Consider the following 53,463-nt stretch of genomic DNA (forward strand, 5'->3'; position numbering starts at 1 on the left):
CATCCTTGCCCGCCCATAGTTTGAACGGGCAAGGATGCCCATTCCACAATATGGAGAATTAAATTTTTGGAAGTCCCTTAAAGGAAAACCCAAGCAGCGCAAAGAGTCAAAATTTGGTTTGATACGCCAACTTTATGAAAAAGGGCTAGAAGAACAAGATATTCGTAACCTCTATAGATTTATAGATTGGGTTATAATTTTACCAGAAAGGCTAGAAAATAAATTTTGGGAAGAATTAAAACAATTTGAAGAGGAGCAGAGTATGCCTTATCTTACCACAGGTGAGCGAATTGGTTACAAACGCGGTAGAGTTGAAGGACGACAAGAAGGAAGACAAGAAGGAAGACAAGAAGGAAGACAAGAAGGACGAGAAGAAGGACGAATAGAAGGTGAACAATCGTTAATTCTACGCTTGCTGTCACGACGATTTGGAGAATTATTGCCTCAAGTGCGCGTGCGTGTTGAGTCTATGAACTCAAGTGAGTTAGAAGCACTTGGCGAAGCGTTATTAGATTTTGCTAGTATTGATGATTTGAACAACTGGTTGCACGAACATTAAATAATAGGTTTGTAGTATTTGCGGCTTGAGAGGCAATGTTGTAAAAGTTACAGATTCTCTTAAGCCTGCTACTTAAAACTTTAATTATCTCTTGCGGATTTAATTAAATCGGCGCCAAATTCACCAATCATTCGAGGGATGCTTGCTTAAAAGCAGTATTATTGGGTAATGCCATCTGCCAATCTCGCAATGTTTCTACGTCAACAACAGGGTTAAGAAATTCTCCATAAGAACTTCAGCAATATGTAAATTGTCATAACACCAGTTCTCAATTTTTGCGGCGATGAAAGTAATCTACACTACAGATATTGGTTAAATACTCCAATTCTGTTTTTGTTATCGAAGGAAAGGACGCTAAATGGGTCTTTTCTATCACCCATCTCCATTCCAGGAGTACCTACAGGCATATTAGGAACAGATAAGCCAGAGATATTTGATTTTTTCTCAAGCAAACGTTTGATATCATTTGCCGGAACATGTCCTTCAATAACATACCCATCTATCATTGCTGTATGGCAAGATGTTAAGTTATCGGGAACTTGCAACTTCTGTTTTACTGCCTCAATATCAGATGTCGGAAAATCTTGGACAGAGAAACCCTCTGTTTTTAAATGCTTAATCCACCCACCGCAACAGGTACACTCAGGACTACGATACACGATTATATGCGGTGTTTGAGCTTTTAACGTTGGCTGAGTAATTGTGCTTGCATAGCTTACAGGAGCAGTGATTCCTAAAATACTTAACATGATTACTGTAGTTATTGCTACAATTGCAAGACTTGCTACGATAGAGTACAAACTGTTTCGGCGCCTCATTTTAAATTTCCTATAATATCGTCTAAACTTATAGTACATATTTTTTTATTATTAATGCTTTCAGGCGCCGTTTTGCCTACACAAAGCTCGCTGTTGTGTATGATTATGTATAAAAAGTATGCTAATTATAGATGTTCATCCTGTAAAATAGCGCTTATTTTGCGCTAAGTACTTAAGTTTTTAAATTGATTGTGATTATATTAACTAGGAGTGGGTGCGTGATGCTATAAGTAACTGCGCTTCGTTTCAGGATTTTAGGTTTTTGTATTTCTTTGGGTAGAGTTGATTTGAGTTAGTACTAATGCTATATTACATTAGCAGCTATTGCTGGTGCTGTTATAGTAAGTCGATGAGATTGTACTCCTTTCGAGATGTTGATATGAAGTCGCTTCAGGTTCTCTTGCTTGACAACAATCTTGAGGATGCCGATCTAATTAAAGCTACCTTGCGTCAGGGGGCCATTAATTGTGAATTATTGAGAGTGGAAACCCGCTCAGATTTCGTTGCAGCACTCGATAATAATGTATTTGACTTAGTTTTGGCTGATTTTGCGGTTCCTGATATTAATGGACTTTCTGCTCTAGAAATTGCCTGTAAAATTAGTCCTGATGTTCCATTTATTTTTGTATCTAGCAGTTTGGATGAGGAGTTAGAGATTGTAGCACTTAAAAATGGCGCCACCGATTATGTACTCAAACAACGTATAAAACGGTTAGTACCATCTGTAATACGGGCATTGCAGCAAATTCGAGATATTAGCGAGCGTAAATGTGCAGAACTCAACGCCAAATTTCTTGATAAAATTAGTCAAGACTTGGTGGATATAGATGATGTAGATAAGATTGTGCAATTGGTCGGCGAAAAGCTTTGGGGTTATATCAATACTTCAAGCTGTGTGTTTACCAAAATTAATTTGGCGACAGATGAAGCGTTAATTGAATATAATTGGCATCAAGATAATATACCGAGTTTGGTTGGCGCCTATCGCATTTCAGAGTTTGTTACCGACGAATTTTTAATCGCCGTCCAAACCGGAAAACCTATTGTTGTGAGAAATGTTAATACTGATAAACGTGTTTTTGACGCACAACGCTTTCATAAGCTTAAGATCGGTGCGGAACTTAATATCCCGTTAATTCGAGACGGGGAATGGAAATTTTCGTTTACTGTGTTTCATTCACAGCCTTATAATTGGCACGATGACGAAATTAAATTGATGCAGGAATTAGCGAACCGCATCTTTCAAAAATTGGAACGCACACGCGTCGAAACAGCATTGCGTGAATCTGAAGAAAAATATCGCACGTTGTTCGAGTCTATTGACCAAGGCTTTTGTATTTGCGAAGTGTTGTTTGACGAAAACGATAAACCAATTGATTATCGGTTTCTTGTAGTGAACCCAGTATTTGAAGCGCTTACGGGACTTAGGGAAGCGGCAGGTAAAACCATATCCTCTCTCGTGCCCAATATCGAAGCCTTCTGGTTTGAAATTTATGGTAGAGTTGTGAAAACTGGCGAACCCGTTCGGTTTGAAAATCAATCGAATGTAATGAATCGTTGGTTTGATATCAACGCTTTTCCCCTTGGCGAACCGCAAAGCCACAAGTTAGGCATCTTATTTACAAATACTACGGCGCGTAAAAAAATTGAACAGGAACGGGAGCGTTTTCTTGCCGTAGGTTCAGATTTGCAAGTAGTAGTTGGTATAGACGGTTACTTTAAATGGGCCAGTCCAACCTTTGAACGAATGCTTGGCTGGACGGTGGACGAAATGACATCGCGTCCTTGGACTGATTTCTTACACCCAGATGATATCGCTAGAACCGAAGCGGAAATAGAGCGTGTTTTGTCGGGTAACAAATCATTTGCATTTGAAAACCGTTATCGTCACAAAGATGGCTCCCAGCATTGGTTGCTTTGGAACGCACAGTCGTATCCCAAAGAACAGGTAGTTTACGCGGTTGCCGTTGACATTACTGAGCGCAAAATTGCGGAAATAGCTTTAATCGAAAGCGAGAAGCAAAGCCGAAATATCTTGGAGAGTATAAAAGATGGCTTCCTAGCGCTCGATTTTAACTGGGAATTTACATATGTAAATCAGGCAGCAGAACATTTGCTTGACTGTAATGCAGGCGCCTTGCTTGGTAAAAATTTCTGGGAATGGTTTCCTGGACTTGCGGATACTAAATTCGGGCAGCTTCACCGTCGCGTCATGCGTAACCGTGTGGCTGAGTCATTGACAGCGTTTTACCCAGACCATAATCGCTGGTATGAAGTTAACAGCTACCCAGCAAACAACGGAATTACAATTTTCTTCCGCAATATTACTGATAGTAAACAGGCAGAAGAAGCCTTGCGTCAAAGCGAATCTCGCTTCCGGCTCATGGTTGAAAGTGCCAAAGAATACGCAATTTTTACCCTTGACCTTAACGGCATAATTTCTAGTTGGAATTCAGGCGCCGAAAGGGTTTTGGGTTATACAGAGGCTGTTGCTATTGGTTGTAGCGGTCGGTTGATTTTTACACCAGAAGACAACGACATTAATAGAGCCGAGCAAGAAATGGAACTAGCCTTGACAGAAGGACGCGCAGAAAACGAACGTTGGCACATACGCTCTAATGGCAGTCGCTTTTGGGCAAGCGGTTTAATGATGCCATTGCTTTCAGAAGCGGGAAATGTGCAGGGATTTGTGAAAATTTTGCAGGACAAAACCGAGCAACGGCAAGCTCATGAACAAATTCAACAACAAGCACAGCAACTGCAACAAGCCAACCGAATTAAAGATGAATTTCTAGCGGTATTATCGCATGAATTGCGTTCACCTTTAAACCCCATTTTAGGCTGGTCAAAGTTACTTCAAACAGGCAAACTCGACTCTTCCAAAACCGCCCAAGCATTAAACGCCATTGAACGCAACGCCAAGTTACAATCGGAACTAATCGAAGATTTACTTGATGTCTCCCGAATTTTACAAGGCAAATTGTCTCTAAGTGTTCATCCAGTTGATTTGGCGCCGACAATTGAAGCTGCAATGGAAACAGTACAGCTAGCAGCACAAGCAAAATCAATCCAAATAAATGCAAAGTTTGAACCAAATATAGGACAAGTTTCAGGTGACGCAAATCGATTACAGCAAATAGTTTGGAACCTGCTGTCCAACGCAGTTAAATTTACCGACGTTGGAGGACAAGTAAGCATCGCTCTTAAACATCTTGGGAATACAGCCCAAATAATCGTCAGCGATAATGGTAAAGGCATTAACCCCGGCTTTCTTCCTTACATATTTGATTATTTTCGTCAAGAAGATGGCAGCATAACCCGAAAATTTGGAGGTTTAGGTTTAGGATTAGCAATAGTCCGTCACCTAGTAGAACTACATGGTGGAACCGTTTATGCAGAGAGTTTAGGCGAAGGGCAAGGGGCAAACTTTACTGTTACATTACCACTCATACCAAATTCTTGCCAAACAAACGTCGATAACAAAGCCTCCGAGTCATCCCTTAATTTAGATGGTATTACAGTTTTGGTAGTTGATGATAATACCGATACATTAGAGTTTATCGCCTCTATGTTGTCTATATATGGAGCATCAGTAACAGCCGTTAATTCAGGCGCCGAAGCTCTTGCAACTATAGTCCACAACAAACCAGATATATTAGTAAGTGATATCGGAATGCCAGATATGGACGGTTATACACTCATTCAGCAATTAATAACTTTGGCGCCGCAATATAGAACTATACCAACAATTGCCCTCACCGCATTCGCTGGAGAAATAAATCAAAAACAAGCTTTGCAAGCAGGATTTCAACGACATTTGTCTAAACCTATTGAACCACAACTCCTAATTACAACCATCAAAGAATTATTCAACGCATCCCTCATGTCATGAGTCGCGAACGAAGGGCGCAGTTTTCCCGCAGCGTAGCATCTTAGCATTATTGTACTAATATATATTGTGTCAACCAGCATTTTTCTGTCGTTGCATCTAATATCAATGTAGTGTAACATATCATGGTAAAGCGTAGTTAATCTGTGAATGTATATAACGCCACAAGAAGCACAAAGACGGTATGGTTTCCATCCAAGAACCCTAGTGGATTGGGCAAATGACGGAAAAATAGAATGTATCAAGTCTCCAGGTGGTCATAGACGGTACTCAGTATCCAGTCTCGAACAAATTAAATCTGGTTCAATAACCACAATTTTATATGCGCGCGTTTCAACAAGTTCTCAGAAAGATGATTTAAAAACACAGATTGAGTACTTAGCAAACCATTACCCAGGCAATGAGTGTATTACGGATATCGGTTCAGGACTAAATTTCAAGCGTAAGAAATTCATACAGGTGATGGAAAAAGTCGCAAAGGGTGAAGTTACAAATATTGTAGTTGCCCATAAGGATAGGTTGGCAAGGTTTGGATTTGACTTCATTGAATGGTTTTGTAACCTGAATGGCTGCAAGATAATTGTTTTAAATAATACCTACAAACCTCCGCATCAAGAAATGATGGAGGATTTTATGAGCATAATGCATTGTTTCAGCAGCAAACTTTATTTCCTGCGTAAGTACGAAAAAAAGATTTTAAATGAGGTTGACAAAACAGAGTAATTCTGTGATAATCGTTTTAAGCGAAGGAAAAACAGGGTGGTTTGTCAATGCTACAGAAAAAGAAAGGTTACAACATTGGAACTAAGTCTTTACAATGCAAATTGATTCGTAATGGGATTGAGTTGATTGAAACAAGATTGGCTTATAACGAAGTTGTAAATTTCTATTTTGCATTGATAAATACTTATCCGGAACACGTTTTGTCGGATGATTCTGAGTACTCAGGATGGAGAGCTTATGAATTACTAAGTAATCCAGGTAGCGAATTTGCACTTCCATTTGATATTCCATCTCAGTTAAAGCGTTCCGCAATTCGTAAGGCAATCGGTGCATGGGAATCGTGGAATACTTCATACCAGAAATGGAAGGATAGACCGAATAAAAAGAAACATCACCGACCTCCAGTACAGCCCAGAAAATTTAATTTTTCTCCCAGTTATGATGCTGGAGTTTGGAAGGATGACTTCGACGGAAATATCTTGCTAAAAATTAAAAATAAAGGTCAATGGAAGTGGATTAAATTTGATTATCAAAGTCGGTCATTTGTTCATGACCCTACAGGATTAAATGGTTGGCATAAAGCATCACCAAGCATTGTAATTAAAGGAAACAAGGCTTATCTAACATTCAGTTTACAAAAATATATTCCCGCTACAGGAGGAATTAAAAATCAACTTGCTAAAAACTCAGTACGAGTCTTAGGGGTTGATATGGATTTAGATCGTAATATTGCTATTCTTTCCGTTCTAGAAATCGACGCTAACGGTGTAGTTGTGGAAGTTGCACGACACTTCATATCTCAATCGAACCATACAAAGCGTAGGAAGAGACGACTAGGACGGATAGCAATCCGAATGCAAAAAACTGGAATTATAAATAAAGGTTTTTGTAATCGACGCTGGGAACAAATACACAATGCAGAAAGGGAAATGAGTAGAAGAGTTGCACGAAGAATTGCACATTTTGCTCATGATTGGAAATGTTCTGTAATTGCGTTTGAACATCTTACCAATTTAAAACCTTGTCGCGGAAAATATTCCCGTCGTTCAAATCAAAAACGAGCTTATTGGTTAAAATCTAAGGTGTTTCAAGAAACCAACCGGATAGCGTATCAAGACTATGGGATACTAACTACTCGTGTTAACCCCAGATACACTTCAAGATTAGACCCTTGGAATAACGAATTGTACAGGATTAATTTACACAGTGGTGAAGTAGCAATACGCATGATTCATGACGGGAAATTAGAACCAAAATATGAACCAGGTGCTGACTTTGTGGTTAATCCTAAAAATTGTTATTCTGCCCATTCCGGTTTAAACGCTGCTCGAAACATCGGATTAAAAGCAATAATACGACATCGAACTAACGCAGTCTTTGTACTGCGGAAAGCCTAGCTTAGTAACAGATTAGGTATGCAATGAATCTTGAGCGGTAAGCAACGACCACATTCATTGTATTGGGCTTGGGTAGTCTGCCTGTAAAATTCCTACCATCCTACGTACCATGTGGTTGAGTTTAAGACTCGCTTGCTACTGGTCACGACTACAGAGGAGTTTTGCGAAGTGAACAGCAAAAAACGAGTTTTTCTTACGATTTACTACGCTTTGTTGACTACTCTTTATAGAAAATTTATAATATCCATAACTGATTACGATTATGTTAGGTCAATTACTAGGCGGACGTTATAAAATCGTCCAAAATTTGGGCACAGGTAGCTTTGGTCATACTTACATTGCTTTAGACCTCAAACTTTTGGCTCTTCCGTAATTAGCGTGCTAAATTATTTAAAAATAATCTTGAAATTCTTACTAGGCTTTTATTACAGCCATTTTTGATTACAATAATGCATTCTAACTAAAATGTACGACTATAAGCGCCGCGTTTGCCTTGATTTTAAAGGAAAGTTATCGACTGAGATTAAAATTTAGCACGCTAATTCCGGAAGAACCGAACTAATCAAACTATGTAGAAGACCCGCTATTAAGCTACTTAGAAAGGCACTTTTGTGCAGGCAAGAATTTTCTGAACCTGAGAGTAATTTTATTACATATATGGCTGGATTTTCTCATCATGAATTTGCAAGAAATAGTTAACCGTTAACTGCTAGGAGATAAATTAATGGCACCTATCAATATAGTTCGGGTACGCACCATCTCACTAAGGAGTTACAAGTGTAAACACCCAGTCCCAGCGTTATATTGTTCGCACAAGTACAAACTGTGAGATTATTTTGTCGTGTCCCGTTTAAGCTTTTGTTGGTGCTGAATAATTCGTTTAATTCGTGTCCCGTGATTAGAAAAGGCGCCCCAAGTTTATCACAAAGGGCGCCCATCATAGATTTAAATTAGCTTTTAAGCAGCAAGTTCGTCTTGATTTTCTGGCTCTTCTTGCTCTGAGACTGATATCAATTTAATGTGCTTTCTTCCGATATTGATGGTAAATTCATCTCCAGGTTTCAAGCCCAATTGTTTTGTATAAGCTGAACCTACAAGCAAATTGCCGTTAGATTGCACTGTAATTCGATAGTTTGGACTGCGGCCGACATGACCATGCTCATCCGAACGGGTATCAAATGATATCTCTTCTGCATCAAGTAGAGCATTGAGGAATTTCATCATGTTAACTCGCTCTATGCCGTTCTTGGTGACGCTATAGTAGCCGCAGGCCTTAGCTTTTTCTTCTTTACTACTGTTCGGCATTTCTTTGACTTTGCTAACTAATGCCTCACCTTCCAAGGGCTTAATTTCTTTGACTTTTTTAGCCGATGCCTTGTTTTCTTCGGGTTTGACTTGTTTGACTTTTTTCGCTGATGGCTCGCGCTCTTCAGACTTCGTTATTTTTTTTCTCGCCATATTGATACAGTTTAGTTACGAAATTAAAGTGAAATTTTGAGGGCATTACTTTTATTGTATAGAAGATATTTCTTTTATGCCAATGATAATTCGCGCCTTCAGGTACATTTTTTTTGTTGCCGCAAACTATCCTACCATAAATATATATATTACGGATAACATGAAAGCTTCGTTTACCAGATTTTTTAGCTTAGAGTAACTCACGCACTAACAAATTCAATCACAATGGGTACAAATGAACCAAATTAGAAGACATGTTGTAATATCACAATTGGCGCCTAATGGTAGAAAAAAATAGGATCATTTGAAAAAAATTAATATTACCTTACTCTTGATTGTACTCGCCACAACACTGTATAAATTCCATTTTTTTCTAATAGTTGCTCGTGTTTGCCTGCTTCTACTAATTGTCCATATTCCATAACGTATATGCAATCGGGATTACGGATGGTAGAAAGACGATGGGAAGACAGCTATTGTGGTTCTATTTACTGTAATTTTTTCTAAGGAACGTTGGATTGCGGCTTCGGTTTCGTTGTCTACGGCTGATGTGGCTTTGTCTAATATTAAGATGGGTGGATTTTTTAATACTGCTCTGGCAATGGCAATTCGTTGTCTTTATCCATCCGATAGTTTTTGACCTCTTTCGCCTACTATTGTTTCATACTTAAGGGGAAGTTGGGTAATAAATTCATGTGCTGCGGCTATTTTAGCAGCGTTGATTACTTCTTCGTCTCTGGCGCCAAAGCTTCCGTAAGCGATATTTTCTGCGACTGTGCCATGAAATAAAAATACATCTTGGCTAACTAAACCGATACTGTGACGTACATCATGTAAGTCTAAATTTTAAATATTTATACCGTCTATTGTAATTGTACCATCCGTTACATCATAGAATCTGAGCAAGAGTTTAACTAAGGTGCTTTTACCAGAACCTGTAGAACCAACGATGGCAATGGTTTTTCCGGAACCGATATGTAAAGATAGATTTTTGATGATTGGTTGATATTCTGTTTGATAACTAAAACTGACATTTTTAAATTCAATCTCCCCGCGCGCCTTATCTACGTCTAAATGTATATCACCTGTGTTAATTTGAATTGGTGTATCTAATAAATCCATAACTCTATCTACAGAAGCCATTGTAGTTTAATTGCTTTATTATTACTCTTTCTATACGCTTCACTCTCAATTCTTAATCGAGCATTTTCATATTCTTCCGCAGTAAAGCTCTTTATTGTTGTAATTCCACTAATATTATTTGCCAATTGTCCGTTAAGCAAACTAACCTTTTCCGGTTCTTTCGTACATAGCGTGCTAAATTTTAATTAAAATTTACAAGTATGCTTTATTTACAAGGCTTATAGGCACTTATAGTTTAAATTTAAGCGATAAAAAACCGTTCTGAAGGTAGCAATGGCTGTAAGATAAACCCAGCAAGAGTTTTAAGCTTATTTTACCACAAGTTTAGCACGCTAAGTACGCAAGAGCCGCAGTTCCCCATTTATGTAGAAGCATGTTTGGTAGTTGCGACCATCGTATTTTAGTACCTGCGGTAATAATAATGGGGGCAATTATGGCGTTAATCGCAGATTTAATGTGTACTATTCCTGGAAACCAAACTGTGCTACCATTAAACTCAGTCACTGCCTTAATTAGTACACCTGTTGTTTCCTGGGTAATTTTACGTCGATATTATATCAAATAAACAATTACCAGAACGATAATTATGGAACAGCGGCAATTTTGTACTATTCCGCGCAAGGTTGCCATAATTGGGCAAGGAACTTGGAAAATTGACACCGACGACTACGACTGTGACTCAGCAATTGCTGCACTAAGTCAAGGTTTGGAACTTGGCATGACCCGCAGATATTAATGAAGGCGGGTTAATTGGATAGGCACCTTGTGTATTCAAATTAATGAGAAGTTATGGTATTTAATATAGTAGGTGACTTAAAAGTAATTCTCAATAATTAATGAGTAAATCAACCTCATCTTTGGGGAGAAATTTTCTATTGTCGCTAACTTTGCCTGTTGGAGGCTTAATTTTAGCGGTAACTGCTCTCCTGGTATGTTTAGTTTTTAGCGTTTCGTTTGGCGCCGCCGATATTCCGCTTAATCAGATATTAAGTGCTTTTACTCAGTTTGATGGTTCTAGAGAACACCTAATTGTTCAGACTGTGCGCTTACCACGTTCAATAATTGCAATGCTGGTAGGCGCCGCAATGGCTACTGCTGGTGCAATAATGCAAGGTATAACTCGTAACCCTCTTGCTGACCCTGGTATTTTAGGTGTTAATGCAGGCGCTGCTTTTGCTGTGGTAATTAGTATTTTCGCGTTTGGTGCTTCAACTCCAAGCACCTATATTTGGTATGCATTTGCAGGCGCCGGAGTCAGTGTTTTTAGTGTATACTTCCTTGCATCGCTGGGACGTAGTGGTGTTACCCCTCTCAATCTTACTATTGCAGGCGCCGCTGTGAGTGCATTACTTGCTTCACTAACAACAGGTATTCTCATTGTCAGTCAACGTACTTTAGAAGAAATTCGCTTTTGGCTAGCTGGTTCGTTAGCTGGTATTGATGAAGGCATTATTGTTCAAATACTGCCTTACATAATTATTGGTTTGATAATCGCATTCGCTTTATCTAGACAAATCACAATTTTAAGTCTGGGGGAGGATGTGGCGAAGGGATTAGGGCAACAAACTTTATGGGTAAAAATTGCAGGTGCCGTTAGTGTTCTACTTTTAGAAGGTGCTGCGGTTGCGGCTGCTGGGTCAATAGGATTTATTGGTTTAGTTGTTCCTCATATTGTTCGTTTTATAGTTGGCACTGATTATCGTTGGATTTTACCTTATAGTGCCGTTTTTGGAGCAATCTTACTTTTAGGTTCTGATGTCTTAGCGCGATTAGTAATTAGACCCCAGGAAATTCCCGTTGGAGTTATGACCGCTTTAGTTGGGGCGCCGTTCTTTGTTTATTTAGCGAAAAAGAAGGTGAAGAAGTGAAATCACTCGTTATTCGTTCTCCCAAACTTGGTATTTCTTTAAGATTGCAACGCCAAGTTCCTGGTATATTTATTATCTTGACATTTATTACTGTTGCGGCAATGGTAATTAACACCTCCGTTGGAGAATACCCGACTCCACCGTTGGTTGTAATTAAAACTGTATTAGGAATAGATACAGGAAACCCTGATTATGCGTTTGTAATTAATACCTTAAGATTACCGAGAACTTTAACCGCTTGCTTAGTGGGCATAGCACTGGCAATTTCTGGAACAATTATGCAAGGTTTAACTAAAAACCCTTTAGCTGACCCTGGCATTATTGGTGTAAACGCAGGCGCCAGTCTAGCGGCTGTTAGTTTAATAGTACTGTTGCCGAGTTTACCTGTAGGAGTTTTACCTCTATCTGCCTTTACTGGTGCGTTACTGACTTCTTTGGTAATTTATTTATTGGCATGGGATAAAGGAACTCATCCGATTAAATTAATTTTGATTGGTGTTGGAATTGCCTCTGTCGCAAGTGCTTTTACTAGTCTAATGGTGACATTCGGTAATATATATGATGTCAGTCAAGCTTTGGTTTGGTTAGCGGGTAGTGTTTATGGTCGAACTTGGGAACAGGTTTTTTCTTTACTACCTTGGATAGTTGTATTTGTACCTTTATCTATAATGAAGGCGCCGCAATTGAATACTCTAAACTTAGGAGATGATATTGCTAAAGGGTTGGGTAGTCGGGTGGAATGGCAACGCAGTTTTTTACTATTAATTAGTGCGGCACTTTCAGGAGCAGCAATTGCAACCGCTGGAACAATCGGTTTTATCGGCTTAATTGCTCCCCACATCGCGCGGCAGTTAGTTGGTGCAAATCATCAAGGTTTAATTCCAGTCGCAGGAGTAACAGGCGCCATGATTGTAGTAATATCTGATTTTATTGGGCGTACTGTTTTTGCTCCGATAGAATTGCCTTGTGGTATCGTAACTGCTGTTATTGGGGCACCGTATTTTGTGTATTTGTTAGTCAAAAGTCGTAAATCTTTATAAAACATGTCAAACTTAATAACAGCAAATAATCTAACTCTTGGTTATGATAACGCTACGATTATCAAAAATCTTGATTTGACCATACCCCAAGGACAAATCACAGCATTAGTCGGCGCCAACGGTTGTGGCAAATCTACATTATTACGTGGATTAGCAAGATTACTTAAACCTAGTAATGGAACAGTATATTTAAATTCAGCAGATATATTTAAATTATCTACTAAAGATGTCGCTAAACAGTTAGGAATACTCACTCAAGGACCAGTGGCGCCGGAAGGTCTAACAGTTCGCGACTTAGTAGCTTGCGGACGTTTCCCTTACCAAAACTGGTTACAACAATGGACAAAAGAAGATGAGCGCTTGGTAGAAGTAGCTTTAGAGACAACTGGAATCAAAGAACTTGGTGAACGCGAATTAGATACTTTATCTGGTGGACAAAGACAACGCGCGTGGATTGCAATGGCATTAGCGCAGGACACAAATATTTTACTATTAGATGAACCGACTACTTTTTTAGATTTGGCACACCAAATAGAAGTATTAGATTTATTATTTGATTTGAACCAAAATCAACAGCGAACAATTGTAATGGTGCTGCACGATTTAAATCAAGCTTGTCGTTATGCTGATTATCTTGTTGCTGTTAAAGGGGGCACAATTTTTGCAGCAGGTAGACCAGAAGTTGTGATGACACAAGAAATGGTGTTGGAAGTATTTGGTTTGGAATGTCGAGTTGTACCTGACCCAGTAGCAGGGACACCCATGTGTGTACCAATTGGAGGAAAGGCAAGAAAGTTGGCAACGGATGTAACGGATGTAACGGATAGGTAATTTAGATAATTTGGTCAGAAAAACGGATGAGTTATTTAGAATCACTCATCCGTTACATCCGTCAATAATCCGTTGCCAAGTTTACTATTTCGGACTTTGGGTTGCAATGGCTAACTTGGCGCCTTTTACCTGACGCACTTTATCCATCACCTCAACAATCTCACCGTGTTCTACCGTTTTGTCAGCATTAATAATCACTACCGATTCTGGATTTGCACCTACTAATGTACGCACCTTTTCAGTTAAAGCATCAATGCTGGTTGGTACTTTATTCACACTGACTTCACCCTCTGCATCGACTGTCACAGTGATTTTAGTGGGGATTTGCGATTTTTGCGAAGTCGCTGCTTGCGGTAAGTTTACTGGTAAACCTTCTTGCCGTGTTAAAAATAGCGTTGACATGATAAAAAACGTCAAAATCGCGAATATCACGTCAATCATTGGCACAATATTAATTTGTGCTGGAATATCTGCCTCATCTTGTAATCGCATAATTTCTTTCTCCTCCTTTCTCGTAACGACGACGATAAAGTAGCTCTAACTGTCCACCATATTCTTGCATGAACGCAATTTGACGCTGATATAGTCCTCGGAAAGTATTAGAAAACATTAAGGTGAAAATCGCAACAATTAATCCTGATGCAGTAGATACCAACGCTTCACTGATACCCGATGTTACACCAGCAGTCTTTGTACCACCTACATCACCTAGATTGAGTGAAGCAAACGATGCGATTAATCCTAATACAGTTCCTAACAAACCTAACAACGGCGCCAAAGAAATAATAGTCTCGAATATATTATTGAATCGCTTCATAATCGGAATTTCTGCTTGCGCTTCACTTTCGAGTGCCAAACGAAATTCCTCTGGATTAGCTCCTTCTAACTCTAGTGCAGAGAGAAAAATACGCGCGATTGGTAAATCTGTATTCTTTTGCAGTTTATCCAACGCACCAACGACATTATCCAAGCGGTAAAGATTTAAAACTTCGCGGACTACTTTATTCTGACGATGGGTAATGCGATACCAAAAACGAACTCGCTCGATAATTAGCGCGATTGCAGCAACGCTGAAACCAAGCAGGGGCCACATGACAATACCACCAGCGGCAAATAACTTATCTATTCCCATATCCTCCCATATCCTTTTATAAATCTCAGATTTGCGTTTAGCTACAAGGGTTTCAAACTACCAAACACATTGTCAGCAAAATTTGAAATATGTTGCGATAATATCTCATCTTTATGTATATCATAATGACATTAAGTTAAGATTTTTTTCAAGCTTGATTTGTATCAATTGTGTAAAGGATTGGTATACTAGTCGAAAGTGAAGGGGCGAGTAATACTCAAAAATGCTCTCTAGACATCTTATTGATTAGTGGAACTAGTCGCTAAAAATGTGCTGGTTTTCTAGTTGACTTATTAATTACATAACTTTATAGTACATATAGTGAGAATAAGTAGCAATAAATTATGAGTTTCTCCAACACCGCTTTTAATCAACGTGAAAAGGAATCTAAAGCTCTGAGGGGTTTTCTCACTCTGAGTCTGATTGGTTCTTTGGGTATACATGTAGGTGTATTAGCTTCCGGTATCGGAAATTATCTAACTAGGGCGCCTGAAGTGAGTGAAGACCCAATAGAATTTGCGGTTGTTGATACTCCGTCGGAGAAACCAAAAGAAGAACCTTTGGAGAAACCAAAAGAGACTGCAAAACTAGAACAAGACACAAAAGTTCTGACAAGTTCGGCAAGTAAACCTTCAACAGAAGGAATAGTGTCTAACAATACAAAAGTGGAGCCACAAACAAAAATAGAATCGCCTTCTGTACCAAAACCCGTACCAATACCAATACCAGTACCGCAAAGACAAACAGTAGTGCCACCTCAACCAACACAAAGAATAGTTGAGGAAGCAAAGGTAGTACAGCCAGAAAAAATTCAACCCAAAGTTGAAAGAGCAACTACCCAAAATACAAACTCAGAAAGACCAATACAACCACGTCAAGTTGCATCATCAAATAGTAATCCTGTTCGTACCAACACCAATACATCTTCGCAGTCTGCAAATACTCCAAGCCAAAATAATAATTCTGATGCACTACGCGAAACGCTGCGAGGTGTAAGAGAATCACGTAGCCAAAGTGTTGCTAGCAGTGCCGAAGGTTCAGGAACACCTGGTAATGGAGATACAGGAACCCGTGGAAGCGGCGCCCCTGGTGGTACTACTGCATTAACAGGTAGTGGTACAGGTATTACAAGTAATACAGGAACTGGTGGAGGAAGTGGTGGTACAGGAACTACTGGGGCTGGTACAAGTGGCAGTGGTGGTACTGGTACTACTGGTTCAGGTTTAGGCAGAACTGGAAATAGTAGCGGTGCTGGTATTGCTTTAAACCCTGGTGATGGTGGTACAGGTACCCGTAATTCAGAAGGTAATGGTAGACAACGAGTCGCAACGGCACCTACAACTCCCAAATTACCAAGCAACAGTGGAGACGACGATAACTCACGCCGTAGCGGTGATGGTCGTGCTGCCTGTCGCGAATGTAAAGTTAAATACTCAGAACGTGCCCGTCGTCGAGGTGCAGAAGGACGAGTAGAAGTATCTGTTGATACAGACAATGAGGGTAGAGTTACCAATGTAAAGTTAGCTCGTTCGAGTGGAGATAGAGACCTTGACGAAGAAACCCTAAGACAAGCGCGCGAGTGGAAGTTAAAGCCTTCCGAAAGCGGAAGACAAGGAGTAAATATTGGTACAGAGTTTGCAATTTCTGGTTCACGACGTTATCGTGATGTCCAAAAACGTCGGCGAGAGCGTGAAGAGCGTTCAAGGCAGGAGCAAGTAGCATCTAGCACTAGTAATAATGAATCAAGTACACCAAGACGCAGGCGCCGTATATTAGAAGCGAATGCCAACACGGCAACCAGCGATGTACCAACAACATCAACAAGACGGCGCCGCAGCTTTGGCACTGAGTCACAGCAAGCATCTTCTAATTCGTCTGAGTCAACAAGTAATAGATTAAGTCGTCGTTTACGTCGTCAAACCGAAGTTACTTCAGCACCAGAAACTACTCCTAGACGGGTGCGACGTTCTTCTGAAGGAGAAAATTCTATCGGTAGTCGCTTGCGTCGTCGTACAGAAAGTGAATCATCAACTCAGCCAACACCACGTCGGCGCCGGGAAGTTACAGCCGATGTCCGAACATCTGGTCAAACACAACCAACTCGCAGACGGCGCCGGGAATTTAATCAATCTTCTCCTGCATCAGATTCTAGCAGTCGTTTACGCAACGCTTTACGTCGCAGTCGTGAATCTACACCTGCCGCTGCTCCCAGCACTGGTAGTACAGAAGATTAACTTTTTATTACTGGTAAGAAGTTGAAAATGTGAACCGTGGTTCACATTTTCATAGGCACCTAATTTTAAGTGTATAAAGTAACAGCTTTGTACTGATATAAAAAACATCCTCAGCAAATTAGAATGCTAAGGACTATATAAATATTCTCTCCTGCTATATATATCTCGAAACTATAAGAAGTTATGCAATCGGTACTAATTCCACAACTAATGCAATTAACTCAACACAAAAGTTTATCACTCGTGTATATTTATTTGCTCTAAGTTAAAATAAAAAGTCGATTTTTTCTCAAGATAAATACGCAAATCAAGATTTTTATGTATTATATTGGGTCACGTACCTACGTGTTTATGTCATTATTTCTCGATAATATTCTACCATCTGGTGCCCAATTGCATCCCAGCTAAATGAATTCAAGGCACATTCTTTTGCGTTAGCTCCTCGTTTTATTCTTTCTTGGGGGTTTTGCAGTGCTTGGATGATAGCTTCGGTGAGAGAGTTAATTTCTGTTTTACTTACCCATCCCGATTGACTATTATATATTTCATGCCATATGTGTACTTGGTCAGATATAACTACGGGTCTACCTGCAACCATTGCTTCTGCTACTGCTATTCCAAAGTTTTCGTAGTATGAGGGTAATACAAATATGTCGGATGCTTCGAGTAGTGCTGATTTGGAGGCGCCTGTGACAAACCCAGTAATAGTAGTATGTTGATGTAAGGGTGAGTTTTCTAATTGTGTTCTAATGGATGTTTCGTAATTGGGGTCTTGGGGATTTGTACCAGCTAGAATAAAATGAAAGTTCAATCCTTGTGCTTGAATTCTTTCTAAGGCGGGTATTAATAAGTCTAAACCTTTTTTAGGGTCTATCCGCGACATAAATAAAATTATTGGCACATTTTCTGATATGCAATATTTAGCACGAATATTTTCTTCACTTTGATTTGCTGAGGGTGTTACACCTAGTGGCAATATAATATCGCGTGTTTTTACTCCAAATCGTTCTGATACTTTTGCCTCCTGATTACTGGTAAAATGTAAAGCCGAGGCGCCTGCAATGTTAGAACGTTCTAAGAATGCTGCATATATTTTTTTGAGATATTTCTTTTTACGTAGGTCAGCAGGGTCAAGTGTACCTAGTGGACGCAATATATAAGGTAACTTGTTTTGACGACATATTGCCGCTGCTGCACTCGTAACCGGAGAAAATAATGCATGAAGATGTGCTACATCATATTCATGTGCATGTTCATTTAACCATTTTAATAATGAAAGCGAAAATTTATAACGACGAAACGGTACACAACGAAAATAAATTATTTCATACCCGTCTCGCTTTATCGGTTGCTGCAATGGTACATCTAAAGGTTTTTGTCCTGTGTCACCATTACTATCTGTTGTTAGTATAGTGACTTCGGCGCCATGTTTTACTAACGCAGGCGCCAGTCCCAACACCATTTGACTTGGGCCACCGTATATTAATGATATAGATGGCACTATTTGTAATATTTTCATTTTGTTAATATTTCTTTATAAAAGTCTAACTGCTGTTTCGCCAAAGCTGTATTAGTATATTGTGACATCGCTTTGGCATAACCCAATTGTCCCAAATTATGCGCTAACTCTGGGTCTTCGATCAACGCAGTCAAACAATTTGCTAACGAGTTTACATTACCTTCCGGAAATATCATCCCAGCATTTCCAATCACATGAGGTATTTCCCCAGAGTCAGAACCTATCACTGGTGTTTGACATGCCATCGCCTCTATTATCACATGTCCAAATTGCTCTTTCCAACCGACTGACGTTAAAGTTTTGAATTTATATGTTGTTTCTGATGGCAATACCAAAGTACTCATCAAATTAATATAATTACAGACTTCGTGATGCGGTACACTTTCAACGATGATTATTCTATCTTCTAAATTAGCCGCACGCGCTTTCTGTAATAATTCATCTTTGAGTTCTCCTCTTCCCAACAACAAACACTTCCACTCTTTATGCTTTATTGTTTCCAACGCACTCAATAACGTCATTATGCCTTTTTCTGGTACAAATCTACCAACAAAGCCAATAATAAACTCACCGAGTTTAAGATTTAATTTTTCACTGAGTTCAGGTTGAAGTTTGGGGGTAAAGAGGTTTTCATCGATTCCTAATTGTGGCATAACTTTGATTTTGCCGTTATATCCACGTTGTCTAAGAATGGAGGCGCCGTCTTGGTTGCCTGATATAATACCGTGAGTATTATCTAAGTTATATTTTTCGAGTAGAGAAGCGACTTTGTTGAGTGAGTATGGTAAATTCCACCAGGTAAAGAAGACGTTTTTAGCTTTGAGTGCTAAAAGTTTGTTCAAGGTTATCATTTCAGCATACGCTAAACTTTTGGCACCTTGCTCAACTTGAATTATATCAGGACGGAATGATTTAAGTAAGGGTACTAAATCGGTGCCGAATGTCAGTAAACCTTGATGGTTTTGACTAAAGTTAGAAACTGGGACTATTCGGAAATTTCCTTCGTCTTGATATTGAGTTTCGATGATTTTGTTTTGAACTCCACCAGGTTTCCATCGTTTGGGAACGACTACTGTAACCTGGGTATCCTCTTCGAGTCGAGAAAGTGCGCGGAGTTTCTCGCAATTGAGGTCTACTATATATGTATGACTAGCAACTAATATTTTCATGGTTTGATATATATAATTTCTTCTCTTTCTTCCTTTGCGTACTTTGCGTACTTTGCGGTTTGTTTATTTGAACCGCACTCGTTCGCAAAGGCACAAAGAAAGGGAATAAATTCAGGCGCCTACGGTATCATCAAGACGGGTATATATTTGTCCATCGTTCCATTTGGACTGAATAACAGTACCTAAAGCTTTGAAAAATCCGAGAGTATAGAAGACAAAGCGCGTTAAAATTTTAATTGGCGAACCGCTTTTATGACAAGGTGGGCGCCCAAGTACATGGCAGTCGAATAAACGCGCGTATAATCTTAGTGCCTGGTTTGCGGTAAGATTTTTTAAACCCATCAAAAAATGATTATGGTAAAAGGTGAGTTGATATTTTGGTGAACGTGTACTGATATCGTGACAACCACCCGTTTCTTCCCCGATATGAATAAGATGTGCTTCGGGGTCGTACCAAATTTTATATCCTGTTTGACGTAATCTTAAACAAAAGTCTGATTCTTCCCGTACTGCACTACCACGAAATCTTTCATCAAAGTGTAAACCGTGTTTGAAAAAGATTTCACGACGAAACGACATGTTACACCCCCTTGCGGTTAATACTTGTTGGGGTTTGACGGTGTGAACTAAGTCGATATAATACCAAGCAATACCTGGGTCCATTGCTTGGGGTGGTAAATAATCGATGCTTTTATAGTTTGCGTCACCTTGAGTACGACCTATAGAAGCATCTGCCATTTTCATTCGGTCAAATACTCTTCCTGCTACAGCGCCTACTTCTGGGTTATCGATAAAGTTTTGAGCATGAGCCTTTAAAAATCCAGGTTCTACTTTTACATCATCATCGATAAATAAGATTATCTCACCAATTGAGCGTCGCACCGCATAATTTCTGGCGCCGGGTAAACTTGCCCAGTTCAAACGGAACCATTTAATTTTGCAACATTTGGTTTGTTGCTGTAAATAAGTTTCTATTTCAGGTTTATGTTGGGGGGTTTGGTCTACAACAATAATTTCGTAGTAAGGATAATCTTGGTTTAAAATATCATCGATACTGTCGCGTAAAGGTTCTTCACGCCCATAAGTCGGTATTATTACTGATATATACGGTAAATTCATTTTAATTTATAACTCCTAACTAATGTACGGGCGGGTTTATTTATATCTTGGAAAATAATGTAAAATTTAGGTGAACCCGCCCCTCCTAACTTTTCTTCTTTTTAACTTTTGTGGTCTCCACCCTTTCTAATTGTTCCTCTTTGAGTCGTTCGATTTTATCGATTTCCGGAAGTTTTAATAAAATTCCAGCGGCAAACCAGTAATATACAGCTACCGGGTCAACATCAAGAGGATAGTAATAAGTGTTGTAACTTATAAACAATATAAACACCCACATAGTCGCAGCGTAACTGCGGAAATTACGGTTTTTTATTTTTCGATAGGTTTTGAAGCAAATAATAGTCAAAAATGTTACAAATACTATCCAGGCAATTAGCCCAATTATGCCGACTTCGTGCAATACTTTGGGGTAGTATGTTTCGACTAATTTAGTTTCACCCATTGCACGTGCGGAGTTGGTAGCACGACCAAGACCACTACCAAGGGGACCATCAACGTTTTTCCAAACTTCCTCGAATTGGTTGACAATAAATTCTTGAGGAGGAGAAGCTTCCCAACGACTGGTAAAGCTTTCGGTACGTTCTGCAACAACAGTGGGGTTACTGACCATCGCGATACCGAGAATTAATACAAGTCCTCCAAACATGGGAATAAATTTTTTCAAGTTACCGAGTTGTCCTGTGAGTAATAGACAGAGAATGAAACACACAGGGACTAAAGCTAGAGCAATACGCTGTCCAGAAATAACAGCATTGATGAAAACTACAACTAAAGACCCTAAGCTGATACCTTTCCAAAGTATTGAGGGGTCGCTAAATCCGGTTGCGAAGGTAAAAAACGTGCTGGATATTAAAAACCATGCCCATTGCCACGGCGCCACAAAGGTTCCGGGTAAACGTATCATACCTTCAGAGGGGCTATAAATTAGGGCGCCGCCGAAATAACATCGAGCATCAATAGAAGCTTTATATAAAGCGTCACCAGTAGCGTTACGAGTACCTTCGCAGACTCCAACTAACAGCAGCAAATATTGAATAATTCCTAAAATACCGCAAATAAGAATAAATATGACTTGTAAGCGTGACAGTCGTAGAAAATCTCTTTTATCGCGAATACTATAATAAATGCAGCTAATTAACGGAACATAACCTAAAAATACTTTGAGTCCCAATAAACCCATACCAATAGGGAACTCCTTTGGAGCAGGTTTAAACGGCAAAGAAGGGGGAGGGTTGAATTGTTGGGGGACGTTAACAAATAATAGAGTTAAAGCGCAACACCCAAGTAAGATATATAACGGGGTTTTAATCTCTTGGGGGATAAGCAAGGGTAAACGTTCTTTTTTCAGCTTTTGCCATAACCCGATTAAAGCCGGTAAATAGAAAGCATCCTTAGCGAGTTGTAATATAGGACTATTGCCGATGTAATACGTGATAGTACCACCAAATGGCACATAAGCCATAAAAGCGATTAAAGCTGGGACAGGGTATTTGTAAGAAAGGGAAATAGAAATTACCCCTAGAACACCGGGTACAGCAACTTTAATACCACCGACCAAGAATAGAATAACACCAAGAAACAACCCGGCACCGACAGCCGCAGAAAGAAAATTAATCAACTCTTTCTTAGCTTGAGCAGCTTTACGCTTTTGTGTCAATCTTTGCTTCAAGTCAATTTCAGAATCTTGCGACTTTAACTTCGACTTTGACTTCGACTTCGACTGAGTAGATTTTCGTGAAATAGGAGTATCCGTCATTGTTCAATAGGCAATAACACATAAAACCTGTTATACACCCTTTTAGCTAGCAAACCCGGTATCGACTTCTAGCAAAAATACGATTTAGGAAAAAATTGGCAAAAAATCGAAAAATTAACAAAGTCGGGTGCGTCTGCAACGAAGCAAAAAATCAAAGTGCTGTGACGCACCATCTTTAATTATCTGTTGAACCTACGATATTGTACATCGGTAATAAATTGTGAGAGATAAAAAAGGAAGCAAGCATCATCAATAGTTTTATTGTACTAATTAAAATTAGAGGTGTTAATAGTGAATTAGCTCTCCAGCAAAAAAACAGGCGCCTATTTTCAGAAATTATTATTGCCATAAAAGAAGTATCGTCTATACAATAAAAGTAATACCGTCAAAATCTCAATTAATTTCGTAACTGAACTGTATCAATATGGCAAGAAAGAAAATAACAAAGTCTCTTGAAAACAAGGCATCAGCTAAAAAAGTAAAACAAACTAAGCCCGAAGATACTGAGGTATCAGCTAAAAAAGTTAAGCAAACTAAGTCCGAAGATACTGAGGCATCAACTAAAAAAGTTAAGCAAATCGAGCCTCTAGAAGGTAAGGAATTAATTAACAAAGTCAAAGAACTGCCAAATAGCAGTAAAGAAGAAAAAGCTAAAGCGTGCGGCTACTATAGCGTCACCAAAGACGGTATAGAGCGAGTTAACATGATGAAATTCCTCAATGCCCTACTTGATGCAGAAGAGATATCATTTGATACCCGTTCGGACGAGCATGGTCATGTCGGACGCAGTGCTAGCTACCGAATTGCAGTGCAGTCTAACGGCAATTTGCTAATAGGTTCAGCTTATACAAAACAATTAGGCTTAAAACCAGGGGATGAATTCACCATCAATATAGGTAGAAAACATATTAAACTGGTATCAATTTCAGCAGAGCAAGAAAATCAAGAAGAAGTAGCTGCTTAAAAGCAAATACAAATCAGCGATTTGGAGGCGCCCTTGGTAATTTACTTCGGGCGTCAAGAATTATCTGTACTAGAACAAAGTTAAAAAAAATACCAGCAAGATAGGAATATTACTCAAGAAATATCAACAATTAAGTCAAATAAATGTTATTCATAACGAGCTAAATGAGTATTCGCTCTTCTTTACAATATTTACAATTAGCTCAAAGAAAACTCAACGCATCAAATTTGGCGCCAAGGGAAAAATCTTTTATTGAACCCGAACTAGTTGTTGGTTTAGAAACTATTCATGATGACCAAGGAAATTATCCTCAAGTTTTAGAAATTACAAGAAAATATCTCAATTAATTAATTATTTTTTTTATACCCTGTACACTCAGTATAAAACCTCAAACTCTTGGTTTAGCAAGAAAAATCCGTAAAAATAATGTAGCTTTATTGTCATGCTTTTTACTAAGCACAAGTATATACGGAGAGGTGCAAGATATAAGCCCTTCGACGGGCGCCGCGCGAGAACTAAAATATGAAACAAGCACATTTTTTAAAATTCTTACTATATATGGATTTTGGAATGTGCTAGTTAGTAGTAAATAGATATTATTGCATTATTACTTAACGCACTCCTATGCAAACTAATTCAACAGAGTTAATGATGTCAAACAAAAGTACTACCAAGCCCTGTTATATTTTACTAATTAGTATTCATGGGCTGATCCGAGGTCACAATCTGGAATTAGGTCGTGACGCAGATACTGGGGGACAAACTAAATATGTTGTTGAATTAGCTAAAGCCTTGGCTCTTCAGCCGGATGTGGAGCGTGTTGATTTAGTCACGCGGCGGGTTGTTGATAGTGCAGTGGACGCTGATTATAGCGCAGCAAGCGAATCTTTGGGGGCGGGAGTGCAGATAGTTAGGATTGAAGCAGGGCCTAATGGCTATATTGCCAAAGAAGAATTATGGAGTCATCTTGATGGCTTTGCGGATCGTTTGTTTGCTTGGTTACATGAGCAACCACGTTTGCCTGATATCATCCACACCCACTATGCTGATGCAGGATATGTGGGGGTACGTCTTTCGCATTTAACAGGCTTACCACTTGTACACACTGGGCATTCTTTAGGACGTGATAAGTACCGTAGATTGTTGGCATTGGGCATGACGATGGAGGATATAGAGCAACGCTATCACATGCTGCAACGTATTAGTGCGGAAGAAGACACCTTGAGCAATGCAGATTTGGTGATTACCAGCACTTACAACGAAATTGAAGATCAGTACGAGCTTTATGATTGTTACACACCTGAAAAAATGGTGGTTATCCCACCAGGGACTGATTTAGAGCAGTTTTACCCGCCTAGAGTTGGGGGTGAAACTATCGAGTTCAAGCAAACATTAGAAAAGTTTCTGAAGCTACCTGATAAGCCGATAATTTTGGCATTATCGCGTCCTGATGAGCGAAAAAATATTGTCACCCTGTTAGATGCTTATGGTCAATCGTCACATTTACAAGAATTAGCCAATTTGGTAATTGTTGCAGGTAATCGAGATGATATTCGAGAATTGAACGAAGGCGCCCAAAATGTTTTAACCGAATTATTGTTAGTGGTGGATTGCTACGAGCTTTATGGCTGTGTTGCTTTACCAAAACATCATACTTCTAGAGAAGTGGCGGATATTTATCGATTAGCCGCATCATCAAAAGGTGTTTTTGTCAATCCTGCTCTTACCGAGCCTTTTGGCTTAACCTTATTAGAAGCTGCGGCGAGTGGATTGCCATTGGTTGCAACAGAAAATGGTGGACCAGTGGATATTATTGGTAATTGTCATAATGGTTTATTGGTTGACCCTTTGAATTCAAACGCAATTACCGAAGCTTTATTAACAATTCTCTCTGATTCAACGCTTTGGGAACAATATTCTGAAAATGGTTTAAAAAATGTTGCTAAGTTTTATTCATGGGATGCTCATGCTCAAACCTACTTAAGAAAAATTCAACCCTTATTGCAACACGAACCTTTATCAAAACCAACACTGCCACCCAAAGCAAGTAGCTATCGAAAAAGGGCTATTTTCACCTCTATCGACAATACGTTATTAGGTGATGCTGAGGCATTGTCGCAATTTGTACAAGTAATTCGCCAACATCATAGAGAGTTTTTATTTGGAATCGCTACAGGTCGGCGGTTTGATTCAGCCCTAAAACTTTTCAAAACTCATGGTATTCCAACCCCTGACATTTTAATTACCAGTTTAGGCACAGAAATTTATTATCCTCCACAACTAACTGCCGATGTTGCTTGGAATCACCATATAGATCGTGGGTGGACACCACAAGTATTACGGCGCCTGTGCGATCCATTACCTGGCTTGACACTGCAACCAAAAAGTGAGCAAAGTCGCTTTAAGATTTCTTATTATTATGATGCGAGCATCGCACCATCATTAGAAGAAATTTTGAGTTTGTTGCGGCAACAAGAATTGTCGGTTAATACAACACTTTCATTTGGTCAGTATCTCGACTTTGTACCAGCAAGAGCATCTAAGGGTCAAGCGGTACGCTATGTAGCCAAACAATGGAATATTCCATTAGATAGATTTTTGGTTAGCGGTGGGTCTGGCGGTGATGAAGATATGTTACGCGGCAATACTCTGGGTGTGGTCATTGCTAATCGTCACCGCGAAGAACTGTCGAGCTTGACTAATACTGAGCGCGTTTATTTTGCTGAGGGCGCCCATGCCTGGGGCATTTTAGAAGCGATTAAGCATTATAATTTTTTTAATTTGTAAAGAGACTGTCACGACAATTAAGATAATACTATGTACGAACAAATTTCTCACTCACTATTAAATTCGATACTGGATGATTTAAAGCCAGAAATTCGTCGGCAAGATTTGCGGCATTTTTATACACGCCTTGGTGCGAATTTTTACGCTATTCATTCGTTATTTTTTACACTGTACGGACATCGCGATGATTTTAAAGTGCAAATGTTACGGCTAGTTGAAACAATGGCGAAAGGCTATATTGACCGCTCAAGAGAATTAGAGCAGTTGGATATTCAACGCGAACAGGATCACAACTGGTTTTTGTCTCAAAAATGGGTGGGGATGGCTCTTTATTCCAACGGTTTCGCAGAAAACCTTGCAGATTTAGAGAACAAAATAGGCTATTTTCAAGAGCTAGGTATTAATATGGTGCATATTATGCCGATTTTGAAGTGTCCAATTGGTAAAAGTGATGGGGGCTATGCCATCAGTGATTTTAGAGAAGTTGACGAAAGAGTTGGTGATTTAGAAGATATTCGTCGTATTGCTTATGAGTTTAGAAAGCGTGATATTTTGCTGGTTCTAGACATTGTGCTTAATCATACTTCTGATGAGCATGAATGGGCTAGAAAAGCAATTACGGGGGATCGTAATTTTCAAGATTACTATTATATTTTTGAAAACAGAGAAATCCCTGATATGTTTGAGGAAAACATGCCAGAGGTTTTTCCTGAAACAGCTCCAAGTAATTTTACTTGGAATAGCGAAATGGAAAAATGGGTAATGACGGTTTTCCATAGTTATCAGTGGGATTTAAATTACAGCAATCCGAGAGTTTTTATTGAAATGCTCGACATTATTCTGTTTTGGGCAAATCAAGGTGTAGATATTCTCCGACTCGATGCTGTTGCTTTTTTATGGAAAAAAATCGGCAGTTCTTGCCAAAATGAGCGCAATGCCCATCTAATTTTGCAGTTAATGAAAGATTGTTGTCAAGTGACGGCGCCTGGTGTGTTATTTATTGCCGAAGCAATCGTTGCTCCTGTTGAAGTAATTAAGTATTTTGGTGAAGATGCAATCGCTGCTAAAGAATGCGAGATTGCTTATAACGCTACTTTAATGGCATTATTATGGGATGGAATCGCAACTAAAAACACTAAACTACTTTACCAAGGTATAAAAAGTTTGCCTAACAAATTAGAACGCGCGACTTGGCTAAACTATGTGCGTTGTCATGATGACATTGGTTTTGGTTTTGACGATTACGATATTCAAGTAGCTGGTTATGAGCCGAGAACACATAGAAAATTTTTAGTTGATTACTTGAGCGGTAAGTTTGATTCATCATTATCTAAGGGATTGATATTCATGCCTAATGAAGCTACAGGAGACGCGCGTATTTGCGGTTCATTAGCTTCTTTGGTTGGATTAGAATCTGCGCTATCAGATGCCGATGAGCGTTTGATTGCCCTTGCAATTAATAGAATTTTACTACTCCACGGTATTATTCTATCTTTTGGAGGAATCCCTTTGATGTATAATGGTGATGCAATTGCTGTGCTTAATGATTACAGTTATACAGATGACCCAAGCAAAATCAATGACAATCGTTGGGTACATCGCCCTAAAATCGATTGGGAAAAAGCAGAATTACGTAAAAAACAAGGCACAGTGGAATACAGGGTATTCACTGCTATGAAAAAAATGATTGCTATCCGTAAAGAAATCTCTGCATTTGCTGATTTTAACAACCGCGAATTGCTGCACGTAGGCAATGAACATTTACTATGTTATATTCGTTTCAATCATGAACGTCCATCAGAAAAAGTATTGGTCGTTGCCAATTTTGATGCAAATCTCCAATACTTGGATTTAGATAAGCTTAGAAATACAGGCTTTAACACTTATAGTAAGTTTGTTGATTTATATAGTGGTATAAAGCCTCTTCAATCTGATGGTCGCATCATTCTAGAAGGATATCAATTTTATTGGCTGACAGAGAGTTAAGATTATGATGACAGAAGCAGTTGAATGTCCAACCTAAATAAAAGTAAAAACAATAAAAATTTACAAAAAATGTAGTGAGATGTATTAAAGCCACTTGGCTTTAATACAGTTATCGAACAGCTTCATGTATCTATTATGACATATTATTATAGGCAATATTTATAACAATCCACGGCAAAACCAATTTATGAACGAAGGCAGAAGGCAGAGGGCAGAGGGCACTTATGTACGTTCAGATGGGCTTTCTGACCACAACACAAACGTTGACACCGGGCGCGACGGTGGGGTTTTATACCCCCTTGTTCCCTTCGGTCACAGGCATCCTTGCTGGAATCAGAATTCCCTTCAACATAAGTGCCTCCTGCCCTCTGCCTTAGCTGATAAAATGGCGCCCCGTTGAACAGTTACCAATTTAGCCAGTTATATTATGAGAATTTGAAGGCTATTATTATTGAAAGTAGTGCGTTGACTCGTGAAAGAATGGTGCCTGTTGTGGAATGATTTTTTAAGTATTACGGTACCACGGGTAAATATAGATACGCTTAAAAACGTTTAAAGTCGGCGCCTGTAATATACTTTGTGTAAGTACTAATTCACAAATAAATACGAGTGTAAATACCGGGTGCCTTCACTAGATTTGTTAGCGTTTGCAAACTCCGAACGGTTATTAGACAACAGCGCTCGTGTATTATCCACTCGGAGAGGTAGCCAGTTGAAAGTATTGATGGTTACACTGCGTTCGTTGCAGTTAACCTATCAGATGTTAGCTTGTCATCTACGGGATTTAAAACAAATCGGCTGCCCCAATGCATAAATCTAAGCTTTGGTGACTACACATTATTAAACCGATGCTCTAGATGTTTAGCAGCTTCTCAGGAATTAGAGAAAAGAAAGCTGTAGGAACAGGAAAGCGAAGAGTTGAAGCGAAACAATTCATACAATAAAGCAAAATTTTATGCAAAGCCAAGTCAGGAATACATCTGAAACAGCACTTATTTCTTTTGAAGTCGCCTTACAAGTTGTAAATACGGCGATAATGTCGGAGGAATCAAGACATCTGAAAAATATTGAAATAGAAGTATTACGAGGAGTTTTACAAGGTCAGAAGTACGATGAGATTGCGGCTATATGTGGATATGCTCCCGAATACATAAAAAATGATGTTGGCCCAAAACTATGGCAATCTTTGTCATCTATCTGGGGGAAGAAAGTTAGTAAAAATAATTTGATGGCTGTGTTAGCGCAGCAAGTATTTCAAGAGAAGCTACAAAATAAACCATCAACAAAATCTGAATCTCTGCTAAAAGCCATACCATGTCAGTCGAATTTTTATATAGAGCGTCCTCTCGTTGAGTCTCGCTGTTATGCAGAAATAATAAAACCAGGCGCCCTCATTCAAATCAAAGCTCCCCAACAAATGGGCAAAACTTCTTTGATGCTCAAAATTCTCGATTATGCTAGAAAAAATTCTTCTACTGCTGATAATCAAGAAGTACGTACTGTAGCACTAAGTTTGAAGCGCGCGGATAAAGCAACTTTTAACGATTTAGATAAGTTTTTGCGTTGGTTATGTTATTCAATCACTCGCAAGCTGCAATTACCAAATCGTATAGAAGAATATTGGAATGAAAATTTTGGTAGTAAAAATAACTGCACGGCTTACTTTGAAGAGTATTTATTACCAGCAATTAATGGAACATTAGTATTAGGTTTTGATAATGTCGATGTAGTACATTTATATCCAGAAATTGCCGAAGATTTCTTTTCGCTATTAGATTCTTGGTGTGAAGAAGTGAATTATGGAGATAGTGGAAATCCTATCTGGCAAAATCTGCGATTTATTCTCGTCGATACCGAAGAGGTTTATAATTCTTTGAATACTCATGAATCATTTAATGCTGGGCTAACAATTAAACTTCAGCCTTTTACTTCAGAACAGGTACAATGTTTAGCACAGTGCTATAAACTTCAACTGTCCCAAGACGAAACGAGGGAGCTAATGCAATTCGTTGGTGGGCATCCCTATCTAGTAAAACAGACTTTTGAACATTTAACACAGCAAAAACTTACTTTGAGTGAGTTATTACAAGTAGCCGCTACAGATACAGATATTTATGGTCATCACCTGCAACGATATTTACGCAGTTTACAGCAGCATCCTAAATTAGCAGCAGCATATCATCAAGTAGTTAAGGCATCCTCACCAATAGAGCTAGAAAAATCGTTAGCATTTAAACTCTGCAATATGGGGTTGGCAACACTGCAAGGAAATAAAATTGTTCCTAGTTGTGAACTATACCGTAAATTTATTCCTTACTGGTTTCAAACTAACGAAGCAAGTCAAGACAAAGTTTATATGAGTAAAAATTTATACTTGGTTAGTTAAATTATGAGATAGTCGAATAGAAAAGAGTTGTAGCATATCTGTCCTGTGATGTGGATTCGGTCAGGCGAGGTGCCTAACCTACTTGTACAGAAAAGTTAAGTTTTGGAACTAACAATGAACATAATTTTTCTATATCGACAAGTAAGTTTAATAGTTTTATAAATATATTAACTAAAGGAGAAAAAGCTTTGATATGTAAACCAAAATAATTTAAAAAACGACATAGGAGTAATGACAAAATGCTAAGTTTACTTGTTAATCATAAAGACCCGCAAGTAACTGCTTTCAGCGAATTAGGCGCCGAAATATCAGAATTAGATAAATATTGGCGAGAAGTCGCAGAAAGCACAAGACAAGAAGAGTTAGAGAAGTTGAGATGTAAACTTGAAGTAGGAGTACAAGAACTTACAGTTATAGCCAATAAAATAAATAGCTTGGCAAATGAAATAAAAAATCTTTTGTTCACTTTTAAGGAAATTGCCGTAGAAGTAAATCGCAATTATCATTTATTACAGCAACATCTCAATTTAAAAGTAGCAAAATTAAATAAATCAAAGCGGCGCCTAATTCCTTTAAATATATGGGATGTTCATGATTTGAGTATTCCTAATGTAGTTAGACGTGGCACCAAATTTATACTAACTAAACAAATTGTAAATTTATTCCCAGCACAAGATACACAAGCATAAACGTAAACAATTATTAATTCACAAATAGAGGTAATTATGAACAACGCAACACAAAACAACACAATCTATCTCGTCGTTATGAATCACGAAGAACAATATTCAATTTGGCCGAAATGGAAAAAAGAAATTCCATTAGGCTGGAAAACCGTGGGTAAAGAAGGTTCAAAAGAAGAATGTCTGAAATATATTGAAGAAGTTTGGACAGATATGCGACCTTTGAGCTTAAGGAAAGCAATGGCAGAACAATCAGCTTAAAAATCAAGATTACCGACTTCTTTAAAACTTGGGTTGGTAATCTAACAATAAATTAAAAAGAGAAAGTATGAAGCAATATCGCAATGACTTAGCGCAAGCTGCAATAGTTTTGATTTATTTCAGCGTTATAACTTTAGCCATTGCAGCTTCAGTAAGCATTATTAGGAATTTAGTAAGCAGACAAATATGCTTTTTTCGCTGTACTCCACATTCATCATTTATATTCATTAATAATCAAGAATAATATTATGGTAGCCGAACTAAAACGAGAATCTTGGGTAACATTTCCTAAACGAAATTATGAAGCGAGTCTACGCCTATTTTGTTTTCCTTATGCAGGTGGTAATGCAATGAGCTTTCGGGGATGGGAGAAAACTTTAGAAAAAAACTTGTTTAACACAGTTGAAGTTTGTCCTATCGAACTACCAGGACGGGGAAGTCGGTTAATGGAAGAGCCATTTACTAACTTTTCACAGTTGATTTCTAGTCTAACTCAAGCTCTTGTACCTTACTTAGACAAGCCATTTGCTTTTTTTGGTCATAGTATGGGAGCAATAGTCTGCTTTGAAGTTGCACATTTGCTTCGTAAAAAATATTCATCGACTCCAACGCATTTATTTGTTTCTGGACGCAATGCACCTCAAGTTTCTATCGAGGTTGAACATATCCATAATTTACCAGAACGCGCGTTTTTACAAGAATTACGGCGCCTGAATGGTACTCCCGAAGAAGTTTTAGAAAACACTGAACTGATGCAAATGCTTTTGCCGATGCTACGGGCAGATTTTGCGCTAGTTGAAAATTACGTCTATACTCCCGAATATCCACTCTTATGTTCCATTACTGCCTTTGGTGGTCAGCAAGACCCCAAAATTAGTCAGGATAGTTTACAAGCTTGGCACCAACAGACAACGGGTGACTTTTCAATGCATATGTTTCCTGGCGACCACTTCTTTATACATTCAGCACAACAACTTATACTTCAAAACATTTCTCAAAAACTATACCAAGTAATCTAAATATAGTTATGGCTAAGATACCCAAAATTATACACCAAATTTTTTTCCAAGGTGAAACGGCTGTTCCCAAAAAATATCAAGGCTACCATGAAACGGTTATAGCACATCATCCTCATTGGGAACATTACTTTTGGGATGAAGCAAAGTCACGGACATTTATTCAGGAGAAATATCCCTGGTTTATAGAAGTTTACGATTCTTATCCTCATCGAATTCAACGTTGTGATGCTATCCGGTATTTCATCCTTCATTACTATGGTGGATTTTATATTGATATGGATGTTGAATGCCTCAAACCTCTTGACGATTTACTTGAAGATTATGAACTAATTCTGTCAAAGCTTGTTGGCTTTAATAATGCTATTATGGGCAGTGTTCCAAAACATCCGCTTTGGCTAAAAGTGTTTGATGAATTACAAGAGCGTAAAGATAAGTTGCCATCAAATTCAAATATTAATGCATTACTCAAAAAGTCAATGCCTTATTATGTATGTTACAGTACAGGACCAATGCTATTTGATGATTGTGTGATTGCTGGCAGTTTCCATAAATGTTCTACTGTTCGCGTTTGTCCGGGATATATTTTTGAACCAGGGGCGCCTATGGAAATTGATGAGAAAATAATTCAGCAAAATAGTACTGAACATTCTTATACAATACATCATATGGCTTCCCTTTGGCTTCCTCTACATCATCGGATAATAAGCGCTATTTTTAGCGTCGGGGCAAAAGTTTACTGGAATATTATTTCTTTATTTAAAAAAGTAAGGTGGGCCGAAGCCCACCGTACCCAACGCAGTAATTAGGAACAATAAAATATGAAACCATTAGAGGTTTACAATCTACACAAACAATATCAGCAAGGTAAACAATCAATACAAGCCATATCTGGTTTATCATTAAGTATCAATGCTGGAGAAATATTAGCTTTTTTAGGTGCAAACGGCGCCGGCAAGACAACTAGTATTAAGATAATTGCAGGTTTAATTCAACCAGATACTGGATGGGTAAAAATTGCAGGCTGTAATCCTCACACCAATCCACAAGCGCTACGAATGCTTGGTACAGTTATGGAAGGAAGTCGTAATCTTTACTGGCGCCTAACTGCTGAAGAAAATCTTGAATATTTTGGTGTATTAAAAGGAATTAATAGCAGTAAGGCACGTAAACAAGCACTTAGACTGTTAGACCAGTTTGGTTTAATGCATAAACGTAAGGCGCCTGTAAAAACACTTTCACGAGGAATGCAACAGAAGCTATCTATTGCGGTAGCTTTAGTTCACAAACCTAAGTTGCTACTATTAGATGAACCAACTTTAGGCTTGGACATGGAAGCTAGCGAAAGTGTTAAAGCTTTAGTAAGACAAATAGCATCTGAAGGCTGTGCAATATTACTGACAACCCATCAATTGGATATTGCAGAAGAAATATCAGACAGGGTAGCAATTATCCAAAAAGGTCAGATTATTACAGAAGAACCAACAAAGGAAATTATTAAGCGCTTTTCTGGTTCTAGCTATATTATTAAAGTAGAAGGTGAGCTAGATTTATTACAAATTACAAAAATTGAAACTTTAGGTGCCATAGTAGAATCGGAACAAGAAAGAATCATTTATACTGGCACAAAAGAAGGATTATATAAAGTATTAGCCGCTTTAGAACCATTGGCTATACTACAAGTTAATCAAGACAAAGCCAACCTAACTCAAGTCTTTTTAAAATTACTAAAACAACATAGCTATGTTTGAACTATTTCAGGCGGAATTTAAACGGATTTGGATAGAGTTTATTCGCTACCCAATTGATGCTATTAGCGGCATTATCGCTAACGCAGTCGTTTTTTATGGACTATTTTTAAGCGCTAATTACATTGCTGGTGTTTCTAATTTAAATACAAGTGAGCAAATAAACGTAGGTGAACGACTAGACGTTATCGTAATTGGCTACGTGCTTTGGATACTCGTAGTCTTTATTGTCGGAGGTATTGCTTTTGGAATACAAGTAGAAGCTCAGACTGGAACCTTAGAACAGATATTTTTATCTCCATTCGGCACCTTAACAGTTTTATTGATTCGTGGGATTGCAAGTTTGACGTTAAATATAACGTTTATTTTGGGAATTTTAATATTTACTATGCTGTTGACGAAACGCTACTTACACTTTTCACCAGCTATCATCTTACCGCTATTTACAGTGTTATTAGGAGCTTATGGTTTATCCCTGATAATCGCAGCTTTAACTTTACTTTATAAACGTGTCCAGCAACTACTGGGATTAGTTCAATTTGGTCTATTTTTTCTACTAACCTTTCCCTCTGAAGTATGGGGTAAGTCTTTACTAAATTTGCGAGCAATGTTACCAATGGCTGTAGGTTCTGATGTTCTTCGTGATTTAATGGGACGCAATGAAAATTTAGATTTATCTAGTTTCATATTTGCTTTGATGAATGGACTGGGATATTTGATTGTAGGTATGTTAGTGTTTCGTTGGGCTGAAAGCAAAGCTAAACGTCAAGCCCTACTAAATGGGTATTAGTTAGTTAATTTTCAAAGAATCAGAGCAAAGATTAATGTTCTAATAAAATACTAAATAAGCCAAAAATATACACATTGCTATGAATACACAATTAGCGCTTTCTACAAATCAGTTCGATATTTATATTGACCAAATGAGATGGTCTGATGGTTCGCACTTTAATATCGGCGCCGTTATTACAATTACAGGAATCTTGAATAGTGGATATTTCAACCAAGCTTTAAATCACATGGTTCGTTGCAACCCAGGTTTACGTTTCCGTATTTATGAATCTGAGGGTAAACCGTTTCAGTTTGTAGCACCACACCAAGAGCAACAATTTAAGCTAGTTGATTTTTCGGCTAATTGCTCAAACCCCGATGATGTTGAACAACTAGCTAAACGATATATCGAGAATGATTTTAATCAACCTTTTACTTTCGGGAAAGAATCTTCTCTTTGCAGCTTTCAGTTAATTAGATTAAGCAGCAAAAAATATTTATTTTATTCAAAATTTCATCATATTATTGCTGATGGTTGGGGTACTTCGCTTGCCTTTAATGACTTGATTAATAATTACAATCAAATTATCTCTAATGTTGGATTTGAACCATTAGAGCGAAATTTGATATTTACTGATTATCTTCAAGAAGAATCTGCGTATCGACAGTCTCAGAATTTTGAAAGTGATATAAAATACTGGACTCAGCGTTTAGAAAATGTCAGTCCTCAGATTTTTGCGTCAATGCATAAACCTCAACTGCTTGGCGCCCGTAAAGCAATTTATATTAAACGCGAACATTATAATCGAGTTGAAGCTGTTTGTAAAGAAATCCAATCAAATCCATTTCATTTTATCCTTTCTATTGTATTTATTTATTTAAGCAAGCGTTATCGACAAAATGATTTAGTCATTGGTCTACCAATTTTAAACCGGAGCAAAAAGGTTTATAAAGACACAGTTGGACTATTTATCAGTATGCTGCCGTTTCGGACGGAAATTAATAATAACGAAACCTTTACTGATATTTTAACGACAGTCCGCACTTTATTAAAACAAGATTATCGCCATCAACGCTTACCTCTGGGAGAAATGAAGCGTATTGCCAATTTAGATTTAGACTCAGAAAACTATCAAAATCTATTTGATCTTACCCTCTCTTACGAAAAACATGACTATAGTGAGCATTTTGAGCAAACTGAAACAATTTGTGAACCTCTCTACAGTGGTCAACAAAAAACTCCTCTCGCAATATATGTACGAGAGTTTGATAATCAAAGCGACGTTAAAATAGATTTTGATTATAATCTCTCTTACCTTGATGCTGAAACTATTGAAGAAATAGTTACACATTTTCAAAAGCTTTTTGATGACGCTTTAGAAAACTTAGAGCAAAATCTAGATAAACCTATTTCTCAACTGTCGCTTATTGAACCAGAAATATATTGGCGCCTAACTCAAGAATCTTTAAATAGTACTAAATTATTACCGACATCAGAAACATTAGTTTCAGTTTTTGAGGAAATTGTTAGCAAGTATCCTCAGCATATTGCGGTTAAATGCGAAAATACTAAGCTAACATACGCAGAACTAAATCGAAGGGCAAATGTTCTTGCTCATCACTTACAACAACTTGGCATCAAACCAGAAACACGAGTAGCTTTATGTCTGGAACGCTCAGAACATATGGTTGTTGCTATACTGGGAGTCTTAAAAGCCGGGGGTACTTATGTTCCCTTAGATCTTAATTATCCTGCCTCACGTCTAGAATTTATTCTCGAAGATAGCTGTGCTTCCTTATTAATTATCGAATCTTCTAGTTGCCAATTAATTTCTACTAATATAAATGTATTGAAATGGGAATCTATTTGGGGCAAGATTCAAAATGACGCTAATCCATCTTCCCCACAAGTATCACTGCACCCTCAACATCCAGCATATATTATCTATACCAGTGGTTCGACGGGAACTCCAAAAGGTTGTGTGGTTACTCATGGTAACGTTATGCGCTTAATGCGTTCTACAGAACCTTGGTTTGGCTTCAATGCTTTTGATGTATGGACACTGTTTCACTCTTTTGCATTTGATTTTTCTGTTTGGGAATTGTGGGGAGCATTACTTTATGGTGGTAAGGTCGTTATTGTACCGTTTTGGTTGAGTCGTTCTCCCGAAGCTTTCCGTGAGCTTCTTACCAAAGAAAACGTCACTGTTCTAAGTCAAACCCCTTCTGCATTTGGGCAAATTATCCGCGCGGATAAAACAAGTACGGGTGAATTGGCATTACGATATGTAATTTTTGGTGGCGAAGCTTTAAATTTAGAAAGTTTGCGTCCTTGGTTTGAGCGACACTCAGATCAAACTCCCCGTTTGGTAAATATGTATGGTATTACAGAAACAACTGTCCATGTTACCTATCGTCCAATTACTTTTAAAGACTTGACGGTAAATACTGGTAGTGTCATTGGTGAGACAATTCCTGACCTTCGTATATACTTGCTTGATGAAAATCTCGAACCAGTACCTACTGGATGGACGGGGGAAATTTTTGTAGCAGGCGCCGGAGTTGCGCGCGGTTATTTTAATCGTCCTGGCTTAACTGCTGAACGTTTTATTCCCAACCCTTTTGGTAAAGGTAGACTTTATCGCAGTGGTGATTTGGGACGGTGGACAAAAGATGGTGATTTAGAGTACTTAGGAAGAATAGATAATCAAGTAAAAATACGTGGCTTTCGGATCGAGTTAGGAGAAATTCAGGCGCCTCTGGCATCGCATCCACAATTAGAAGAAGCTTTTGTAACTACCTATGGTGAAGGTGAAGACAAACGTATTGTAGCTTATTATGTAAGCAAACAACCACCTAGTACTAGTGAATTAAATGAGTATTTGCAGTCCCGGCTTCCTAATTATATGATTCCTACGGCATATATTAGCCTGGATGCCTTTCCTCTCACAGTTAACGGTAAAATCAATACTTCATCTTTACCGAAACCCAACTTTAATCTATCGCGACACTCTCAATATGTAAGTCCCCAAAATTTACAGCAAGAGCATCTTTGTACCATCTGGTCAGAAGTTCTCACTATCGAACAAGTGGGTATTGACGATAACTTTTTTGAAATTGGTGGTGATTCAATTCTAGCAATGCAGGTAGTAGGACAAGCCCAAAATCAAAAGATTCAAATTTCCATCAAAGATATTTATGAAAATCCAACTATACGTCAGTTAGCGGCACTTGAACAAGTATCCGATGTAGAAAGTAAGTTTTATTTAGCCCCATCTGTTACTCTGTTAGAAGAAGAAGACAAAAAGAATTTACCCCAAGATGTAGAAGATGCATATCTAATTTCTAGCTTACAAGCGGGTATGCTTTATCATAGCGAGCTTCATCCCGGCTCGGCTATTTTCCACGATATTTTTACTTTCTATTTGCGTCTTGATCATGTAGAGGATGCTTGGCAAAAAGCTATTACCGACATTTGTCAAGCTCATCTAATTCTACGTACTTCTTTTGACTGGACAAAATATAGCACCCCGCTGCAAATTGTACATCAAGAAGTAGAAATACCTTTAACTATCTACGATTTGAGGGATAAAAAGAATGCTTATTTAGAAGTAAAACAATGGGTTGAATTAGAAAAATCAAACTCTTTTGATGTTCGTCGTCCTCCTTTATTCCGCTTTGTCATCCATAGACTTTCTAATTCCGAAATTAGCCTCACTTTCAGTTTTCATCATGCTATTTTGGATGGTTGGAGTGTGGCAACGTTAATAACTCAATTGCTACAACGTTATATTCAGCATCTGAAAGGACAATATGAACCATTAACTACCCTTCCCATTACTTATAAAGATTTTATTGCTCAGGAAAAACAAGCAATAGCAAATGAGGAAATGCGTCAATTTTGGCAGCAGTATCTCAGTGATATGGAACTGAGCAGAGTCCCACGTAGCAAGCAAACGGCAGCGTCGCGTCAAGTCGAACGTGTAGCAGTCAAAATAGATGATAATATAGCAAAGGCTTTGATTAGAGTTGCTAACAGTGCAGAAGTACCCCTAAAAACTGCTTTATTAGCTGCTCATCTGCGTGTGTTGTCATATATTACCGGAAAAACAGAGGTAATTACAGGAAATGTTCTAAATGGAAGACTTGAAAATGTTGGCAGTGAGAAACTCCTCGGTTTATTCCTAAATACAGTACCATTGCGAATGAAACTGGCGCCAAGTAGTTGGCTATCACTGTTAAAAGCAGTATTCAAAGTAGAAAATAAAATCCTCCCTTATCGCAATTTTCCTTTACTAGAAATTCAACGAGTCATCGATAAACGACCATTATTTGACGTTGGTTTTAACTATACCCATTTTCATGTTTACGAAGGTATTCTCAATTTACCCCAAGTTGAAATTCTTAATGTTGAGGATTTTGAAGAAACTGACTTTCCCTTGGTGGCAAAGTTCGCGCTCATTCCTGGAAGTTCTTCGCTAAAATTGGATTTAGTATATGACGTTCAGGAATTTGACAAAACCCAAATTGAGCAATATGGTCAATATTATACTGCTGCGCTGACCGCCCTTACTACCAACCCACTAGCGCCATTTCATAGCCAATCTTTAATGTCAGATGTAGAACATAAGAACTGGCTATTAGCCGCCAACATGGATGCAGTTAGTAATTTGTCTGACCATACCCTTGTTTCCGCTTTTACCAATGCAGCTAAACAATATTCCGAGAAAGTAGCCCTTTCCTTTGGTAATAACAGTTTAACGTATACCGAACTTGAAGCACATGCCAACCGTTTAGCGCATTACCTAAAAAGTAAAGGTGTTGGGTCAGAAACCCTGGTTGGAATTTGTCTTGAACGCTCACAAGAACTAGTTGTCTGTATCCTTGCAATTCTCAAAGCAGGTGGCGCCTATGTTCCAATTGATGTTAATTATCCTCAAGAGCGGATTGATTTTATTTTGCGGGATAGTGGAATTTCCTTACTACTAACTCAAAGTTCGGCAATTTCTCAAATTTCTCTATCTCAAACAGAATCTAAAATTGAAATTTTAGTTTTAGAAGATATTGCCCCACAACTACAAAATCAATCCTCGGCGCCTGTCGAAGTCACAATATTACCCGAACATCCCGCCTATGTAATTTATACCAGTGGTTCTACAGGTATACCAAAAGGATGTGTAGTCACCCATAATAATGTTATTCGCCTGTTCAAAGCAACGGAGTCATGGTATGGATTTAATAGTAATGATGTTTGGACTCTGTTCCACTCCTATGCTTTCGACTTTGCTGTCTGGGAACTATGGGGCGCCTTGCTTTACGGAGGTAGAACCGTAATTGTTCCTTATTGGACAAGTCGATCACCCGTAGATTTTCTCAAATTACTCCAATCAGAGAAAGTAACGGTACTAAATCAAACTCCTTCTGCATTTAAACAGTTAGTGCAAGTAGATACAGAAGCAAAATTGAACTTACGCTATGTAATTTTTGGTGGAGAAGCATTAGAAGTGCAAAGCTTGCAACCCTGGTTTGAACGTTATGGCAACCAAACTCAACTAGTTAATATGTACGGCATCACAGAAACAACCGTTCATGTAACTTATCGTCCCATCAGCTTTTCAGATGTTAAAGATAACTGTGGTAGCGTTATTGGTCAGCCAATTTTCGACCTGAAACTGTATATTTTGGATGAGTACCTAGAACCTGTACCCGTTGGAGTCCCTGGAGAATTATATATTGGTGGCGCCGGAGTTACACGGGGATACTTACACCATCCTCGCTTAACCGCAGAGCGCTTTATTCCTGATATATTTGCCAAAACCCCCAATAGTCGCTTATATCGTAGTGGCGACTTAGCGCGTCGTCTACCTAATGGCGATTTAGAATATTTAGGACGCTCAGACCAGCAAGTTAAAATACGTGGTTTCCGCATTGAACTGGGAGAAATTGAAGCAGCTTTGATGAGTCATCCACAAGTTAAAACAGCATTTGCCACCGCTTACACTGAATCTGCGGGAGATGCGCGTATTGTCGCGTATTTTGTACCTCATCAAGAAGATGACCTAATTATAGTCTTGCGTGATTTCCTCTCTAAGAAACTGCCAGATTATATGATGCCTTCCGCACTTATTCCACTTGAAAATATTCCACTAACACCTCATGGAAAAGTTGACAGGGCAGCATTACCTACACCTAACTGGACACAAAACATCAAACCTTATGTGGCGCCGAGAAACGAAGTGGAAGCAAATATTTGCTCGCTGATGGCTGCTGTATTAAAGCTGGAACAAGTTGGAGTAATGGATAATTTCTTTGATATGGGTGGAGACTCGATACGAGTTACCCAGTTAGTTACCCGTTTGCAAGAAACTTATAAAACCGAGTTGCCGTTGCCCTACGTTTTCCAAAACGGTACACCCGAAGGACTAGCAAAGTTAATTGAAGCATCCGAACCCAATCAAACAACTACCAGTATTTCACGAGTTAGTCGGAAAAAGCGTGTTGTCAATCTCAGCAATGAGGGTTCTATTTAACAATTTTGCGGAATTCCCCACCCCTCCCCTAACCCCCTCTCCGTTTGCTGTCGTGTACACATAAGTCTTAAAAAGCTCTTTTAGCAGGGGTGGCAGGGGTAGCAGGGAGGAAAAAAGCATGGTTTTTAAGGCTTTTCAGCTCCGCATGATATCACATATCGGTGCCCTTAGAATTAATTTTTTGAAATCTCCCGACTCTCCAATTGCTTGATTTTCCCTACTTCCCCTGCCAAAGTGCTCCCCTACCCCCGATGCCAAAAAGTTGTGTGTACACGACAGGCGTACGGGGAGGGGTTGGGGGTGGGGTTCGAGGTTTTGTGTGTACACCGTAGCCACAAGGTGGGGATGGATAGCAACAAAAACTAGGGGGATAGCGAACTAAACAGATTTAAACTAACCTACTTAATAAATTCCCTAACTTTCCCTAACTTATATAAGTTGATTGTATTGAGTTTAATCAATAAAGTGAGATGTAAATACAACACGGTTAAAAAATTAAATCCCCCTCGACGCGCGCGGTGCTAGTGGGGCTAAAAGCACTATATTCTTCGCACAAAAATATTTACAAGGTCAAAAATCATGTCTAAAATTAGTATTATAACCTCATGTTACAACGCAGAAAAGTATATTGCAAAAGCAATTGAAAGCGTAATTGCTTCAACTTTTATAGACTGGGATTATGTAATAGTAGATGACGGCAGCACCGATAACTCAGCAGAAGCTATTTTAGATTATGTCAAAAAAGAACCACGTTTACGATTCATCCAACAGCCAAATGGAGGTGTTTGTAATGGGCGTAACAACGGTTCTAAAGCTTGTTCCCCTGAGTCAGAATATATAATGTTTTTGGATGGGGATGACTGTATTGAGCCAGAAACGTTGGAGGTAATAGTTAAATACCTAGACCAAAATCCTCACGTTGGTTTGATTTTCAGCGATATATGGCTTATTGATAGCGAAGATAGGATTTTAGATTTAGACTCATTTTCTCCCCTACCAAGATTTTTTCCATCTGGAGATGGAAGATTTAAAGAAGTTCCTGATGATATTCCAGAAACTCCTTTTTTCTCGATTGCTACCGGAGTATGTAGGGAAGCAGGGACTGCTTTACGTAAGTCTGTTTATCTCAAAACATCTGGGTGGTCTGAGTGGTTAGGACAAGGGTATGAAGGAGTGGATTTATTTATCCAGATGGCATTACTAAGTGATGCTCATTTTATACCTAAGAAGCTGTATAAATATCGGCAGCATGAAACACAGTCACATAAATCACTAGACAACACTAACATAGATAAACTTATTGCTAAGTGGAAACAAGCAAAAGGATTAACACCAGAGCAACAAGCGAAAATAACTCAAGTGATAGATTACATACCTGCTTATCAAGAATTCTTGCTTGCTCGCGATAGTTATTACCTAAATAGTCAACTTTAAGTTTGTAGTTAGTCAAATGACTTTTGACTTCCAAAGTAGCGGTACTAGTAGTCCGTGTCATAAGTTTTGGAGTGTTGCATAAAAATCAAAATCTTGTAGAGACGCGATAGGGAGCGTCTCTACACTCCAGAATTAATGACACAGACCACTAGTCAGGACTGAACAACATTACATTATTGTCGGATAGTCTAAATTATGAGCAAGATTCCAAAAATTATTCATCAGATCTATTATCAAGGCGAAGCAGCTATTCCGCAAAAGTTTCTTCCTTATCGCCAAACTGTTTTAGCTCTTCACCCTAATTGGGAGTATTATTTCTGGGATGAGCAGCAGTGCCGGAGCTTTCTCCAAGAGAATTATCCTTGGTTTTTAGAAGTATATGATTCTTATCCACATCTCATTCAACGTTGCGATGCCATTCGCTATTTTCTTTTGTATCACTACGGAGGTTTTTATATAGATATGGACATAGAATTTATCAAACCTATGGACGATTTGCTAGAAGACTATGAGCTAATTGTTTCAAATGGCTGTAATAACGCTATTATAGGCAGTATTCCCAAACATCCGCTTTGGTCAAAAGTTTTTCAGGAATTAGATAAACGTAAGTCAGGAATATCTCGAAAATACAATTCATTATTCGTTACTATGCCACGTTACGTATGTTATACCACAGGACCTTTTTTATTAAAGGATTGTTTTTTTGCAGAGAAATATCACGAAAAAAATACAGTCCGCCTTTGCCCAGAGTATATTTTTGAAGCAAATGTACTCAGTGAAATCAACGGTGTCATTGATAATTTGGACGGCAACAAAGTTTCTTATTCTATTCATAATTCGGCTAGTATTTGGGTACCATCATATTATAAAATCTTGGACAAATTTATTCTTTTTTTTCTAAATCAATATCAAAAAATTAAATTAATGGCGCCAATAAAGAAAAAATAATAACGAATAAATTACGCACTATCGCCAAATTTTATTAGTAAATAATAACTCATTTAAATAAATTATGGAAGTCTATATATTACCTCTTTCTCGCTCACAAAAAAGACTTTGGTATCAAGAAATTATCAATCCTGATAATAATGCTTTTAATATTCCCATTGCTTTACGCTTACATGGCGAACTTAATCAACTAGCTCTCGAAAACGCTTTTCAAACAATTATCAGGCGCCACGAAATTCTGCGGACAAGTTTTGCTACAGAAGATGGTGAGCCAGTACAAATTATCTACCCAGAAATCGAGTTTACTTTAGAGTCTAAAATACTAGAATCTGAATCGGAACTAGTTACAGAGTCTCGCAAACCTTTTAATCTCGTTAAAGGTTCTTTAATTCGAGCAATATTGTATAAAATTCAACCTCAAGAACATATTTTGTTCGTGAATATGCATCACATTATCAGTGATGGTTGGTCTTTGGGAGTGTTTTTCAAGGAGCTTTGCCTTTGTTACAATGCGTATATAAGCGGCGCCGAAATTTCTTTACCAGAGCTACCAATACAATATGGTGATTATGCGGAATGGCAAGAAAATTGGCTACAGGAACCAGAAATTAAAAATCAATTTGAATATTGGAAAACCCAACTGGCTGATTTACCTCCAGCTTTAAATTTACCTTTGGACTATTCCCGTCCTATACAGCAAACTTGGAATGGAGCTACGGTACGCACACAAATACCTCATAAAGTTTATCAATCTTTAGAAGAACTCGCCAGGTCTGAAGGCGCCACTTTTTTCATGGTAGCGTTGGCTTTATTCCAAGTTTTACTGTTTCGTTATTCTGGTCAAACTGACATTATTGTTGGCAGTCCCATTGCTAACCGTAGACAAAGCGAACTTGATAATTTGATTGGTTTCTTTGTCAACACATTAGCATTGCGGGGAGACATGGAAGGAAACCCTTCTTTACGTGAGTTATTGCGTCGCGTTCGCAAAACTTGTTTAGAAGCATATGCTCATCAAGATGTACCTTTTGAAACGCTTGTTGAGCAACTCGAAGCTAAACGTGACCCTAGTCGTTCTCCTATTTTTCAAACGCTATTTGCCCTCCAAAATGCACCTTTAGATTCTATTCAGTTATCTGGACTGACTGTAAATCCTATATTTCTTGATAACGGTGGCGCCAAATTTGATTTAACTTTAATGCTTGAGCCATCTGGAAGCAATTGGTCAGCGATACTAGAATATAATACTGATTTATTTACACCACAAACAGCGCAATTCATACTTAAGCATTATTGTCAACTGCTTGCCTCAGCAGTGGCTGACCCAAATGTTGGTATAAATACTTTACCTTTATTAGACGAAAACGAACGTCAGGAACTTATATCTAAGGGAGTTGCAACGGCGCCTATCAATGAGCAAACAGCAAATGAAAATATAGTTTCTTTATTCGCCAAAACTGCCCATACTTACAGTGATGCAATTGCAGTTAAATATCAAGACCAAGAATTAACATACTTTGAACTTGACGAACGCTCAAACCAACTAGCATATTTTCTACGAGAACAGGGTGTTGGGAAAGAAATACGTGTAGGTATTTTTCTAAATCGCAGCCATGAGCTAATTGTCTCATTACTCGCTGTTTTAAAAGCAGGCGGAACTTATGTACCTCTTGACCCGGCATATCCCAGCGAACGAATAAACTTTATCTTAGAAGATAGCGGTATTTCTATACTGCTGACAGAAAAAGCTTTGCTCTCTTCTGTGAATACTACTAGCCAGCAAGTGGTGACATTAGAAGATATAAAAGATACAGCCCAAAACCATGTAGAGACGTTACATGTAACGTCTCTACATTCTTCGCAGGCGGCATATATTATTTATACCAGTGGTTCTACAGGAAAACCCAAGGGTTGTGTGGTCACTCACAGCAACGTTACCCGATTGATGCGTTCTACAGAATCTTGGTTTAATTTTAACGAGAATGATGTTTGGACACTTTTCCACTCTTTTGCTTTTGATTTTTCTGTATGGGAAATTTGGGGCGCCTTACTTTATGGAGGTAAGTTAGTTGTTGTCGATTATTTGGAGAGTCGTTCGACTGCCGAATTCCGCGAACTTTTGTACCAAGAAGGCGTTACAGTTCTTAATCAAACACCTTCTGCTTTTCGTCAACTTATTCGTGCAGACCAAGAAACCGATAACTTTTTAGGGTTACGAGTAGTAATTTTTGGTGGAGAAGCTTTAGAACTACAAAGTTTACGTCCTTGGTTTGAACGTTACGGAGACGAGCAACCAAGGTTAATTAATATGTACGGCATTACAGAAACAACCGTACATGTTACTTACCGTCCCATCACACTTTTAGATATTCAGCAAAATCGGGGCAGCGTTATTGGTGTACCTATCCCTGATTTATCACTATACATTTTAGATGAATCACTTCAACCAACTCCCTTGGGCGCCCCTGGTGAAATTTATGTTGGTGGGATGGGTGTATCTAGAGGGTACCTTAACCGTCCAGAACTTACAGCCCAACGTTTTATTCCTGACCCATATAGCAGCACCGGAGCTAGAATTTATCGTACTGGCGATATTGCCCGACGTTTACCGAATGGAGATATAGAGTATTTGGGACGCAGTGACCATCAAGTAAAAGTGCGTGGTTTTCGGATTGAGCTTGGTGAGATAGAATCTGCTTTGGTTTCGATTCCAGAAGTAACAGAAGCTGTTGTATTAACACATGGTGATGAAGCAGATAAACGTCTTGTGGCTTATATTGTCGCTAGTAATAAGTTTGTAGAACGCAGTTATTTACGAAATGTTCTCAAACAGCATTTGCCTGAATATATGATACCGTCAGCGTTTCTTTTTCTAGATGTAATACCGCTGACGAACCAAGGTAAGATTAACCGTGCAGCTTTACTTGCCCAAGATTGGAGTGATTTTACTACTCAACGGCTTTTAGTTTTACCACAAACACCTGCTGAAAAAGTTATCTGCCAAGTATGGGAAACTGTGTTAGGCATTGATGCTGTTAGTGTGGAAGATAATTTCTTTGAACTTGGTGGTGATTCGATTTTGGCTTTAAAGGTAGTAGCAGAATTACGGCGCCAAAATTTGATGCTAAGTCCAAAGGATATTTTTAGACTACAGACTGTTAGAGAACTTGCAGGCGCCGCCAAACAGTTACAATCAGAAGTGACAAGTATTGAAAAAGCTGTAGGAGAAGCACCTCTAAGTCCAATTCAAAATTGGTTTTTTGAACTAAATATACCAAATCCTCACCATTGGAATCAAGCAGTACTTTTACAAGTTAATAAATTCTTTGACTCACAAATTATTCAACAAGCTCTAAACACCGTCGTCGCACATCACGATATTTTCCGAGTACGCTTTTACCAAGAAGAAGGGGTATGGCACCAGTTTTATAATGAGAACGAGTCAGCTTTTGGTTTTGAAATTGTTGATTTAACACTTTTAGATGAGATACAGCAAAACGCGACGATTAAAGAAACTTGCGCGCGTTTACAACAATCTCTAGACTTAAATAATGGTCCCCTTGCCCGTGCAGCATTATTTAAAGGTAAAATCGGCAAATATCCAGATCAACTTTTCATCGTTTTCCATCACCTAATTATTGACGGTGTTTCTTGGCGCATTTTACTTGAAGATATAGCAGGCGCCATGAGTTATATTAGTGCGGGTAAACCTGTTATACTTTCACAACGAACTTCATCTTTTAAGCATTGGAGCGAGTTTCTTAATTCAATCGCCAAATCCCCAGCAATTGAGTCAGAAAAGCAGTTTTGGCTAAATATGCTCGAATCGAGCCAATCTAAATTACCATTAGATTTTTCTAATCCAACACTTCAATTGCAAAATATCGAGTCTTCGGTCAAAACTAGTTCAGTATTTTTGACCCAAGTAGAAACAGATATATTACTTACCAAAGCCAACAAAGCTTACCACACTCAACCCCAAGAATTATTACTAGCTGCTGTTGCCAAAACTATCAGTAAAATTACCACAGATAATAAAGTTAAAATCATCATGGAGGGGCACGGCAGGGAAGATATATCAAGCGAATTAGATATTACTCGCACTATTGGATGGTTTACAACGCTGTATCCTTTATGTCTTAATTTACCATCTAGTACTGTTGATAGCTTAAGTACCCAAAACTTAATTACAAGTGTTAAAGAACAAGCTCGTTCAGTACCTCAGCATGGTTTAGGTTATGGAATTTTAAGATATCTACAAGACAGTAATACAGAACTAGTTCACTCTCCTGCTGATATCAGTTTTAATTACTTGGGTCAAGTTCGTAACCAAACCGGGGATAATAATTTCTTTAATTTGTTAAACGAAGATACCCAACCCTCACACGACCCCAATGGATTAAGACCACATTTAATTGATATTATTTGTATTGTCGTTGAAGGACAGTTACGTGTTGATTGGTTGTACAGCACTAATTTACATCTGGAAGAGACAATTGTTAAGTGGAGTGTTGAGTTCCGTCAAAATTTACTAGAAATTCTGGCACATTGTACCCAACCAGGTGTAGGAACATATACAGAGTCAGATTTTCCGTTAGTATGCTTGAATCAATCTCGCCTTTCACAGTTACAGACACAATATCCCAACTTAGAAGATATCTATCCTCTTTCGCCATTACAGGAGGGAATGCTTTTCCACTCTGTATATGCTCCAGATGATAGTGTTTATTTTGAGCAAGTAACAGGTAAAATTACAGGTCAATTAGATACTTCAGCTTTTGCTGTCGCTTGGCAAAGCGTTGTAGATAGACACCAAATTCTCCGTAGTGCATTTGTTTGGGAACAAGAAGTACCAATTCAAGTTGTCAATAATTCTGTCGAGTTTACTATTTTAGAAAAAGACTGGCGCCATTTATCACAAGCAGAACAACTAGCTCAATTAGACTCATATTTAGCTAGTGACCGTAAACAGGGTTTTGATCTGGGTAAAGCTTTATTAATGCGTTTTGTCATCATCCGTTTGGATGAATATAATTGGCAATGGATTTGGAGTCACCATCATATACTTCTGGATGGTTGGTCTATTTCGATAATTTTTAAAGAAGTGCTAGAAATTTACCACTCCCAACTTCAGGGTGTTCAGCATAATCTTTCCCCAATTATACCTTACCGCGCGTATATTCAATGGTTGGCAGAGCGTAACTATGAAGATGCAGAAGAATTTTGGCGTTCTCAGTTAGCAGGTATTTCGGAACCTACCTTAATATCATGGAAACCACAAGAAAATATTGAAACCTCAACTCATAATAAAAATGATTATGAAGCGATAGAATTACGTTTGAGTGATGAAGACTTTGCCAACTTGCTCAACATGGCTCAAAATCATCGGCTTACACTCAACACTTTAGCACAAGCAGCATGGGCACTACTTTTACAAAAATATGGCGCCGCCCGAAACGAGTGCAATGATGTATTATTTGGCGCCACTGTTTCTGGTCGTATACCAGAAATAGTTGGGGTAGAAAACATGATAGGGTTATTCATCAATACTCTTCCCATGCGAATATCTTTAAATCCAAGTGTAACTGTAAAAGACTGGCTAGAAGAAATTCAACAGCGTCAGGTTCAAATGCAAGAGTATCAATACAGCAAGCTCACAGATATTCGTGATAGCATTGAATTTCCGGCTGGAGAATCTTTGTTTGAAAGTATTTTAGTGTTTGAAAATTATCCTACTGACCAGTCATTAAAAAATCAGGGTAAGGGAATTGAAGTTTCGCATATCGAGTTTCATGAAAAAACTAATTACCCTCTAACTGTTGCTTTTATTCCCGATACTGGGCTGTTATTAAAGCTCAATTACGAAACACAGTTATTATCTGACGAAGCAGCAAAAACGATGCTGCAACGCTTGCAATATCTCTTGTTAGAACTAGCTAAAAATCCAGAGGTTCTATTAGGAGAAATAGCGTTGGTTGAGAACCTCTCCCCCGACCCCTCTGAGTTTAATTGGAAAGATTTTCATGCGGCTCATCAATTATTTGAACGACAAGCAGATTTAGACCCAAATGCAACTGCCTTAGTTTTTGGCGCCAATTCTATTACTTATGGGGAATTAGAGCGTAAATCTAACATACTTGCGAATATCTTGAAATCAAAAGGTGTTAGTTATGAATCTTTAGTAGGGTTATACTTTGAACCCTCAATTGATTTTATCGTTGCCTTATTGGCTGTACTAAAAGCTGGAGGAGCATTTCTCCCATTAGACATTGCACATCCTGAAGAACGTTTGCAAGTTATTTTAGAGGATAGTCAAGTTAGTTTAATTTTAGCTACAGAAGCTATTGCCTTTAAACATAACCATGAATCGCATCAAGTTATTAGCTTATCAGAAATTGACTGGACACAACATAATACTTCCCGGCGCCTAAACCTGAATATCAACTCATCCCATTTGGCATACGTAATTTACACCTCCGGTTCTACAGGAAAACCCAAAGGTGTTCTCGTAACCCATGCGGGAGTTCAAAACCTTGTTGAAGCTCAAACAACAACTTTTGGTGTCACAAAACAAAGTCGAATTTACCAGTTTGCCTCGCTTAACTTTGATGCGGCAGTTTCAGAGATTTTTATGGCATTAGGCAGCGGTGCAACTTTATATATGGCGCCTGCATCCAACCGTTTTCCAGGTTCAGAACTTTGGTCTACTTTAACCGCATGGAAAATTACCCATTTAACCCTGGTGCCATCCGTACTAGCAACAATCAAACCAGAGGAACTGCCAACATTAGAAACTTTAATTGTGGCAGGAGAAGCTGCTTCTGGTAACATTTTAAGACGCTGGGGTAAACAATGTCGAGTTTTTAACGCTTATGGGCCAACAGAAGCAACCGTCTGCGCGAGTATGATGGATTGTTCTAATTTAATTGGTGAACCAAGTATTGGGCAGGGTATGAAAAATAGCAAAATATACCTGCTTAATGAGTATTTTCAACCAGTGCCACCAGGTATACCAGGAGAAATTTATATCGATGCAATTGGTTTAGCGCGCGGTTATTTAAATCGACCTGAGTTAACAGCGTCTGCTTTTATTCCTCATCCTTTTGCCAAAGAACCTGGAACACGGCTTTACCGCACCGGAGACACTGGTGTTTACGATTCCAATGGTCATATTTATTTTCTGGGTCGGCAAGATAACCGAGTTAAATTGCATGGGTATCGTATCGAACTAGGCGAAATCGAAGCTGCTTTAGTAAAAAATCCAGCCGTAAACTCTGCTGTGGTACTATTACGAGAAGATACACCTGGGCGCCCGCGACTCGTAGCATACGTTATAACATCAACAGTAGAGGTAACTTCTCACTCACTACTTGATGATTTATCTCAAGTGCTTCCGTCCTATATGCTCCCAAGTGCAATAGTATTTGTCAAAGAATGGAGTTTAACTCCAAATGGAAAAATCGACCGCAAAGCACTGAAGGCGCCTGAAATACCAACTGTACAATTATCAACAGTAGCAGCCAGTGAAACAGAAAAGATACTGTGCAAAATTTGGGCTGAAGTACTGGGTATAGAAACAGTAAACCCAAATGATAACTTTTTTGAGATGGGTGGCGACTCGATAATTACCTTGCAAATTGTCTCCCGCGCGCGCGAAGCTGGGTTAGATATAAGTCCAAAAGACATCTTTGAAACTAAAACCCTAGCTTCTTTAGCAGCGAGAGCTAAAGCATTGCGTACTTCATCAATAGAAGTTGACTCAGCTAACTCAGGAAAAGTACCTCTTGCCCCTATTCAACATTGGTTCTTTGAGCGAAACTTACCACACTCTCACCAATGGAACCAAATAGTAGCTGTAAGTACTAACCAATTATTGGACATTAACGTTTTTGCAACTGCTTTAGAAACTGTAGTAGCTCATCACGATGCTTTTCGATTAAGATATGAAGCTCCTGACGGCATATGGCAACAATCATATACCGATTCAGCCCCGATTAAATTACGTATCGAGGACTTTAGTAGCTACTGCAAGAGTGAACAAGAAAAAGTCTTAGCTGATATTGCAGAACAAGAACAAGCCTTAATAAATCTAAACAATTCCCCCTTACTAAGAGTTGTTTACGCCAAAAATCTAGAAGAACATGGCGATGTGATAATATTCTTTGCTCATCACCTAATAATCGATGGAGTATCTTGGCGAATAATCTTTGAAGATTTAAACCAAGCTTACCATCAAGCTGAGAAAGGCAAATTTATTTCACTCCCAGCCAAAAGTTCATCTTACAGACAATGGACAACAAGCTTAGAAAAACTAGCAAATTCGCCAATAATTGAAAAAGACCTTCAATTTTGGCAAACACAATCATATCCAACAACTTTACCTTTAGATAATATCGGTAATGGCGCCAACACAGTCGAAAGCTTAGTAATAGAATCTTCGCAACTCTCAGCCCAAGAAACCTCATCTCTTCTTTTAGAAGCAACTGTAGCTTACCATGCTGGTGTACAAGAAATTTTGCTAGCAGCATTACTCAAAACCTTTACAGAAAACCACGAATCTAATATACTGATTGACTTAGAAGGACATGGGCGAGAAGATTTAGGAAGCGAGTTAGATATTACAAAAACAGTCGGATGGTTTACCTCGCTTTATCCTGTTGTTTTGCAAAAACCCCAAGAAAATCAGTTAGAGAACTACCTTAAGGAAGTTAAAAACCAAATTCGCGCTATTCCCCATCATGGTATAAGTTATGGATTACTCCGTTACTTAAACAAGAATCAAATTACACGTGAAACACTAGCAAATTTACATAAACCGCAAATCAGTTTCAACTATCTGGGACAAATTGATAACCAAAATAGCAACAATCTTTTTAGTCTCAGCAATGTTCCTACAGGTTCAGGAATGTTTGGTAAACAGGAACGTCCCCATCTTCTAGCTGTAAACGCTCGTATTCAAGATGAACGTTTATTCGTTGACTGGTCTTACAGCAAAAATATACATGGCGCCCAAACCATAAAAAACTTGGCAGAAAATTACTTGCGTAATTTGGGCGCCTATTTAGTTAATCCAGCATCTTGTTATACTAGTAGCGATTTTAATTTAGTTGAATTAACCGATAGCGAACTAGATTCTCTCTTAGAAGACTTAGAGTGAAGCGTATCTTAGGGACTTCCAAATAAAAAAATACTCAAAAATTTCTTGTGGGGTGGGCATCCTTGCCCGCCCATAGTTTGAACGGGCAAGGATGCCCATTCCACAATATGGAGAATTAAATTTTTGGAAGTCCCTTA

At 38.5% G+C, this 53,463-nt stretch carries 33 protein-coding genes and 2 pseudogenes; 26 read left to right on the forward strand and 9 right to left on the reverse strand.

Annotated features, from left to right (window positions below; all coding sequences use genetic code 11):
• The first annotated feature begins 34 nt into the window (after positions 1-34).
• Positions 35-559 carry a DUF4351 domain-containing protein gene (locus DSM106972_RS46605; protein WP_325052282.1) on the forward strand — a complete coding sequence of 175 codons (525 nt, stop codon included), beginning with the start codon at positions 35-37 and terminating at the stop codon, positions 557-559.
• 299 nt (positions 560-858) lie between these two features.
• Here DSM106972_RS46605 and DSM106972_RS46615 read toward each other — a convergent pair whose 3' ends face one another.
• Positions 859-1,377, reverse strand: a complete 519-nt coding sequence (locus DSM106972_RS46615; protein ID WP_127087093.1) for a DUF411 domain-containing protein — start codon at positions 1,375-1,377, stop codon at positions 859-861.
• A gap of 379 nt (positions 1,378-1,756) precedes the next feature.
• Here DSM106972_RS46615 and DSM106972_RS46620 point away from each other — a divergent pair, with 379 nt between their 5' ends.
• The 4 genes from DSM106972_RS46620 to DSM106972_RS54490 all read left to right on the forward strand — a co-directional run bounded on the left by DSM106972_RS46620 (position 1,757) and on the right by DSM106972_RS54490 (position 7,759).
• Entirely contained in the window at positions 1,757-5,269 is a 3,513-nt protein-coding gene (locus DSM106972_RS46620) for a PAS domain S-box protein (protein WP_158632997.1), read from the forward strand.
• Positions 5,270-5,416: 147 nt separating this feature from the next.
• On the forward strand, positions 5,417-5,989 hold the full coding sequence (locus DSM106972_RS46625; RefSeq protein ID WP_127087095.1) for an IS607 family transposase: 573 nt from the start codon (positions 5,417-5,419) through the stop codon (positions 5,987-5,989).
• A 47-nt stretch (positions 5,990-6,036) separates the two neighbouring features.
• On the forward strand, positions 6,037-7,386 hold the full coding sequence (locus tag DSM106972_RS46630; protein ID WP_127087096.1) for a hypothetical protein: 1,350 nt from the start codon (positions 6,037-6,039) through the stop codon (positions 7,384-7,386).
• Positions 7,387-7,648: 262 nt separating this feature from the next.
• Positions 7,649-7,759, forward strand: a complete 111-nt coding sequence (locus tag DSM106972_RS54490; protein ID WP_145837643.1) for a serine/threonine-protein kinase — start codon at positions 7,649-7,651, stop codon at positions 7,757-7,759.
• Between the two features lie 584 nt (positions 7,760-8,343).
• Here the strand turns inward: DSM106972_RS54490 and DSM106972_RS46635 are convergent.
• On the reverse strand, positions 8,344-8,844 hold the full coding sequence (locus tag DSM106972_RS46635; protein ID WP_186538624.1) for an AbrB/MazE/SpoVT family DNA-binding domain-containing protein: 501 nt from the start codon (positions 8,842-8,844) through the stop codon (positions 8,344-8,346).
• Positions 8,845-9,164: 320 nt separating this feature from the next.
• A pseudogene (locus DSM106972_RS46640) lies at positions 9,165-10,139 on the reverse strand (ABC transporter ATP-binding protein); the annotation flags it as partial.
• A gap of 197 nt (positions 10,140-10,336) precedes the next feature.
• Here DSM106972_RS46640 and DSM106972_RS46645 point away from each other — a divergent pair.
• The 5 genes and pseudogenes from DSM106972_RS46645 to DSM106972_RS46660 all read left to right on the forward strand — a co-directional run.
• Positions 10,337-10,552, forward strand: a pseudogene (locus tag DSM106972_RS46645) (iron chelate uptake ABC transporter family permease subunit); the annotation flags it as partial.
• A 21-nt stretch (positions 10,553-10,573) separates the two neighbouring features.
• A complete protein-coding gene (locus DSM106972_RS51895; RefSeq protein ID WP_158632998.1) occupies positions 10,574-10,723 on the forward strand; it encodes a hypothetical protein in 150 nt (49 codons plus the stop codon).
• Positions 10,724-10,823: 100 nt separating this feature from the next.
• The gene (locus tag DSM106972_RS46650) at positions 10,824-11,855 is read left to right on the forward strand and encodes a FecCD family ABC transporter permease (RefSeq protein WP_127087097.1); all 1,032 of its coding nucleotides are present in this window, start codon (positions 10,824-10,826) and stop codon (positions 11,853-11,855) included.
• Complete coding sequence (locus tag DSM106972_RS46655; protein WP_127087098.1) at positions 11,852-12,895, forward strand: FecCD family ABC transporter permease; 1,044 nt, start codon at positions 11,852-11,854, stop codon at positions 12,893-12,895. Before DSM106972_RS46650 ends, DSM106972_RS46655 begins: the two co-directional genes overlap by 4 nt.
• Before the next feature lie 3 nt (positions 12,896-12,898).
• Positions 12,899-13,726: an ABC transporter ATP-binding protein gene (locus DSM106972_RS46660; protein ID WP_127087099.1), complete on the forward strand. Its 828-nt coding sequence runs from the start codon at positions 12,899-12,901 to the stop codon at positions 13,724-13,726.
• Between the two features lie 84 nt (positions 13,727-13,810).
• On the opposite strand, the gene DSM106972_RS46665 is transcribed toward DSM106972_RS46660, so the two are convergent.
• Positions 13,811-14,218: an ExbD/TolR family protein gene (locus tag DSM106972_RS46665; protein WP_127087100.1), complete on the reverse strand. Its 408-nt coding sequence runs from the start codon at positions 14,216-14,218 to the stop codon at positions 13,811-13,813.
• Positions 14,202-14,858 carry a MotA/TolQ/ExbB proton channel family protein gene (locus DSM106972_RS46670; protein WP_127087101.1) on the reverse strand — a complete coding sequence of 219 codons (657 nt, stop codon included), beginning with the start codon at positions 14,856-14,858 and terminating at the stop codon, positions 14,202-14,204. Before DSM106972_RS46670 ends, DSM106972_RS46665 begins: the two co-directional genes overlap by 17 nt.
• 344 nt (positions 14,859-15,202) lie before the next feature.
• Between DSM106972_RS46670 and DSM106972_RS46675 the strand changes: the two genes are divergently transcribed.
• On the forward strand, positions 15,203-17,092 hold the full coding sequence (locus DSM106972_RS46675) for a TonB family protein (RefSeq protein WP_127087102.1): 1,890 nt from the start codon (positions 15,203-15,205) through the stop codon (positions 17,090-17,092).
• Between the two features lie 349 nt (positions 17,093-17,441).
• Here DSM106972_RS46675 and hpsP read toward each other — a convergent pair whose 3' ends face one another.
• The 4 genes from hpsP to hpsL form a co-directional block, all read right to left on the reverse strand.
• A complete protein-coding gene (gene hpsP / locus DSM106972_RS46680) occupies positions 17,442-18,611 on the reverse strand; it encodes a hormogonium polysaccharide biosynthesis glycosyltransferase HpsP (protein WP_127087103.1) in 1,170 nt (389 codons plus the stop codon).
• Complete coding sequence (gene hpsO / locus DSM106972_RS46685) at positions 18,608-19,780, reverse strand: hormogonium polysaccharide biosynthesis glycosyltransferase HpsO (protein WP_127087104.1); 1,173 nt, start codon at positions 19,778-19,780, stop codon at positions 18,608-18,610. Before hpsO ends, hpsP begins: the two co-directional genes overlap by 4 nt.
• Before the next feature lie 111 nt (positions 19,781-19,891).
• A complete protein-coding gene (gene hpsN, locus DSM106972_RS46690; RefSeq protein WP_127087105.1) occupies positions 19,892-20,899 on the reverse strand; it encodes a hormogonium polysaccharide biosynthesis glycosyltransferase HpsN in 1,008 nt (335 codons plus the stop codon).
• 85 nt (positions 20,900-20,984) lie between these two features.
• A complete protein-coding gene (gene hpsL / locus DSM106972_RS46695; RefSeq protein WP_127087106.1) occupies positions 20,985-22,655 on the reverse strand; it encodes a hormogonium polysaccharide biosynthesis protein HpsL in 1,671 nt (556 codons plus the stop codon).
• 577 nt (positions 22,656-23,232) lie between these two features.
• On the opposite strand from hpsL, the gene DSM106972_RS46700 reads away from it, so the two are divergent.
• The 15 genes from DSM106972_RS46700 (at position 23,233) to DSM106972_RS46770 (ending at position 53,326) form a co-directional block, all read left to right on the forward strand.
• Positions 23,233-23,619: an AbrB/MazE/SpoVT family DNA-binding domain-containing protein gene (locus DSM106972_RS46700; RefSeq protein WP_233787345.1), complete on the forward strand. Its 387-nt coding sequence runs from the start codon at positions 23,233-23,235 to the stop codon at positions 23,617-23,619.
• A 164-nt stretch (positions 23,620-23,783) separates the two neighbouring features.
• Complete coding sequence (locus tag DSM106972_RS46705) at positions 23,784-23,966, forward strand: hypothetical protein (protein ID WP_127087108.1); 183 nt, start codon at positions 23,784-23,786, stop codon at positions 23,964-23,966.
• Positions 23,967-24,243: 277 nt separating this feature from the next.
• Positions 24,244-26,406, forward strand: coding sequence for an HAD-IIB family hydrolase (locus tag DSM106972_RS46710; RefSeq protein ID WP_233787323.1), 2,163 nt, complete (start codon positions 24,244-24,246; stop codon positions 26,404-26,406).
• Positions 26,407-26,436: 30 nt separating this feature from the next.
• A complete protein-coding gene (locus tag DSM106972_RS46715) occupies positions 26,437-28,392 on the forward strand; it encodes an alpha-amylase family glycosyl hydrolase (RefSeq protein WP_127087109.1) in 1,956 nt (651 codons plus the stop codon).
• A gap of 955 nt (positions 28,393-29,347) precedes the next feature.
• Entirely contained in the window at positions 29,348-30,778 is a 1,431-nt protein-coding gene (locus DSM106972_RS46720; protein ID WP_127087110.1) for an AAA-like domain-containing protein, read from the forward strand.
• A gap of 239 nt (positions 30,779-31,017) precedes the next feature.
• A complete protein-coding gene (locus DSM106972_RS46725; protein WP_127087111.1) occupies positions 31,018-31,467 on the forward strand; it encodes a hypothetical protein in 450 nt (149 codons plus the stop codon).
• 36 nt (positions 31,468-31,503) lie between these two features.
• Positions 31,504-31,722 carry an MbtH family protein gene (locus DSM106972_RS46730; protein WP_127087112.1) on the forward strand — a complete coding sequence of 73 codons (219 nt, stop codon included), beginning with the start codon at positions 31,504-31,506 and terminating at the stop codon, positions 31,720-31,722.
• A gap of 248 nt (positions 31,723-31,970) precedes the next feature.
• Complete coding sequence (locus DSM106972_RS46735; RefSeq protein ID WP_127087113.1) at positions 31,971-32,741, forward strand: thioesterase II family protein; 771 nt, start codon at positions 31,971-31,973, stop codon at positions 32,739-32,741.
• A gap of 8 nt (positions 32,742-32,749) precedes the next feature.
• Positions 32,750-33,547 (forward strand): glycosyltransferase family 32 protein, encoded by a 798-nt coding sequence (locus DSM106972_RS46740; RefSeq protein WP_127087114.1) that lies wholly within the window; start codon positions 32,750-32,752, stop codon positions 33,545-33,547.
• A 12-nt stretch (positions 33,548-33,559) separates the two neighbouring features.
• Entirely contained in the window at positions 33,560-34,489 is a 930-nt protein-coding gene (locus tag DSM106972_RS46745) for an ABC transporter ATP-binding protein (protein WP_127087115.1), read from the forward strand.
• A complete protein-coding gene (locus tag DSM106972_RS46750) occupies positions 34,482-35,276 on the forward strand; it encodes an ABC transporter permease (RefSeq protein ID WP_127087116.1) in 795 nt (264 codons plus the stop codon). Before DSM106972_RS46745 ends, DSM106972_RS46750 begins: the two co-directional genes overlap by 8 nt.
• Positions 35,277-35,355: 79 nt before the next feature.
• On the forward strand, positions 35,356-41,787 hold the full coding sequence (locus DSM106972_RS46755) for a non-ribosomal peptide synthetase (RefSeq protein WP_127087117.1): 6,432 nt from the start codon (positions 35,356-35,358) through the stop codon (positions 41,785-41,787).
• A gap of 579 nt (positions 41,788-42,366) precedes the next feature.
• Positions 42,367-43,221 (forward strand): glycosyltransferase family 2 protein, encoded by an 855-nt coding sequence (locus DSM106972_RS46760; RefSeq protein WP_127087118.1) that lies wholly within the window; start codon positions 42,367-42,369, stop codon positions 43,219-43,221.
• A 195-nt stretch (positions 43,222-43,416) separates the two neighbouring features.
• Complete coding sequence (locus DSM106972_RS46765) at positions 43,417-44,169, forward strand: glycosyltransferase family 32 protein (protein WP_127087119.1); 753 nt, start codon at positions 43,417-43,419, stop codon at positions 44,167-44,169.
• A 64-nt stretch (positions 44,170-44,233) separates the two neighbouring features.
• Positions 44,234-53,326: a non-ribosomal peptide synthetase gene (locus DSM106972_RS46770; RefSeq protein ID WP_127087120.1), complete on the forward strand. Its 9,093-nt coding sequence runs from the start codon at positions 44,234-44,236 to the stop codon at positions 53,324-53,326.
• Positions 53,327-53,463: the final 137 nt, after the last annotated feature.

The organism is Dulcicalothrix desertica PCC 7102, assembly GCF_003991905.1.
Classification (GTDB): domain Bacteria; phylum Cyanobacteriota; class Cyanobacteriia; order Cyanobacteriales; family Nostocaceae; genus Dulcicalothrix; species Dulcicalothrix desertica.

Coding starts and splice junctions, on each gene's coding strand:
- DSM106972_RS46605 (WP_325052282.1), top strand. CDS start 35: ATGCCCATTCCACAATATGGAGAATTAAATTTTTGGAAGTCCCTTAAA.
- DSM106972_RS46615 (WP_127087093.1), bottom strand. CDS start 1,377: ATGAGGCGCCGAAACAGTTTGTACTCTATCGTAGCAAGTCTTGCAATT.
- DSM106972_RS46620 (WP_158632997.1), top strand. CDS start 1,757: ATGAAGTCGCTTCAGGTTCTCTTGCTTGACAACAATCTTGAGGATGCC.
- DSM106972_RS46625 (WP_127087095.1), top strand. CDS start 5,417: ATGTATATAACGCCACAAGAAGCACAAAGACGGTATGGTTTCCATCCA.
- DSM106972_RS46630 (WP_127087096.1), top strand. CDS start 6,037: ATGCTACAGAAAAAGAAAGGTTACAACATTGGAACTAAGTCTTTACAA.
- DSM106972_RS54490 (WP_145837643.1), top strand. CDS start 7,649: ATGTTAGGTCAATTACTAGGCGGACGTTATAAAATCGTCCAAAATTTG.
- DSM106972_RS46635 (WP_186538624.1), bottom strand. CDS start 8,844: ATGGCGAGAAAAAAAATAACGAAGTCTGAAGAGCGCGAGCCATCAGCG.
- DSM106972_RS51895 (WP_158632998.1), top strand. CDS start 10,574: ATGGAACAGCGGCAATTTTGTACTATTCCGCGCAAGGTTGCCATAATT.
- DSM106972_RS46650 (WP_127087097.1), top strand. CDS start 10,824: ATGAGTAAATCAACCTCATCTTTGGGGAGAAATTTTCTATTGTCGCTA.
- DSM106972_RS46660 (WP_127087099.1), top strand. CDS start 12,899: ATGTCAAACTTAATAACAGCAAATAATCTAACTCTTGGTTATGATAAC.
- DSM106972_RS46665 (WP_127087100.1), bottom strand. CDS start 14,218: ATGCGATTACAAGATGAGGCAGATATTCCAGCACAAATTAATATTGTG.
- DSM106972_RS46670 (WP_127087101.1), bottom strand. CDS start 14,858: ATGGGAATAGATAAGTTATTTGCCGCTGGTGGTATTGTCATGTGGCCC.
- DSM106972_RS46675 (WP_127087102.1), top strand. CDS start 15,203: ATGAGTTTCTCCAACACCGCTTTTAATCAACGTGAAAAGGAATCTAAA.
- hpsP (WP_127087103.1), bottom strand. CDS start 18,611: ATGAAAATATTACAAATAGTGCCATCTATATCATTAATATACGGTGGC.
- hpsO (WP_127087104.1), bottom strand. CDS start 19,780: ATGAAAATATTAGTTGCTAGTCATACATATATAGTAGACCTCAATTGC.
- hpsN (WP_127087105.1), bottom strand. CDS start 20,899: ATGAATTTACCGTATATATCAGTAATAATACCGACTTATGGGCGTGAA.
- hpsL (WP_127087106.1), bottom strand. CDS start 22,655: ATGACGGATACTCCTATTTCACGAAAATCTACTCAGTCGAAGTCGAAG.
- DSM106972_RS46705 (WP_127087108.1), top strand. CDS start 23,784: ATGAGTATTCGCTCTTCTTTACAATATTTACAATTAGCTCAAAGAAAA.
- DSM106972_RS46710 (WP_233787323.1), top strand. CDS start 24,244: ATGCAAACTAATTCAACAGAGTTAATGATGTCAAACAAAAGTACTACC.
- DSM106972_RS46715 (WP_127087109.1), top strand. CDS start 26,437: ATGTACGAACAAATTTCTCACTCACTATTAAATTCGATACTGGATGAT.
- DSM106972_RS46720 (WP_127087110.1), top strand. CDS start 29,348: ATGCAAAGCCAAGTCAGGAATACATCTGAAACAGCACTTATTTCTTTT.
- DSM106972_RS46725 (WP_127087111.1), top strand. CDS start 31,018: ATGCTAAGTTTACTTGTTAATCATAAAGACCCGCAAGTAACTGCTTTC.
- DSM106972_RS46730 (WP_127087112.1), top strand. CDS start 31,504: ATGAACAACGCAACACAAAACAACACAATCTATCTCGTCGTTATGAAT.
- DSM106972_RS46735 (WP_127087113.1), top strand. CDS start 31,971: ATGGTAGCCGAACTAAAACGAGAATCTTGGGTAACATTTCCTAAACGA.
- DSM106972_RS46740 (WP_127087114.1), top strand. CDS start 32,750: ATGGCTAAGATACCCAAAATTATACACCAAATTTTTTTCCAAGGTGAA.
- DSM106972_RS46745 (WP_127087115.1), top strand. CDS start 33,560: ATGAAACCATTAGAGGTTTACAATCTACACAAACAATATCAGCAAGGT.
- DSM106972_RS46750 (WP_127087116.1), top strand. CDS start 34,482: ATGTTTGAACTATTTCAGGCGGAATTTAAACGGATTTGGATAGAGTTT.
- DSM106972_RS46755 (WP_127087117.1), top strand. CDS start 35,356: ATGAATACACAATTAGCGCTTTCTACAAATCAGTTCGATATTTATATT.
- DSM106972_RS46760 (WP_127087118.1), top strand. CDS start 42,367: ATGTCTAAAATTAGTATTATAACCTCATGTTACAACGCAGAAAAGTAT.
- DSM106972_RS46765 (WP_127087119.1), top strand. CDS start 43,417: ATGAGCAAGATTCCAAAAATTATTCATCAGATCTATTATCAAGGCGAA.
- DSM106972_RS46770 (WP_127087120.1), top strand. CDS start 44,234: ATGGAAGTCTATATATTACCTCTTTCTCGCTCACAAAAAAGACTTTGG.